At 51.4% G+C, this 57,259-nt stretch carries 52 protein-coding genes, 4 tRNA genes and 1 other annotated feature (1 of these 57 running past the window's edge); of the genes, 27 read left to right on the top strand and 29 right to left on the bottom strand.

Annotated elements, in window-relative coordinates:
* The first annotated feature begins 165 nt into the window (after positions 1-165).
* The 4 genes from NDA02_RS03785 to NDA02_RS03770 all read left to right on the top strand — a co-directional run bounded on the left by NDA02_RS03785 (position 166) and on the right by NDA02_RS03770 (position 4,988).
* Positions 166-1,170, top strand: coding sequence for an NAD(P)-dependent alcohol dehydrogenase (locus NDA02_RS03785; protein ID WP_348248406.1), 1,005 nt, complete (start codon positions 166-168; stop codon positions 1,168-1,170).
* A 115-nt stretch (positions 1,171-1,285) separates the two neighbouring features.
* Positions 1,286-2,110 carry an SDR family oxidoreductase gene (locus tag NDA02_RS03780; protein ID WP_190791366.1) on the top strand — a complete coding sequence of 275 codons (825 nt, stop codon included), beginning with the start codon at positions 1,286-1,288 and terminating at the stop codon, positions 2,108-2,110.
* A 681-nt stretch (positions 2,111-2,791) separates the two neighbouring features.
* Positions 2,792-4,021, top strand: coding sequence for a 2-isopropylmalate synthase (locus NDA02_RS03775; RefSeq protein ID WP_190791368.1), 1,230 nt, complete (start codon positions 2,792-2,794; stop codon positions 4,019-4,021).
* Positions 4,022-4,088: 67 nt separating this feature from the next.
* Entirely contained in the window at positions 4,089-4,988 is a 900-nt protein-coding gene (locus NDA02_RS03770) for a polyphosphate kinase 2 family protein (protein ID WP_348254427.1), read from the top strand.
* Positions 4,989-5,037: 49 nt separating this feature from the next.
* Here NDA02_RS03770 and NDA02_RS03765 read toward each other — a convergent pair whose 3' ends face one another.
* From NDA02_RS03765 to NDA02_RS03755, 3 genes are all read right to left on the bottom strand, one after another.
* On the bottom strand, positions 5,038-5,886 hold the full coding sequence (locus NDA02_RS03765) for an inositol monophosphatase family protein (RefSeq protein ID WP_190792041.1): 849 nt from the start codon (positions 5,884-5,886) through the stop codon (positions 5,038-5,040).
* A 202-nt stretch (positions 5,887-6,088) separates the two neighbouring features.
* Positions 6,089-6,952 carry a sugar kinase gene (locus NDA02_RS03760; RefSeq protein WP_190792039.1) on the bottom strand — a complete coding sequence of 288 codons (864 nt, stop codon included), beginning with the start codon at positions 6,950-6,952 and terminating at the stop codon, positions 6,089-6,091.
* Between the two features lie 89 nt (positions 6,953-7,041).
* Positions 7,042-8,310 carry a family 10 glycosylhydrolase gene (locus NDA02_RS03755; RefSeq protein ID WP_190792038.1) on the bottom strand — a complete coding sequence of 423 codons (1,269 nt, stop codon included), beginning with the start codon at positions 8,308-8,310 and terminating at the stop codon, positions 7,042-7,044.
* 185 nt (positions 8,311-8,495) lie between these two features.
* Between NDA02_RS03755 and fabI the strand changes: the two genes are divergently transcribed.
* The 3 genes from fabI to NDA02_RS03740 all read left to right on the top strand — a co-directional run bounded on the left by fabI (position 8,496) and on the right by NDA02_RS03740 (position 10,445).
* Entirely contained in the window at positions 8,496-9,272 is a 777-nt protein-coding gene (gene fabI, locus NDA02_RS03750; protein ID WP_190792037.1) for an enoyl-ACP reductase FabI, read from the top strand.
* Positions 9,273-9,607: 335 nt separating this feature from the next.
* Positions 9,608-9,988: a DUF1823 family protein gene (locus NDA02_RS03745; RefSeq protein ID WP_190792036.1), complete on the top strand. Its 381-nt coding sequence runs from the start codon at positions 9,608-9,610 to the stop codon at positions 9,986-9,988.
* A gap of 64 nt (positions 9,989-10,052) precedes the next feature.
* Positions 10,053-10,445: a RidA family protein gene (locus NDA02_RS03740; protein ID WP_190792035.1), complete on the top strand. Its 393-nt coding sequence runs from the start codon at positions 10,053-10,055 to the stop codon at positions 10,443-10,445.
* Positions 10,446-10,474: 29 nt separating this feature from the next.
* On the opposite strand, the gene NDA02_RS03735 is transcribed toward NDA02_RS03740, so the two are convergent.
* Positions 10,475-10,846, bottom strand: a complete 372-nt coding sequence (locus NDA02_RS03735) for a response regulator (RefSeq protein ID WP_190792034.1) — start codon at positions 10,844-10,846, stop codon at positions 10,475-10,477.
* Between the two features lie 309 nt (positions 10,847-11,155).
* Positions 11,156-11,228: transfer RNA gene (locus tag NDA02_RS03730), tRNA-Glu, on the bottom strand.
* Between the two features lie 411 nt (positions 11,229-11,639).
* Here NDA02_RS03730 and NDA02_RS03725 point away from each other — a divergent pair.
* From NDA02_RS03725 to NDA02_RS03710, 4 genes are all read left to right on the top strand, one after another.
* Positions 11,640-13,226: a B12-binding domain-containing radical SAM protein gene (locus NDA02_RS03725; RefSeq protein WP_348254424.1), complete on the top strand. Its 1,587-nt coding sequence runs from the start codon at positions 11,640-11,642 to the stop codon at positions 13,224-13,226.
* A gap of 927 nt (positions 13,227-14,153) precedes the next feature.
* The gene (locus tag NDA02_RS03720; protein WP_190790098.1) at positions 14,154-14,480 is read left to right on the top strand and encodes a hypothetical protein; all 327 of its coding nucleotides are present in this window, start codon (positions 14,154-14,156) and stop codon (positions 14,478-14,480) included.
* A 162-nt stretch (positions 14,481-14,642) separates the two neighbouring features.
* Positions 14,643-15,332: a hypothetical protein gene (locus NDA02_RS03715; RefSeq protein WP_190790099.1), complete on the top strand. Its 690-nt coding sequence runs from the start codon at positions 14,643-14,645 to the stop codon at positions 15,330-15,332.
* Between the two features lie 809 nt (positions 15,333-16,141).
* A complete protein-coding gene (locus NDA02_RS03710) occupies positions 16,142-16,456 on the top strand; it encodes a carbon dioxide-concentrating mechanism protein CcmK (protein WP_190790100.1) in 315 nt (104 codons plus the stop codon).
* Positions 16,457-17,067: 611 nt separating this feature from the next.
* Here NDA02_RS03710 and NDA02_RS03705 read toward each other — a convergent pair.
* The 6 genes from NDA02_RS03705 to NDA02_RS03680 all read right to left on the bottom strand — a co-directional run bounded on the left by NDA02_RS03705 (position 17,068) and on the right by NDA02_RS03680 (position 19,910).
* A complete protein-coding gene (locus NDA02_RS03705) occupies positions 17,068-17,565 on the bottom strand; it encodes a GAF domain-containing protein (protein WP_190790101.1) in 498 nt (165 codons plus the stop codon).
* Between the two features lie 466 nt (positions 17,566-18,031).
* Positions 18,032-18,105: transfer RNA gene (locus NDA02_RS03700), tRNA-Pro, on the bottom strand.
* 61 nt (positions 18,106-18,166) lie between these two features.
* Entirely contained in the window at positions 18,167-18,532 is a 366-nt protein-coding gene (locus tag NDA02_RS03695) for a DUF1818 family protein (protein ID WP_190790102.1), read from the bottom strand.
* 22 nt (positions 18,533-18,554) lie between these two features.
* Positions 18,555-19,277 (bottom strand): hypothetical protein, encoded by a 723-nt coding sequence (locus NDA02_RS03690; protein ID WP_190790103.1) that lies wholly within the window; start codon positions 19,275-19,277, stop codon positions 18,555-18,557.
* Between the two features lie 41 nt (positions 19,278-19,318).
* A complete protein-coding gene (locus tag NDA02_RS03685) occupies positions 19,319-19,585 on the bottom strand; it encodes a DNA-directed RNA polymerase subunit omega (protein ID WP_199296331.1) in 267 nt (88 codons plus the stop codon).
* 91 nt (positions 19,586-19,676) lie between these two features.
* Positions 19,677-19,910, bottom strand: a complete 234-nt coding sequence (locus tag NDA02_RS03680; protein WP_190790104.1) for a hypothetical protein — start codon at positions 19,908-19,910, stop codon at positions 19,677-19,679.
* Positions 19,911-20,071: 161 nt separating this feature from the next.
* Between NDA02_RS03680 and NDA02_RS03675 the strand changes: the two genes are divergently transcribed.
* Positions 20,072-22,222, top strand: a complete 2,151-nt coding sequence (locus NDA02_RS03675; RefSeq protein WP_348248390.1) for a flavin-dependent dehydrogenase — start codon at positions 20,072-20,074, stop codon at positions 22,220-22,222.
* 205 nt (positions 22,223-22,427) lie between these two features.
* On the opposite strand, the gene NDA02_RS03670 is transcribed toward NDA02_RS03675, so the two are convergent.
* The 5 genes from NDA02_RS03670 to NDA02_RS03650 form a co-directional block, all read right to left on the bottom strand.
* Complete coding sequence (locus tag NDA02_RS03670) at positions 22,428-22,814, bottom strand: hypothetical protein (protein ID WP_190792073.1); 387 nt, start codon at positions 22,812-22,814, stop codon at positions 22,428-22,430.
* Positions 22,815-23,057: 243 nt separating this feature from the next.
* The gene (locus NDA02_RS03665; RefSeq protein WP_242067188.1) at positions 23,058-23,726 is read right to left on the bottom strand and encodes a helix-turn-helix domain-containing protein; all 669 of its coding nucleotides are present in this window, start codon (positions 23,724-23,726) and stop codon (positions 23,058-23,060) included.
* A gap of 45 nt (positions 23,727-23,771) precedes the next feature.
* Positions 23,772-25,112 (bottom strand): 16S rRNA (cytosine(967)-C(5))-methyltransferase, encoded by a 1,341-nt coding sequence (locus tag NDA02_RS03660; protein WP_190790659.1) that lies wholly within the window; start codon positions 25,110-25,112, stop codon positions 23,772-23,774.
* 29 nt (positions 25,113-25,141) lie between these two features.
* Entirely contained in the window at positions 25,142-27,676 is a 2,535-nt protein-coding gene (locus NDA02_RS03655; protein ID WP_190790660.1) for an HDIG domain-containing metalloprotein, read from the bottom strand.
* A 276-nt stretch (positions 27,677-27,952) separates the two neighbouring features.
* Complete coding sequence (locus tag NDA02_RS03650; protein WP_190790661.1) at positions 27,953-28,927, bottom strand: hypothetical protein; 975 nt, start codon at positions 28,925-28,927, stop codon at positions 27,953-27,955.
* Between the two features lie 257 nt (positions 28,928-29,184).
* Between NDA02_RS03650 and NDA02_RS03645 the strand changes: the two genes are divergently transcribed.
* Positions 29,185-30,105, top strand: a complete 921-nt coding sequence (locus NDA02_RS03645) for a peptidoglycan-binding domain-containing protein (protein ID WP_348254421.1) — start codon at positions 29,185-29,187, stop codon at positions 30,103-30,105.
* 731 nt (positions 30,106-30,836) lie between these two features.
* On the opposite strand, the gene NDA02_RS03640 is transcribed toward NDA02_RS03645, so the two are convergent.
* Positions 30,837-30,910: transfer RNA gene (locus tag NDA02_RS03640), tRNA-Pro, on the bottom strand.
* A 200-nt stretch (positions 30,911-31,110) separates the two neighbouring features.
* Between NDA02_RS03640 and bioD the strand changes: the two genes are divergently transcribed.
* Positions 31,111-31,803 (top strand): dethiobiotin synthase, encoded by a 693-nt coding sequence (gene bioD / locus NDA02_RS03635; protein WP_190790216.1) that lies wholly within the window; start codon positions 31,111-31,113, stop codon positions 31,801-31,803.
* Positions 31,804-31,853: 50 nt separating this feature from the next.
* Here bioD and NDA02_RS03630 read toward each other — a convergent pair whose 3' ends face one another.
* Positions 31,854-32,891, bottom strand: a complete 1,038-nt coding sequence (locus NDA02_RS03630) for an NADP(H)-dependent aldo-keto reductase (protein ID WP_348254419.1) — start codon at positions 32,889-32,891, stop codon at positions 31,854-31,856.
* Between the two features lie 60 nt (positions 32,892-32,951).
* Entirely contained in the window at positions 32,952-34,826 is a 1,875-nt protein-coding gene (locus NDA02_RS03625; RefSeq protein ID WP_190790214.1) for a hypothetical protein, read from the bottom strand.
* 116 nt (positions 34,827-34,942) lie between these two features.
* On the opposite strand from NDA02_RS03625, the gene NDA02_RS03620 reads away from it, so the two are divergent.
* Positions 34,943-36,829 carry a fatty acyl-AMP ligase gene (locus NDA02_RS03620; protein WP_190790213.1) on the top strand — a complete coding sequence of 629 codons (1,887 nt, stop codon included), beginning with the start codon at positions 34,943-34,945 and terminating at the stop codon, positions 36,827-36,829.
* Positions 36,830-36,904: 75 nt separating this feature from the next.
* Entirely contained in the window at positions 36,905-38,500 is a 1,596-nt protein-coding gene (locus NDA02_RS03615) for an alpha/beta hydrolase (protein ID WP_190790212.1), read from the top strand.
* On the opposite strand, the gene NDA02_RS03610 is transcribed toward NDA02_RS03615, so the two are convergent.
* The 4 genes from NDA02_RS03610 to NDA02_RS03595 form a co-directional block, all read right to left on the bottom strand.
* Positions 38,493-40,232 carry a hypothetical protein gene (locus tag NDA02_RS03610; protein ID WP_190790211.1) on the bottom strand — a complete coding sequence of 580 codons (1,740 nt, stop codon included), beginning with the start codon at positions 40,230-40,232 and terminating at the stop codon, positions 38,493-38,495. The genes NDA02_RS03615 and NDA02_RS03610 overlap by 8 nt on opposite strands.
* A gap of 81 nt (positions 40,233-40,313) precedes the next feature.
* Positions 40,314-41,147, bottom strand: coding sequence for an SDR family oxidoreductase (locus NDA02_RS03605; RefSeq protein WP_190790210.1), 834 nt, complete (start codon positions 41,145-41,147; stop codon positions 40,314-40,316).
* 1 nt (position 41,148) lies between these two features.
* A complete protein-coding gene (locus NDA02_RS03600) occupies positions 41,149-41,805 on the bottom strand; it encodes an SRPBCC family protein (protein WP_190790209.1) in 657 nt (218 codons plus the stop codon).
* Positions 41,806-42,010: 205 nt separating this feature from the next.
* Positions 42,011-43,027 carry a sensor histidine kinase gene (locus NDA02_RS03595; RefSeq protein ID WP_190790208.1) on the bottom strand — a complete coding sequence of 339 codons (1,017 nt, stop codon included), beginning with the start codon at positions 43,025-43,027 and terminating at the stop codon, positions 42,011-42,013.
* A gap of 185 nt (positions 43,028-43,212) precedes the next feature.
* Here NDA02_RS03595 and NDA02_RS03590 point away from each other — a divergent pair, with 185 nt between their 5' ends.
* Complete coding sequence (locus tag NDA02_RS03590; protein WP_190790207.1) at positions 43,213-44,835, top strand: FAD-dependent oxidoreductase; 1,623 nt, start codon at positions 43,213-43,215, stop codon at positions 44,833-44,835.
* Positions 44,836-45,046: 211 nt separating this feature from the next.
* On the opposite strand, the gene NDA02_RS03585 is transcribed toward NDA02_RS03590, so the two are convergent.
* The 3 genes from NDA02_RS03585 to NDA02_RS03575 form a co-directional block, all read right to left on the bottom strand.
* Positions 45,047-45,601: a hypothetical protein gene (locus tag NDA02_RS03585; RefSeq protein WP_190792670.1), complete on the bottom strand. Its 555-nt coding sequence runs from the start codon at positions 45,599-45,601 to the stop codon at positions 45,047-45,049.
* A 302-nt stretch (positions 45,602-45,903) separates the two neighbouring features.
* On the bottom strand, positions 45,904-47,376 hold the full coding sequence (gene ffh / locus NDA02_RS03580; RefSeq protein ID WP_190792669.1) for a signal recognition particle protein: 1,473 nt from the start codon (positions 47,374-47,376) through the stop codon (positions 45,904-45,906).
* A 234-nt stretch (positions 47,377-47,610) separates the two neighbouring features.
* Positions 47,611-48,252 carry a hypothetical protein gene (locus tag NDA02_RS03575; protein WP_348254416.1) on the bottom strand — a complete coding sequence of 214 codons (642 nt, stop codon included), beginning with the start codon at positions 48,250-48,252 and terminating at the stop codon, positions 47,611-47,613.
* A gap of 41 nt (positions 48,253-48,293) precedes the next feature.
* Here NDA02_RS03575 and NDA02_RS03570 point away from each other — a divergent pair, with 41 nt between their 5' ends.
* The gene (locus tag NDA02_RS03570) at positions 48,294-48,770 is read left to right on the top strand and encodes a CYTH domain-containing protein (RefSeq protein ID WP_190792667.1); all 477 of its coding nucleotides are present in this window, start codon (positions 48,294-48,296) and stop codon (positions 48,768-48,770) included.
* A 10-nt stretch (positions 48,771-48,780) separates the two neighbouring features.
* On the opposite strand, the gene holB is transcribed toward NDA02_RS03570, so the two are convergent.
* On the bottom strand, positions 48,781-49,749 hold the full coding sequence (gene holB, locus NDA02_RS03565) for a DNA polymerase III subunit delta' (protein WP_242067409.1): 969 nt from the start codon (positions 49,747-49,749) through the stop codon (positions 48,781-48,783).
* Between the two features lie 190 nt (positions 49,750-49,939).
* Here holB and rplS point away from each other — a divergent pair, with 190 nt between their 5' ends.
* From rplS to rplL, 8 genes are all read left to right on the top strand, one after another.
* Positions 49,940-50,305 carry a 50S ribosomal protein L19 gene (gene rplS / locus NDA02_RS03560; RefSeq protein ID WP_190792672.1) on the top strand — a complete coding sequence of 122 codons (366 nt, stop codon included), beginning with the start codon at positions 49,940-49,942 and terminating at the stop codon, positions 50,303-50,305.
* Positions 50,306-50,474: 169 nt separating this feature from the next.
* A tRNA-Trp gene (locus NDA02_RS03555) sits at positions 50,475-50,547 on the top strand.
* 139 nt (positions 50,548-50,686) lie between these two features.
* On the top strand, positions 50,687-50,935 hold the full coding sequence (gene secE, locus NDA02_RS03550) for a preprotein translocase subunit SecE (protein WP_190792671.1): 249 nt from the start codon (positions 50,687-50,689) through the stop codon (positions 50,933-50,935).
* Complete coding sequence (gene nusG / locus NDA02_RS03545) at positions 50,935-51,573, top strand: transcription termination/antitermination protein NusG (protein WP_190792666.1); 639 nt, start codon at positions 50,935-50,937, stop codon at positions 51,571-51,573. The genes secE and nusG overlap by 1 nt, the downstream gene beginning before the upstream one ends.
* A 6-nt stretch (positions 51,574-51,579) precedes the next feature.
* A complete protein-coding gene (gene rplK, locus NDA02_RS03540; RefSeq protein WP_190792665.1) occupies positions 51,580-52,005 on the top strand; it encodes a 50S ribosomal protein L11 in 426 nt (141 codons plus the stop codon).
* A 111-nt stretch (positions 52,006-52,116) separates the two neighbouring features.
* Positions 52,117-52,830 (top strand): 50S ribosomal protein L1, encoded by a 714-nt coding sequence (rplA, locus tag NDA02_RS03535; RefSeq protein WP_190792664.1) that lies wholly within the window; start codon positions 52,117-52,119, stop codon positions 52,828-52,830.
* Between the two features lie 50 nt (positions 52,831-52,880).
* Positions 52,881-53,031 (top strand) — a sequence feature (ribosomal protein L10 leader region).
* A gap of 79 nt (positions 53,032-53,110) precedes the next feature.
* Positions 53,111-53,650: a 50S ribosomal protein L10 gene (gene rplJ, locus NDA02_RS03530; protein WP_190792663.1), complete on the top strand. Its 540-nt coding sequence runs from the start codon at positions 53,111-53,113 to the stop codon at positions 53,648-53,650.
* Positions 53,651-53,739: 89 nt separating this feature from the next.
* Positions 53,740-54,135 carry a 50S ribosomal protein L7/L12 gene (gene rplL, locus NDA02_RS03525; RefSeq protein WP_190792662.1) on the top strand — a complete coding sequence of 132 codons (396 nt, stop codon included), beginning with the start codon at positions 53,740-53,742 and terminating at the stop codon, positions 54,133-54,135.
* 120 nt (positions 54,136-54,255) lie between these two features.
* Here the strand turns inward: rplL and NDA02_RS03520 are convergent, their stop codons facing one another.
* Together NDA02_RS03520 and apcB are read right to left on the bottom strand one after the other, a co-directional pair.
* Positions 54,256-55,722, bottom strand: coding sequence for a phosphoglucomutase/phosphomannomutase family protein (locus NDA02_RS03520; RefSeq protein ID WP_348254415.1), 1,467 nt, complete (start codon positions 55,720-55,722; stop codon positions 54,256-54,258).
* Positions 55,723-56,186: 464 nt separating this feature from the next.
* Complete coding sequence (apcB, locus tag NDA02_RS03515) at positions 56,187-56,696, bottom strand: allophycocyanin subunit beta (protein WP_190792660.1); 510 nt, start codon at positions 56,694-56,696, stop codon at positions 56,187-56,189.
* Positions 56,697-57,111: 415 nt separating this feature from the next.
* On the opposite strand from apcB, the gene glnA reads away from it, so the two are divergent.
* Positions 57,112-57,259: the beginning of a type I glutamate--ammonia ligase gene (gene glnA / locus NDA02_RS03510; protein WP_348254413.1), read on the top strand. Its footprint extends 1,271 nt past the window's final position; 148 of the gene's 1,419 nt are visible here — the first part of the coding sequence; it begins with the start codon at positions 57,112-57,114; the stop codon falls past the right edge of the window.

The following is a 57,259-nucleotide window of genomic DNA, read 5'->3' as shown; positions in this document are numbered from 1 at the left end:
GATAGAGAAGTAACTTTTTACTGATTTTAGGAAATGCTGAGAATATTACGATCGTCTGCTTCTGATCATGAAGAATGATCAATAAATAATGCGATCGATAATTGAATGGGCGATCGAACAGTTGCTTCCCAGAAGATCAGAAAAAGAACTCCTGGAGAAACTTGAGTGAAGGCTTATCAGATTCAAACCGCAGACGGGCTGGATGGCTTAGCACAGGTTGAACTTCCTGATCCAACGCCCGGAGCAGGACAGGTACTCATTCGGGTGCGGGCAACCTCGCTCAACTTTCGCGATACGGCGGTAATTCGCGGCAGTTATCCCGGACAAAAGCTTCCGATCGTCCCCCTATCAGATGGTGCAGGCGAAGTCGTAGCAGTGGGTGCGGGTGTCACGCGAATCAAGGTGGGCGATCGGGTTGCAGGCATCTTTTTTCAGGCTTGGCAGTCGGGCAGCTTAACCCGCGAGAAAACGAAATCGGCTTTGGGTGGGGCGATCGACGGAATGCTGGCAGAACTGGTGCTGCTGCATGAAGATGGGGTGGTAAAGCTTCCTGAGTATTTATCTTACGAGGCGGGGGCAACTTTACCCTGTGCGGCGGTAACGGCATGGCACGCTCTTGTCCCCAGGGGTCACTTAATTCCCGGTGAAACGGTGCTGCTGCTAGGGACGGGCGGAGTTTCTATCTTTGCGCTTCAGTTTGCCAAAATCAACGGCGCGAGAGTCATCATTACCTCTAGCAGCGATGAAAAGTTGGCGCGGGCGAAAGCGATGGGAGCCGATGAAACCATCAACTACAAAACCTATCCTGCTTGGGAAGAACAGGTTTACAGATTGAGCGATCGCGAAGGTGTGGATCAGGTAATCGAAGTGGGCGGAGCCGGAACGCTGGATAAATCGCTGCGATCGGTGAGAATCGGTGGACGGGTGAGCCTGATCGGGGTGGTGGCAGGAGCGGGCGACGTGAACTATGCCCAGATTTTTATGAAAAGTATTGATGTGCAGGGAATTTACGTGGGCAACCGCGAAATGTTTGAGGCGATGAATCGGGTGATGACGCTACACCAAATCGAACCTGTGATCGATCGCATCTTTGAGTGGAAAGAGGCAAAGGCAGCGTATCAGCATCTTCAGAGCGGGACGCATTTTGGCAAGATCGTGATTCGTGTTTAATTTGCGCTTGCTCATTTTCTGTCCGATGGAGGAATAGAAGTCGTCCGGGCGATGCAGGTGATTGAGGCGATCGGCTGAGTAGGATCATCAGCAACTTTCCTCCACTCAATTTCTCATGACGAAAACTGCTCTAGTCACAGGCGCATCAAAAGGGATTGGAAAAGCTACTGCTCTAGAGCTGGCAAAGCACGGCTATACTATCGTCCTAGTTGCTCGCGAACCGGAACCCCTGGAAGCGGCTGCGATCGAAGTGCGAAATCTGGGACAGCAAGCATACCCGATTTCTGCGGATGTTAGCAATCCGGTGCAAGTGGAACAGTTAATGCAGCAGGCCATTGCTCAGGCAGGACAAATTGATGTGCTAGTGAACAATGCAGGAATTTACTACATGGGTCCAGTCGAGGATGCGTCGCTAAACGACTGGCACACGATTCTGGATACAAATTTGTGGGGCTATATTCACACGATTCATGCACTGCTGCCGCACTTTCTGACACGCGGAAACGGCACGATCGTCAATGTGGTGTCGATCGGCGGACTTGACCCGATTCCTTATCAGGTTCCCTATTCCACCAGCAAACACGCGCTTACAGGCTTAACAAAATCTCTGCGAGCCGAGGTAGAACCGAAAGGCATTCAGGTTTGCGGCATTTATCCCAGCTTTATTCGGACGCAGCTTTATGAGCGAGCACTCTTTCGCGGCGATGACGCCAAAAATCGGTTTGAGTTGATGTATAAAGCGTTCCACAGTCCGTTTCTGGAAACCCCAGAATTTGTTGCCCAAACGCTGCGAAGGGCGATCGAACATCGGCAAAACGATGTCCTGGTTGGTACGGCAAACTTCTGGACGACTGCGTTTCATGTGGCTCCTGCTGTAATGAAGCCGATCGTCCGACGACTCTTTGGGATGGCAGATTCGCAGCAGGATTTGGCGCGTTGAACAGTTCGCGTTAAACAGTTAAAGGTGAGGAGAGCTTGAGCAGTGGTGAATCTTCTGCATTGCCCCCAAACCCCTTTGAATCAGGGGCGTTGCTGAATTGGAGTATGATACGCCTCCCTAGCCCCCTAATTTTGGGGGGAACTGATCCTCAAAGTCCCCCAGCATTGCGGAATTTAGGGGGCGATGCAGCGTCTCAAGTTGTGTCTTTATACTTCGATTCAGCAACGCCGAATCAGGAACCAAAAGAGAGTTTGAAGCTTTTATCTGCTCAAGGCAAACATCTGAAGGCAAACATGTGCTTAGGGCAATTCAGAACGAAAATTCTTTTATTGCCCGGTTAGTGAGCTACCCAGTTAGCAACCTGGCTAATTAGTGAAAGATTGGCTCAAGAACAATCCAAATTTCCCTCAAGTTCTCTTCATAAATCACCTCTGATACTCTATAACCATCTAGAATGTCATTCCGTGAATTGGGATACACCAATTTCTGAAGAGGATGCGACAGTCTATCAGGGTGTTTTCTCAAGATGTCTTTGGTGTGAGGAGAAATTCATGTTTTTAGGGTCTGGCAAGCGGTATCTCACCATCATTCAATGGGACTGTTTACCTTGGGATTGGTTACCTTGGGATTGCTTACCCACAATAAGCCTGCTCAATTGTGGTTTCTCCCTGTCCTAAGCGCATGGAGATCATTCATCTGACCATTTCCGATGAGACGCTGCGCGACGGAGAACAGCAGGTCGGTTTATGCTTCAGCGCGGAAACAAAACGCAGTCTTGCCCATCAGATTGCTGCCACAGGCGTTCACCAGATTGCTCTTATGCCTGCGGTTCACGAAACGGAAGCTGAACTGGTCAAAATGTTAGTCACTGAGGGGCTTGCCGATCGCCTTGCCGCTTCCACCCCAATGACCTATAGCGCGATCGACCAGTCGAAAAGCTGTGGCGTGGAGCAAATTATTCTGTTTCATGCGGTGTCCGATCACCTGCTGTTTTTGCGCGACCCGGAAATCGATCGCCATCCGCTGTATGCAGGCAAAGCATACCGGGAATCATTGCCCTCTGCGCTTCGTGATCGAATTCGTCGCCAGATGATGGGCAAAGTGGTGGATCATTTGCGCTATGCTGCCAATCTGGGCTTGCGGATTTGCTTCGCTGCTGAAGATGCGAGTCGGGCAGATTTTGAGTTTCTGGTCGAGTGTTTGACCGCTTTTGCGCCCTATGTGGAGCAAATTCTTCTGTGCGATACGGTCGGCATTCTCACGCCCGAAAAAACCTATGTCTGGATTCACGATTTGCTGCAATACGCACCCCAAACGCCAATTGCGGTTCATTTTCACAACGACATGGGCTTGGCACTGGAAAACACGATTCAGGCAGTTCGAGCTGGAGCATCGGGTATTTCTGGAACCTTTGGCGGTATCGGGGAACGGGCGGGGAATGTGGCGTTAGAGCAGGTGCTCAACGGCTTAAAGCTGCGGTTCGGCTGGGAGGTGGCGGGCATTCGCTACAGTGCAGTGGCGCAGGTCGCTGAGAAATTGCACCATCAGGGGATTCGTGCCCATGCGCCCTACTCGCCTCAAGCACAGCATCACGAAACGGGGATTCACGTCCATTCCCTGCTGCGCGATCGCCACAGCTACACCAGCCTGCCCCATAGCCAGGTGGAAATCTGGTTTGGCAAGCATAGCGGGATGAGCAATTTTCGCTATCTGTTTGAACATCATCTGCAAATGCCGCTGACCTCAGAACAATACAAGCAGCTCAGTCAGGCAATGAAGGCGATCGCGATTCAGGAAAATCGATCGTTTTCGCTTGAAGAGGTGTTAACGCTGCTGGAGCAAGGAATTCTATCTTGTGGCGAATCTCATCAGGCAATGATTCCTTTCAAAGTCCAGCCTGACGCGGGATAATGAATTTCCACTGGACTTCTAAGATCAGCTCATTGGAATATTCGCCCGCCTCAATCGGAATATTTTTATGAACTTTGATCCATTTCTTGTCAAGCCTAATTCTTCGATTAAACTTAAACACTACGATCCGCGCTTTATTTCAGGACTAGAAACCCAAGATCTTCACCTTTCAAAAGATGAACTGAAAGCGCGATCGGATGAACTGCTACTTCAGGGGGTAAAGCGGCTCGGTGAACTTCAAGATAAGCTCTACGCCCAAAACACCTATGCGCTACTTTGCATTTTTCAAGCAATGGATGCGGCAGGCAAAGATGGCACAATCAAGCACGTCATGTCGGGCATCAATCCCCAGGGTTGTCAGGTGTTTAGCTTTAAGCAGCCTTCTGCCGAAGATCTGGACCACGATTATCTGTGGCGATACGCCAGAAATATGCCAGAGCGGGGTCGCATTGGAATTTTTAACCGTTCCTACTACGAAGAATCGCTGGTGGTGCGCGTGCATCCTGAACTGCTCGATCGCCAGCAGCTTCCCGACAGACTGAGACACAGCAAAAACATTTGGCAGCAGCGGTTCGAGGAAATTAACAATTTTGAGAAATATCTGACGAATAACGGCGTTGTGATTCTCAAGTTTTTCCTCAACGTCTCGAAAGAAGAGCAAAAGAAACGTTTTCTGAAACGATTGGATGAACCAGAGAAGAACTGGAAATTTTCTGCCAACGATGTCCGAGAGCGACAATACTGGGATGATTATATGAACGCTTTTGAAGACGTATTCAATCACACCAGTACGGAACACGCGCCTTGGTATATTGTTCCTGCCGATCGCAAATGGTATGCGCGCCTGGTCGTTGCGGCTGTGATTCAGCAAACGATGGAGCAGCTCAACTTAGCCTACCCCGAAATCACCCAGGCACAAAGACAGGCACTCGTCCAGGCGCGGCAAATGCTCGAAGCGGAACATTAATCCCCATCAGCAATGCCCATTAGCAAGGTCGATCGGCGAGGTCGATCGGCTATCCCTCAGCTAGCAGTTCTGAGGCGATTGTGCAAAGCTGCTCATGGCAGGTTCCGTTGCTGGCAATCAAACAGCCCCACTGACTCACATCGCCCTGGTTGTAGCGTAGGGACGAGCCGTCTGCATGGGTAAATTTGCCGCCCGCCTCGGTCAGGATGAGTTCAGGAGCCGCCATGTCCCAGTCTTTTGGGGCCGACTTGCCCGACAGCGAAATATATACATCCGCCCGCTGATCGACGATCGCTGCAATCTTGCCGCCGACACTGCCCACCGCAAGCTGATTTTGACAGGGTATCTGCTTCAGCATGGCGTTAAACCGATCGTCTCGATGGGTGCGGCTAACGACCACCGTTAAGTCGGCGATCTGCTCACGGTCCGACACGCGCATCGGCTTTGCTGCCCCGTCTGGCGTTTCTACAAATGTGCCGCCGCCAAGGGTTGCGTAATAAAGCTTATCCAGCTCCGGGCAAGCCACGATTGCCAGCATCGGACGACCCTGATAAGCCAGTGCCAAATGAAAGGCAAATTCTCCAGTTTTGTCGATAAAATCACGGGTTCCGTCTAGCGGGTCGAGAATCCACACCCAATCGTGGGGCAACGGTTCCGGGGCAGCCTTCGCCTTGTAGGTTTCCTCGCTGAGATAGCCAAAATCCTCTGTGCCAAATGCCGCTTCCAGCTTGCTCAGCACATAGTGATTGACTGCCAGGTCTGCTGCTGTCACCGGACCATCTTTTTTGTCTTGAACATTCAGCTCCCGGACGCTGCCGTCCTGCATTGGTTCGCCCCGGTAATAAGCCCGCAGAATTTTGGCTGCCCCCCATCCGATCGATCGGGCAATAGGCAGCATTGAATCTAGCGTCTGCGGGGTCACGGATGGAATTGCCACGTTTGCTCCTCTGGTCTACCAGGTGAAACGACTGCTCAAACACCTTCTGAGATTAGGCTAAGATTAGGCGGTTCGTTTATTACTCCGCTCATTATAAAGGCATCGCTACAGCTTCCCCGGCCTGAATCGCCCATCCTTCTGCCTCATCCAGGAACATCAAAACTTATAAAGGTTTGGGTCTCATCCACGATCGCGTCCCAAAGGCAGTACAGGCACGACTGGCAACCTGAGCCGCCTGCGTTAATGCTTCTGTAAACTCTGACTGCAAGCAGAAATGGCAAAACGCGCCATGAAACACATCCCCTGCCCCCAGCGTATCGACCGTTTGCACCCTGGGAACTGCAACCTCGCCAGACTGTCCCAAACTGCGATAAGCGATCGGCTGCTCTCCCTGGGTGACTGCACTGTGAGGAACCCCCAACCATTCCAGGTAATCCAGCACATCCGGAATGGTTTCCTTTCCGGGTGGACGAAAATTCGCCGAGCAAATCACAAAGTCTGCCTCAGGCAACACCCGCTCGAATCCGGGTTTCCAACTTCCACCATCCACCACGATCGGGATATTTTGTGCCTTTGCTTGTCGGGCGATCGTCTCACTGACCCTCATTTGATGCCCATCGATTAGCACCACATCCACCCCGCTCAAAACTTCTGGCGGAATCGCAACCGGGTCTGCCTGAGACTGCACCGCATTGAGCGAAATCACTGCCCGTTCCCCAGTCGATTGCGTGACCAAAATCGAAGAAGTCGGCGGCGGATCGGTGCGATGGGGCTGCAAATCGACGATCGTCACCCCCCAAGGCTGTACATCTGCCAGAATCAGTTCCCGAATCGGATGCAGCCCCAGCACCCCCAACACCTGAGCCTCGTTCCCCAAATCACTAAATGTCATTGCCGCATTGGTTGCCGGCCCCCCTGCTGCTGCCACATAATCCAGCGCGACCTGCTTTTGATTGCGATCGGGCACATCCTCCACCAAATAAATCAAATCCAGCGTCACCAGCCCAACAAATAATCCCCGTGCCATGTTTCCTGCCTGCAACTATGCGGATGGTTAACTCCTGGTTTTCCCAGTTCGTATCACAGGTTCGTATCACCCCCAATCGTGTAAAAAGTTTAGGAATTGCCAGGAAATAAGACTCTTAAATCAGCTAGATTTCGGGCAATTTTATGAGGCGATAGCTGCTCATAAAACAGCGTCTCGTAGAAAAAACAGGAAATTCCAGCAAATTGTTCCTGGCGGGTTGTTTGCACCTGCTCTTGAATTTGGCTCATGCGAACAGAACTGGTACGAAGTCCGGTCAGAATGCCAATTGCAGTTGGAATATGAGAGCGGATATCGATCACTTCAGCTTTATCAATTTCACCCAAAAAAGCAGATAAATTACTGCGGTAAACCTGTAAAACAAGTTCTTCAACCCATCCTTCCTGCTGCCACGATCGCCAATCCACGCAATAATTGCGGCGAGAAAAGCCTAACGGGTTGGGCGAGAGAGACATCAGACAGCTTCGTTTAGTTTTTACTTCCCTAAAAATGCGCTGAAACAGCAGCGTAACCTTATCGGTTAACCATTGCTGTCGCCTTGAATCGTTTGGGACGATCGGCATCGATTGATTCTGATTTTCCTGACGGTAAAGAGCTTGAGAAAACGCATCATAGCCCAACTCGATCGGCAAGCCAAAATTGTCATCAAGCTGCACCCCATCTACGTCATAGCGAGCCGCCACATCCGTAATCAAATCAATAATGAATTGCTGCACCTCAGGATGACACGGATTTAGCCAAACTTTGCTATTGCGGATAGAATTGTTTTGCTGATCGCTAGTAATGAAATTGGGATAACGCGCTGCGATCGGAGAACCTGGCAAAGCCATCAATCCATACTCAAACCAGGGAATGACCCGTAGCCCCAAAATTCTTGCTTCTGCAACCAGTTCTGCTAACATATCCCGATTCGCAAAATTCGGATCAGGAGTCACCGCAGAGCCAAAAAAATCCTGCGCGACTGAACTTGGATAAAGGGTGAATCCTTTGTTCCAAACAACTGGATAAACGGTATTAAAGCCTAGCTCTTTCAACCATTGCAAACCCTGTACAAGATTGCTGCGGGAATAAAGAACTTTGCTATCCACATTCGTTAGCCAAACGGCTCGTAGCTCCTGAATGGCAACCCGAACGTGCGACAGAAGAAAATATCCTAATTTCCCAACTGTGCCCAGCGATCGAGTCAATTCCACAAAGCAATGATCGCCCACTCGAAATGCATATCGGATCTCAAAAAATTGATCGATCGTAACCATAAATTTATTCGGCAGCGACAGACGATTCGCCGACAGAGGTGCTTTCTTAAACACAGTATTTTGAACAATTCGTAAAACTGGCATAGCTGTCTCTGCTCTCAAAATCAGTCTTCTAATCCATCAACCAGCCCACCCTAACCCGCGTCAGTAACGAACAATCCTCAAAGCTCCCCCTCTCATAAAACAAACAGTCCCTCTCCACGCTTCCCCTCTGTCCCCTTTTCGGTCAAAATCCTAATTGCGCCAGAAAAGCTTTGAGAAGATGACCCATGCTGAACTTAACCGGAAAAAACGCCCTCGTTACGGGTATTGCCAACAATAAATCGATCGCCTGGGGGATTGCTCAGCAGCTTCATGCCGCCGGAGCGAATCTGGGCGTGACTTATCTACCAGACGAGAAGGGACGCTTTGAAAAGAAAGTGTCAGAGTTAGTGGAACCCTTGCAGCCCAGCCTGTTTCTGCCCTGCGATGTGCAAAATGAGGTGCAGCTCCAGGAAACCTTCGACACCATCAAGGACAAGTGGGGCAAGCTGGATATTTTGATTCACTGTCTTGCCTTTGCCAGCAAAGATGCTTTGAGTGGGGACTTTAGCAGCGTCTCCCGGCAAGATTATGCGCAGGCGATCGAGGTGAGTGCCTATTCGCTGGTGAGCATGAGCCGTGCCGCAAAGCCTCTCATGGCCGAAGGCGGCAGCATCGTAACGCTCACCTATCTAGGCGGTGTGCGCGTAATTCCCAACTACAATACGATGGGCATTGCCAAAGCCGCGCTTGAGATGAACGTGCGGTATCTTGCCTTTGAAATGGGCTCGCAAAACGTGCGGGTCAACGGTATCTCGGCAGGTCCAATTCGGACGCTGGCTTCTTCAGCCGTAGGCGGCATTCTGGATATGATCCATCATGTTGAGGAAGTGGCTCCCCTACGGCGCACTGTGACTCAGGCAGAAGTCGGCAACACAGCGGCTTTTCTGTGCAGCGATCTGGCAACCGGCATTACTGGGCAAATTCTTTATGTGGATGCGGGTTATGAAATTATGGGAATGTAGGGGAATGAGGAGATGAGGAAATGGGGAGATGGCATTAATCTCGCAGCTCATCTCATGAAAAAATAAAAAGCCCCACAATTCGATTGCAGGGCAAGGACAGTTAAACGCTAAATCCAGTGTGCTTCTGGCGATCGACCGTTTCCTCTACCTTTGTGCCGATTTCTTCAGTGTCCTCTCTATAGCCGGATCTGACGAAATGCAGGGATCACGATGAGGAGACGTTTTGAGGGTTTGTAATGAGTGATAAGCGGCCAAACCGTTTCTGTGCCAGGTTAAGGTTTCTCAACAATTCCACTCAGAATTCGATTCCACTCAGAATTCAATAAGTTAGCACAATGCCAGAACTTCCCCCGCTCACCAACGCCACTCTTTGGGCAATTTTGCATGACGAGTTAGATGATTCGACGGTCAATCAGCTTGTGTGGCAAGCGTTGGGCTATTGCTACGACGAGACATGCCACCAGTGGAGTCATGCGGCTGTCCCGCAAGACTGGGGTTCTGCCTATCCTGAGCCACCAGACTTTATTGCCAGCCGTCCGGCAACGGTCAAGCTGACGCGATCGATTCCGTCCGAAAACAAGCAGTTGCTCAAAGAGGAACTCGGCTTTCCGGGCTATCAAGTGAATGAGCTGGTTCCCCGTAAGACCCGTCGGGCAACGATTGTGAACTGGTTGCTGAGCTATCGCAGGCTGAGGGCTTCCTCTGCCCACTTCTGACCCTTCTGATCTTCCTGGCCCCTTGATTTTCCTGACCCTTAGATCTTCCTGACCCCTTTTTCCTATGACTCGCGAAATTATTCGTACAAATCAGGCTCCTGCTCCGGTTGGTCCCTACAATCAGGCAGTCGTTGCCGCTGGGCAGCTCGTGTTCGCCGCTGGGCAGATTGCGCTTGATCCTGCGACAGGAACGATCGTCGGTGAAGGAGATGTCGCACGCCAAACTGAGCAGGTTTTTGCCAATCTCAAAGGCGTTCTTGAAGCGGCTGGAGCCACGCTGCAAGATATTGTGAAAACCACTGTTTTTCTAGCAGATATGAATGATTTCGCAGCCATGAATGCTGTCTACGCCCAGTATTTTGATGAGGCACTCGCCCCTGCCCGCGCCTGTGTTGAAGTTTCGCGGCTGCCTAAAGATGTGCGAGTTGAGATTGAATGTATTGCCGTAAAGCCTTAAAGCCGTAAACCGGTCGGCAAGGGGACGGTTTAACGAGCCGACTGCAAAAGCTGCTTAACGGTTTTCATCATTTCTATAGGGTGAAATGGTTTTGTAATGTAGGCATCCGCTCCCTGTTTCATGCCCCAATAGCGATCGAATTCCTGATCCTTGGTAGAGCAGATCAAGACGGGGATATTTTGCATCTCCGGCTCTTTTTTGATCCAGCGGCACAGCTCATAGCCATTCATCTTGGGCATGACAATATCGGTGATGACGAGATCGGGCAGGGCACTCTGCATTTTTTCTTGAGCCTCAAAGCCGTTTGTTGCCTCAATCACTCGAAGTCCGCTATTTTGCAGCAGTTCTGACAGCATTTTTCGTACTATCTGGCTGTCGTCCACGATTAACACCGTACTCATAGCTTCCTTCTCTAGATTCCCCGATAGGTCCTGCAACAGTAGATAGGCTGTCGTACCTACGCACTGACTACAATTCCTTGTCTGGTTTTGCGTTAAACGAGTCTACCCGCTTAGGAATTCATCAGAATTCAGTTGAAGCCTTGACCTCAAGCGATCGAGGTGGCTCTTTTACAGAGTATGCCCAGAAATGCTGCACTTTTCGCTTGGGCAACCTCTCTCTTTCGTAATTTTTTCAGCTTTATCTAGAGAGATCTAGCTGCAAAGGCAACCTGCCAGTCTCAGCAGACCTGCCAGAAGATTTGTTTGAAATACCCCCAGGGGAATTCGAATCCCCGTCGCCTCCGTGAAAGGGAGGTGTCCTAGGCCTCTAGACGATGGGGGCACAAGAATCAGCAAAGCGCAGTGATACTGGGCTAATAAACTGTGCCAATGAATACCAAGCAGAATCAAGCAAAAGCTGAATTCGTCCGCTCTGTATCTGTTTCACTATTGTAAATGAAAACGGGTACGAGTAGCGATCGAAGTCAGTAGAAAAATTTAGGCTCCCCGATAGAGACTTAAACCATCTAAAACAGTTTGTTCCAGGAACAGACTTGGCAGAGTTTGGAAGCTTGCTTGTTGATAGTGCGTTAGCATCAAGCTGATCAACATCGAAACTACCGCTTGGGCTTGAGGCGAGTGGTAGACATCAACCAGTTGAACGTTAACTTTTATCCATACCTTTTTCCCACTATAGGAAGTTCAGTGCAATATGTTATTGAAACCAAGTCATCCTAGGTTGAGGACTTCGTGAATGAAGGCACTCTTACTCTACCCTTGCTTTCCCCAATCTTTCTGGTCTTATGACCGATTTATGGAATTGGCTGGACTCAAAGCAGTCATTCCGCCATTAGGAATTATTACAGTCGCAGCACTCCTGCCAGAGGATTGGGAAATTAGGTTTTATGACCGCAATGTCAAACCTGAAACCGATGACGATTGGGAGTGGTGTGAGATCGTTATTCTCTCTGCCATGCTGGTTCAGAAGCCTGACTTCCACGCCTTGATTCAGAAAGCTGTGCGGTTGGGCAAGAAGGTGGCCGTGGGTGGTCCCTATCCAACGTCAGTCCCTCAAGATGCCCTCGCTTCTGGAGCGCATTACCTGATATTGGATGAGGGGGAGATAACTGTTCCACAATTTTTGGAAGCCCTTGCTCAAGGCAGAGACCAAGGAATTTTTCGCACCACTGAGAAGCCTGACGTCACCACTAGCCCAACTCCCCGCTTCGATCTGCTCCAGCAGGATGCCTACTTGATGATGGCGATTCAGTTTTCTCGTGGCTGCCCCTTCAACTGTGAATTCTGTGACATTATCACTTTATACGGTCGCAAACCCCGCACGAAAGAGCCGGGTCAGACCCTTGCAGAGCTCCAAACTCTATACGACCTGGGCTGGCGGGGGTCTGTTTTTATTGTTGATGACAACTTTATTGGTAATCAGCGTAATGTTAAATGCTTGCTGAGGGAATTGATTCCTTGGATGCAGGAGCGCAATTATCCCTTCACCTTCCTTACTGAAGCCTCTGTGAATTTGGCAGAGGATGCTGAACTGTTAGATTTGATGGCTAAAGCGGGGTTCTACGGCGTCTTTTTAGGCATTGAAACCCCTGATCAAGACAGCCTGCAAGTCACTCGCAAGCTTCAGAACACCCGCAACCCCTTAGTAGAAGCTTGTCGTACTATTAATCAAGCTGGGTTACTCATTTACGCCGGATTTATCATTGGCTTTGATGGGGAACGAGCGGGTGCTGGTGAGCGAATTCGAGCCTTTGTGGAAGAAACCGGCATTCCTCAACCGATGCTCGGCGTTCTACAAGCCCTACCCAATACCGCACTATGGCAGCGACTTGAAAAAGAGCAGCGATTATTAGAGGGCTTGGGTGCTGTTGAGGTAGGAGATCAGAATTCATTGATGAATTTTACTCCCACCCGTCCGATCGCTGAAGTTGCCAATGAGTACATTGATGCGCTCTGGACAATGTATGAACCCAAAAACTATCTCAAGCGTTGTCTCCAGCAATGTCTGAGCATCAGAACTAATCCTCAGCTCCAGCAGAATATGTACTTTCCACCAGGAAAAGGTCTACGGCTCGTTGCTCAGTTGATTTGGCATCAAGGTATCTGGCGATCTGAGACTCGCGCTCAATTTTGGCAACAGCTTTGGACGATTTTGCGTAGTAAGCCTCAATTTCTCAATATGTATCTTGGATTATGTGCTGCCGGAGAGCATTTCTGGGAGTACCGCGTTTTAGCAAGAGAACGGATTACCCAGCAGCTAGGCTACGATCCACTAACAGTGCCTGTGCCAGCAGTAGAAGAATCGATGTCTGTGACAGCATAGTTTGGCCTGGAGCCTTCTACAAGGCTCAGATAAGGTTAGGGGTGCTGAATTATCACAGTTTTGGAGGGAGTCGCAGGGTGAGCGAGTTCATCTAATTTGACGATCGCTTCTCTCGGAAATCTATACTGAGTATTTATTCCTGCGTAACTGTACCCAAAAAAATGGGGGACTTTCCGACTATGCCCGCAACTCAAAAGATAGGATGATGAACCCATATCAAAAACGCCAGCCGCACCCTATTTAGGCTGGTATATAGGAAAAAGCCCTAACCGATCGGCTAGGGCTTATTGTTTTATGGGGCATAGTTTTATAGGGCACAGCGATTGAAAAACCTCATCCCCCTTGTCTCGATCGGATGAGGCAAAACTCATAAGGTGCATGGAATATCGTTCTCAGATTCCCATGCAGCTATGAAATTGTGATAAAACGGCAGAAGCTCAACCCAGCGATCGTTGCTACAACATAATAAAGTTGAATATCTCTATAGCGTCCAGCTAGTAATGTCCAGCCATTAATATAAATAAATGCCCTGGTAGGAGTCAGGGCACTCAAGAGAGGATAGAGTTTTTACAGTTGCTTAGATGTTTCTAGATCCACTTGCAGATGTCCCATTTCCTGATAATTTGCTGGAAGATTAATCTGCTTACCGCTTCAATTGGCACAATTACCCGATCGACCTATCGACAAAGCCCCAAAAATTTACTGAATAGTCCAGCGTTAGTCCAAAGGCTTTTTCAACTTATAAAAACTGCTCCTGGCAAAATTTCTACCTTTTTGCTTAGTTACGTATTGCAAACAGGCAGGCAAAAGATCGCGCAAATCCTTGATTTTTCCTTGTTTTAGCGACCGAGTAACTGGCACACTCAGGCACGCCTTTGTATAGCAGCCGAAAAAAATGGTCGTTAAGGATAAGCTGTCCCGCTTACGATGATTGATCTCTGTGGAGACGAACGGAATTTAGCACAAGACATAGTTTATCGGCTCTACAACGACCCCTCACGCAGTCCTAGTAGCAAAGTCCTCCACAAACTAGCGAAAGCCTTGCCCTTCAGCGCTCTTAATGATTGGCTCAAGTTTGGGCTGGTGGACAAAGAGCGACGATCTCTTTTTGTTCGAACAGCTGAAAATTTTATTGAACATCTCAAAGAAGAATCTGATTGGCTTAAGCAACTTTCAGAAGTGGTAAGACAGGGTGATCACGCCAAAGCCAAAGAATTGGTGGAGGAGTTCGATCGCTGTTTTTCTCGTCGGTAGCACTAGTCAAGGGCTTTGTGCTGCTCACGCCATCTTGAATTGTTGGTGGAAGACTTCGATTGCTAAACAAAGGCGAACTAGGGGCATCCTCAGGACACTCGATCGTTACCCCTCCCACTGCTCCGGGAAGGTTTAAACCAAACCTCCCTCTCAAGCAAACCCATGAAATTCTCTCTTGCAGTGCTGACGATCGCCCTATTTCTTCCCGCACGTCCGGTTTCCGCTCAAGCCCTCAATGTGCAAGGGCTTCAGGCTCAGTTGCACCAGCAATACTGCTCACAACAGTGGGCAGACGCAGCCAGCACAGCCGATCGACTTCTCGCGGCTCCAATTCAGTGGAATCTAGGGCAGCGAGAGCAGATGAGTGACCATCGCGACCTGCTGGCTCGCTACGCCCAAACCGGGGCAAGATTCAGCACGATTCCCGGCTGTGGCGATCGGATTTCGACTGAGCAGTGGGAGCGAGCTGCAAGCACAATTAGAAATGGGGCAGGAAGCGGCGGCAGAAGAACAGGCGGAGCCTCCCACGCGAGCAGTCCGGTTTCAAGCGGTTCCAGTATTGGCAGTTCTGCGATCGACTTTGACCTTCCCTATCGCAGTGGTCGTTCCTCAGTCGGCAGCAGTTCTTCTGGCAGTAGCTCTGCCTCAGTTGACACCAACTCTTTTGGCGGCAGTGATTTTCTGGGGCACGGCGGTTCCTCGTTGTCGCTTCCCATCCAAACTTCTCTCCCCCTCTCGGTCGAGCTTAGCGGGTCTACAGGAGGCGGAAGCTGTAACACGCCGAGTGACATTGCCACTGATAGAAGCCGCTGTAGTGGCAGAGCTGTAAGTACACGATCGAGTGGCAGGTAAAAAACTTACATCTCAGGTAGAGGTATGAACTGCTCAAAGATGGCGAGAGGACAACCCCGCAGCTGACTGAAGCAACCCAAGGTGGGCAAGCGCAAGTCCAGCTCTGTTACAAACGCCTCTGTGCTCGCCAACTCATCGAGCGATCGGGCAAGGGGCGAGCTTGCCACCCGTATTCGTCCCGTATTCGTACAGATTGGAGTTGAATGGCTCTGGCAACGAAATGGGGAAGGGTGAGCGTCGATTGGGAGAACTAGCTAAACGGCGATGTAATTCCGCTTCATCTGTTGTCTGCTGCCGAATGACTCTCGATTAGCCATCAAAAAGCCTTCCGATCGCACTGATTAGAGGGCTTGCATGACATGGGCTCATTTCAGAAATGCTTTGCAACGATCGACCCTCCGACTCAGCCTTGTCCCAATCGAACTGCTGGTTGCCTAGCCAGTACCCGAAGCTCGGACGTGATTCGATCGGCGAGTAGTTCCATATCGTGACTAAACAGCGGTACACTTAATAGTTAGATACACTTTTAAGAAATCAAGATTTTATTTGACACCGTATCCTGAATTTTATTGATAGTGCTGCGCAACGCTATTGAGTGCAAAGGCTTTGGTATATGGTTCTTAGAGCTACTACCACCGTACTTAGTTAACACGCACGGCATTCTATAAAACAGGCAACAAAGGACGCTTGATCAATATGGGTTGGGCACCGTATCAACCCATCAGGCAGATTCGTTCAAATGGAATCAGGGACGGATTCCTGAGTGTCTATCGACCATCAAAACTATCAAAAAGGTTAGATGTATCTTTATGTCAATTGCTGTTGGAATGATTGAAACCCTGGGTTTCCCGGCGATTACCGAAGCGGCGGATGCCATGGTGAAAGCGGCTCAGGTTACCTTAGTCGGCTACGAAAAAATCGGCAGTGGTCGAGTCACCGTCATCGTTCGGGGCAATGTTTCCGAAGTTCAGGCCTCGATCGCCGCGGGCATTGAGTCGGTCAATCGGGTTAATGGCGGCTCTGTGCTGTCAACTCACATCATTGCGCGCCCCCATGAGAACCTGGAGTATGTGCTGCCCATTCGCTACACCGAAGCAGTCACGCAGTTTAGAGATGGGATGTAAAACTTCCACTTCAAGAAAAAGAGGTTGCTAGGGGCGAAGCTATACCTGACATTCCGCCCTTTCCACTGGCACACTGACTATTAACGACTGAAGCAATTAGCTTCATAGCGATCACCTACTCACCGAGGAAGGCTGACGGGGACATCTCCCTAAGCCGATCGCATGAATATTTTGACTGCTTTTCCTACCTTTAGCAGGAAGGAGATGTAAAGCATAATTGCAATAATCAATACATAACAAGAAAGGATTTAATAAACCGCTCCCTAATCATCGGGGGCATTTTTATTACTTGGAACGTTCTTCAAGACAAGCCCTCGACTAGTGCAACATTGATTGCCCTAACGTCTCCCAAGCTGAAGTGCTAGTGATGGGGGAATTCCCCTAGTCCGACCGATAGAGTACCTCGACTACTTTCTCTATCAATAGTTAGATTGAAATATGAAGTGACTTTGTGATTATCTGTACATAGCATATTTGTTGAACAAGCAGCCCCAGCTTATTAAAAGCGTTTTCTGTTACTTAACTCGTTCTCCAGAGAAGCCCTTGATCAGTGTGATCGAGGGCTTTGTATTTGTATCAGGTAAACAAGAGCCAATCTAGTTCTTTACTTCCTAAGGTAAATTGAGTTCTGTTTCCTGAATTGCCTTAACAAGATATGGCGTAATCTCATCTAGCAAAAATGCCTCTTCAGCTGTAAAAGGAATTGGCTTGAAATCGAAGTGACAGATTGTGCCAAACAGTTCTCCATTCTCTTCCAATAGCGGTACGCCGCAGTAAGACCGCACTATTTGCTGTTTCAGATGCCCCTCTACTCGATCGTCGTCTAGGGAGTCATTGATGACAAAAGGCTTGGCAGCACTTCGCACATAGACGCAATAGGAATCTACTACTGGTAAGTCCGGGCAACGCTCAATCTTAGAGTTCTCCCGGTCAATTAGATGCAGGTTGCGGAGGGTATCCCCCTCAAAGCGAAAAACGGCAGTAAAGCGATGGTTACTAATTGAGTTGAGGAATTGCAGCGCTGCCCGAACACCTCCTACTCTAAGGAGTTCACGAAAGGTAGCAATTGCTTTTGTAGGATGGGACGATAAGTGAGAGGTGGTAAGCATGGACGTTATAAATGGTGCAGCAGTGGGGCTTTATGATTCAACCATGTTGCGTCATTTCAGAAACAGCTTCAATCCTTCAATTGATTGAATCTTGCTTCAGCGTGATAGTGACTCTGGCTCGTTTAAATAGTCAAGTTCATAAACCGATCGCACCCAGCCCAACATCAGCGCAACATCGAGCAATATCTAAAATTTCTCTCCCATGAAGAAACCACGCCAACGTGCAGAGCGCGGCAGCATCAAGGTTAATCATAGGGGCGATCGTCTCCAACTTAGATGGACAGTAGCAAGAGAGCGTTTCTCACTTGAATCTGCACCGTGCCAAGAAACTAGCTGCCCAGATTCAGCAAGATCTGATTGGATCTAGCGGTAGAAATGCTTAATTAATGCCAAGCAATGCCAAGTAGAAAACCTGCCCTCTCTAGTGAGAAAAGCAGGCTTTCAAGTGGGGATTTGATTTAAGCGATCGGAGCGGCGGGATTTGAACCCACGACCCCTACTACCCCAAAGTAGTGCGCTACCAAGCTGCGCTACGCCCCGATGCACTTCGTTTTGTGCTTAAACAGCATAACATAACTCATTGTCATCATTCTGCAATCTACTAAAAAACCTTGAGCATTTGCACTGCCTGAACCAATGGCGGAACTGCCTGCTCTGACCAGGTTCCTTCTGCGCCTCGCCCTGTTAGCACAATCAAACGAAGCTGATAAGCCTGGGGAAATCCCTCCGCTTCCAGCCAGATGCGATCGCTTTCGACCTCCAGACCAATCCGCTCCTCTTCCATGAGTTCCTGCCCCATCTGCCCCATCATCTGGTCAAGCTGCACCACAAGCCGACAAAAATCATCCAACTCTGCTTCCGTTAGCTCGATCGCCCAGTCGTCGCTGCCCACAAGTCCCTTAAACTGAGGTGCATCGGCATCCCAGCCGAGCCGCCATCCGGTTCCCTGTTTAAGTTGACGTACCATGAGCAGGTTTAAGAACGAACTCTTATGGAGCTAAAAGCTGAGCATCGCCGGGTTGAGGACTTTGAAGTGAGGGCGCAGCAGGGCGGGGAGCGGGCTGCGGGGCAGGACGAATATTAGTGGATGGAGGAATTACCCCTTCGGGAAACTGCGAAGCACTCGAGGCAGGGGGTTCGGCAGACGAAGGCGCAGCAGTCGCGGCAGGCGGGGTATAGACGGCATAAACAGATACGAGGGCATTGACCAGCCGATCGCGCTGATTTCGGGTGAGGCGATTGATGGCGGCGATGTCTCCAGCGTGAGGACTGGGGCGCAACGTATCTACACCGGGATAAGTTGAGGCGATAACTCTTTCGTTTGCGCCAAGATAATCCGCCAGGGTCAGCTTCCAGTCCAGGCGGTAGGTAAATGGTCTGCCCCTGACATAGGAGTGATAGCGAATCAGGCGACTTAGCAGCGTATTGCGATCAGACACCCGCCCCGTATCTTCGTTGACGTACTGATTTTCAAGCGGCAGATCGGGTTCCAGCGCATAGACCTGGGCAGCGGCTTCTTCAATTCGCAAAAACTGTTGCTGTGCCTGAGTGGCCTGAGGCGATACGGCAAAAATAAGGCGGGGCAGGGGATCTGTCTGTCGCGGAACCCCCCTCTGGATAGGCAGCATTGCGATTGCAATAAAGAAACCCGTGGTGATCAGCGCGATAAATCGCCCCGAACGAAATTGCTGACGACGGTTTGCCGATCGCATTCTGCCAAATTCCCCTGAATGATTCCCCTGAATGAATTAGGCTATTCGCCGATAATTTCGGGCTGAGTCAGCTCATCTGACATTTCGATGATTGCCCGGATAACAGGCTTCATTTTGGGGTCGTCGAGGCTGTCAAACTCCTCAAAGCGACGACGCTGGGCGCGGTTGGCAACTTGAACCGTAATGCGATAGCGGTTTGATGCAGCATTGACCAGATCTTCAGCTCGACGCATCAGCTGGGTGGTATCAAGCGCAGAGCGTTTTGCCACTCCAGTGGTGCGAATGGTTGGTTTGGTGAGAGCGTTCATTCTGTCAGCTCGGTTCATAGGTTGATTACTTCCCAATTTAGCCATGTTGATCGCAAATTGCCGAAATACAATTACTGGTTGTTACTACTTGTTACGGTAACGTTTTCCAGGCATGTGTGACAACATCGCTGAGCCAGCGACGCAGTTCTCGATCAAGCAGGCTATCGTCTGCCAGCACTTCAGCCGTGAGATCTTCCAGCGATTGCCCTTTAGAGCGAGCCACCTGCACCACGCCCGCAATTGCCGCCACAATTAATTCTTCATTAACAGGCTGCTGTCGCAGGGCAACTATTTCTTGTGAACTGGCTGGGATGGGATAATGCATTAGAAATCGATCTCTAGCAGTGATCGGGCGAATGACGAGACTTTTTCAGGCACATTTAGCGTACTCGGAAGTGTAGCGCAGATTGGGCAGTTGTCAACCCTGTTTTTACAGGAAATTTACCTCGTCTCTCAGCGAATTTATCGGAGCTTTAGAAATCCCTGATGAAAGAAATTCTTTATCTTGAAGTTCCCACCCCAGACCTTGCATCGGTCGGGCAGTGGCTCCAGCAAAGCTTTCAGCCTAGGATTGAAGCAGGCATCACAAAAGTGGCTACGCCGGACGGCATTCGGTTAGTATTTGCGGATTCTACGCGCCTGCGTCCTGCAACTGCATCGATCGCCGATGGTCTGGCTGAAGAACTTTCTATTTTTCTTTGGTCAGTCCAGCGCACCACTTATTTAAAGGTCTTTCGCTGGGCGGTGCAGCCTGTGCGTCAGGAGCGACAGATTCTAAAGCAGCTTACGCAACAAATTCGTCAAGCGTTTCCGAATCGCTATCCTGAACCTTCAGCGATCGATCTGAGCCAGCAGTCAATTTTTGATGCCCTCGCGCCCCATTACCCCAAGACAGTGGAATGCTTCCGGCGAATTCCTAACGGTGAGTATGACTTGACCCGTGTGTACTGGTGGGAAAAACGTTGGCGAGAGGGAGTTCGATCGCCGCAGCAGCCCAAACAAGTTGTTGTTCGCAAACAGCCGGAGCAAGAGCAAACCAGCTCTCTTGCCCCTGAGCAACCCGCCTATGACCTGATTTATATTGGCGGCGCGCTGGGCGTAATTCATGCAGCAGTGATGGCTCGGCTCGGCTACCGGGTGCTGTTGTTAGAACGGCTGCCCTTTGGACGCATGAACCGGGAGTGGAACATTTCGCGATCGGAGTTTCAGAATCTGATTGATCTGGGGTTATTTACCGCCTCCGAGTTTGAGGGACTGATTGCCCGAGAATATATCGACGGGTTTCACAAGTTCTTCGATGCCAACAATCCGCCGCAGGCAAAAGCTCCAGTTCTGCACACGCCAACCGTGCTGAATGTTGCGCTCGATGCCGAAAAACTGCTGCGGCTCTGCGGTGAAAAGCTGCGATCGGCGGGTGGTGAAATCTGGGACGAAACCGAATTTTTGCAGGCAGAAGTCGGTGCGTCGGGCGTAACCGTTCGAGCCACCCATTTACCCACCGGGACGGCAAAACAGGCAGAAGGACGGCTACTCGTGGATGCAATGGGAACCGCTTCGCCGATCGCCTGGCAGCTTAACGGAGGACGGGCATTTGACAGCGTGTGTCCCACCGTGGGAGCGGTCATCGACGGCGGATTTGAGCCGGGGGTTTGGGATTCGCGCTATGGGGATGTGCTGAATAGTCACGGCGATATCTCACGCGGGCGGCAGCTCATTTGGGAACTGTTTCCTGGTCGGGGCGATGAGCTGACTTTCTATCTGTTTCACTATCATCAGGTGAACCCTGATAATCCTGGTTCGCTGCTGGAAATGTACGAAGATTTCTTTACCATCGTGTCGGAGTATCGTCGCTGCGACCTGAACCAGCTTCAGTGGAAAAAAGCGACCTTTGGCTACATTCCGGGACACTTCAGCACCTCGGCAACCGATCGCCAGATTGCCGTTGATCGATTGATCACGATCGGCGATGCGGCTTCGCTTCAGTCTCCGCTGGTGTTTACCGGATTCGGTTCGCTGGTGCGAAATTTGCCCCGCCTGACCGATCTACTCGACACGGCTCTGCGTCACAATCTGCTGAAGGCAAATCACCTGAATCAAATCCGGGCGTATCAGAGCAACATTTCTGTGACCTGGTTGTTCTCAAAGGGCATGATGGTTCCTACGCATCGTTTTATTGCGCCCCAGCGGGTGAACTCGATGCTCAATACTTTTTTTGGCATTCTTGCCAGCGAACCTCCTGCCGTTGCCGATCGCTTTATCAAAGACCGGGCGGGCTGGATTCCCTTTAACCGGATGGCAATTAAGGCGGCCTGGCTGAATCCGTCGCTGCTGCTGTGGATCTGGGAACTGGCAGGCCCACGGGATCTAATGCGCTGGGTGGGCAGCTATGTCAACTTCACCCTGTTTGCGCTGATGTGCTGGTTGCTGCGCTGGGTTCCTTCCCTGGCGCGATCGATTCAGCCCTGGCTGGAGGCAAAGAATCCATCGCTCTGGCTCTGGCTGCTGACTCAAAGTTATGCCCTCACCTATGGCATCGGCAATCCCAGAATCGAGTTTGTTAAAGGACAGGGACGATCGCGGCTAGCAAACCTGCAATCTCTGACCGGCAAGCCGATTCAGGACGCTCGATCGCAGTAGAACTCGCTGTGGCAGGCTCAGCGTTGAGAAGATGTTGAGCTAAAGATGAAGACATAAAAAAGGGGGCAAGTCGGTTCTTCCGCAGTCCCCTTTGGGGTAATTGCCCCCACCGTTTTGATTCAGTTTTGAACAGGCTAGGCTTGATCGACTAGGCTTAATTGGTCAGGTTTGATTTAACTCAGGAAAAGCCCGACCAACGCGGCGACTAGCGCGACTCCGGGAAGAAGGTCGACCAAGCTTCAGGATCTTCTACGGTGTAGCGAATGGGATTGCTGCAAAGCACAACGTTCTGATTGTTCCGGCACTGCTGATTTCCTGCTTCCGGCTCCTGAGTGATTCTGGGCGATTCAGCAAAATCAGGACCGGGATTGTTGCGGGCGCGCCATGCCTCTGACTCAATCTCACGAGCAGGGTTTTCGCACTGAGGGTCGAGGCTGTTGCGGCATTCAAAGGTTCCCGGCGTGCGCTCAGGATAGGCAGCGCGGGCGATCGGGCTTTCAATGACTGCACCTGCCGCAACCATTGCGCTAACAACGCCAGCAGAAAGGATCAACTTTTTGATCAGTGCATGAGCGAATTGAGATTTCATCATGAATTACTTCTCTTCAAAAATAAATGCTGACCAGGTTAGTTACAGTTAAAGCCAAGCGAATGGGCTTGTAAACTCAACTTTTGGTAGAACTATACGCCTTCCACAATCTTTTTTAACTTAAAAAAGACTAAAAGGATATTCAGAATTCAAATCAAAATCAATTTGATGATTACAGAATCAGAAGACTGCCCCAGTTTTACTTAGATGAAAGGGCTGCTTAAAGGGCTGCAATCGCCCGATCGCTTAGCAAGGACTGACTTTTGCCCGGTGAAGTAGCCGATCTCCCTGACAATATCCCGTATAGCGAACGCGCACCCGATCGCCGGGCTGAGCGGTTCCTTCCATGAGCTGATGCCGCTGTGGGTCGTAAGGGAGCTCGGTTCCCACGGGAGCGATCGACTCAATCCCCCAGTTCTGCAATAGCTGCTCGATCGGGCGCATTAAGGGCAGCAGTTTGACGGCGGAAAGCTGGGGGTTTTGCTGGGCAGCATAGGCAGCCGTCGGAAACTGGATCAGCCAGGACTCGATCGCTTGCAGGGCGGCTTGCTGAAATTCCTGCTGAAGCTGTTCGTGCTGCTGAGCTTGCAACGAATTAGATGCCTGAACTGAATCAGGATTTGCCGAATTTGGATTGTCTGAAGCCGATTGCGGCAGATTCTCAAGCTCGGAAAACTCGCGGATTAAAGTATCGAGCGAAACTTGCAGAGCAGCTGCAATTTGACAAAGCACGTTTAGCCGCATCTCAGCCGCTTTGCCCTGCCGGAGCTGTTCGATTTGCCACTTGGATACGCCCGCCGCTTTGCTCACTGCCTGGTAGCTGGATAGGTTGACCTGCTGCATTCGGTTACGGAGACGGTTTGCATACAGGGCGAAATCTGGCTGTGGCATTTCAGAGGGCGATCGATCGGGCATAGGTCGTTTTTAAGCAAAGCAAAAACTCGAATCTGCAAGGGTTTATTAGGTTTGCCGCCGCAGCCGCACCATAAAGAAACCATCCATATTGTGATGGTGGGGCAGCACTTTTAGCCAGCCCTGAGGTAACACAAACGCCGCTGCCGCAGAATTCGCATCGGGTGGCTCGATCGCCCAGTGCAAATTCTCCTGCAAAAAGGCTGTTACGATCGCCTCGTTTTCGGTTGGGTGAAGCGTACAGGTGGCGTAAACCAACATCCCGCCCGGTTTTGTCCAGCTCGCGGCTGCTTGGAGCAGTTCGGCTTGAAGCTGGCTGAGTTCCTTGACGGTGTCGGGCGTTTGTCGCCAGCGAGCGTCGGCGTGACGGTGGAGCGTTCCCAATCCAGAACAGGGAGCATCTAGCAGCACGCGATCGGCTTGATTCCCGAACTGAGGCTGATCCCGGCTGTCTCCCGTGCAGATCTGGATTGACTGAAGCTGAAGGCGGGCAGCGTTTTGCTGGAGTTTTTTCAAGCGGGAGGCATAACGATCGATCGCCCAGATAGTGCCGCGATCGTGCATCAGTTCTGCGAGATGGGTCGTTTTGCCACCGGGGGCTGCACAAGCATCGATCACTGTTTCACCAGGCTGCGGGTCGAGCAATTCGCTCACAAGCTGGGCACTGCTGTCTTGTACTGTCCACCAGCCTTCGGTATAGCCGGGAAGCTGGCTGATTGCGCCGACTCCTTGAGGGAGACGAAGGGCAGCAGGAAGTAGGGAAACGGGAGCGACTGATATTCCGGCTGCCTCCATTGCCGCTCGCACCTCTGCCACCGAGGATCGCAGGCGATTCACCCGCAGGTCGATTTGGGGCGATCGATTAAACCAGTCGCAGAGTTTTTCCGCCTCCGCCAAGCCAAATTCCTCTGCCCACGTCTGCACGATCCAGTTGGGATAACTATGTTGAATGCCTAAATGGGCGATCGGGTCGTCGGGCAGCACGGGAAGCTTTGCTGGATCAGATTGACTGGCACGAAGATATTGCCGCAGCAAGCCATTCACAAAGCCAGACAAACCTGCAAATCCGTTTTGCTTTGCCAGATCCACGGTAGTATTCACGGCGGCTGAAGCAGGAATCTGATCCAGATAGCGGAGCTGATATAGCCCTAGATGCAAGATCAGCCGCAAATCCGCAGGCTGTTGCGCTGCCTTCTTAGTTGCCAAACTGTCAATCAGGGCATCCAGGGTTCGCTGTCGTCGCACGGTGCCGTACACTAATTCGGTCACAAATCGCCGATCGACTGACGATAGCTCCTGCTGAAGCACCCGATCGAGCGCAATATCGGCAAACGCTCCCCGCTCAACCGATCGCAGTGCCAGAAACGCAAGCTGACGGGCAGACAACATGAGATTTTTGCGCTCCTGCTTTTCCACACTCAATCCCGTGCCCCAACCGAAGGCTGAGGACTGACCACTGCTTTCGGATACACAATGCGCTGATGGTTAAACTGCTGCCATACTCGCACAAAGGTTTCAGCAATCTGACTCAGCTCCTCGCGGGTTAAGCCGCTTTCGGCAAGCTGATTGTCCTGCCACCGCGATCGCAGAATTCGATTAATCATGGCGAGAGCTTCGGTGGGGCTTGCATCTTTAAGCGATCGCAGCGCGGCTTCACAGGAATCTGCCAGCATCACGATCCCGGTTTCGCGGGTTTGGGGAATCGGTCCATCGTAGCGAAAGTCCAATTCTTTCACGGTAATCGTGGGGTCGTTCTTTGCCTGTTCCTGCGCCTGGTGATAGAAATAGGCGATCGCCATCGTGCCCTGGTGTTCGGGGATAAATGCCTGAATTGCGGTAGGCAAGCGGCATTTACGTGCCATGACCAACCCTTCGCTGACGTGCTTTTTGATCAAATCTGCGCTGAGCCAGGGGTTATCGATCGTGTCGTGCTTGTTGGGTCCACCCATCTGGTTTTCAATAAAGCCGAGCGGATCGTGCATCTTGCCAATGTCGTGATAGAGCGTTCCTGCCCGTACCAGCTCCACATTGCAGCCCAACTGACGCGCCGCCGCTTCTGCCAGCGTAGACACAAACAGCGTATGCTGAAACGTGCCAGGAGCATCGGAGGCAAGTCGCTTCAGCATTGGGCAGTTAGGGTTTGCCAGCTCTGCCAGCCGGATCGGGGTAATCAAATCAAACAGATGTTCCAGATAGGGGCTAACTCCCAGCGCGAACACGCTCCAGGCGACGCCCATCAGGGCTTGGATCGCTGCCCCGGTCAGCACCACATACCACACCGGAGTTACCGCCGCGCTCAAAATCAGGCTCCCCAGCAGGTACACCCCACCCTGCACCAAGCCGACCACGCCTCCCAGGAGCGCAAACTCTTCGCGGGTTCGCAGTCGCCCTGCCACGATCGCACCCACCAGTCCCCCGATCGCGCTAGCAACCAGATTTGTCCAGGGAATTTCCATGCCGAGCGGCAGCAGCAAACTCAGCAGCCCCACAATTGTCGCGCCCACCGCTGAGCCATAGAAACTGCCCGCCAGTAAGCCGATCGCAGGCAAGCTTGTACCGGGAACCTTCAGCGCGAGCAGGATCGGCGCACTCAGCGTCAGTAGCAGAATCAGCACATCATCGGGAGGGCGTAAACCGGGGTGAAAGCGATGCTCTACCAGCAAAAAAACAGCGACCGCCCCGGCAACCAGCGCGGCGAAGCCCAGAAGCCCTACCCAGTTCGTGCGTCTGCGGCTCATGCCAAAGTGATCAAGCAGCACAAAGTCGCTTTGGGCAATCATTTCCCCCGCATCAACGATCGCCTCTCCCTGCCGCACTTCAACCACCACATCCTGAACTGCCCGGGCGGCCTGCTCTGCCCGGATTTTGGTTTGCTCTGGGTCTTGGATCAGGTTCGGCTCGATTACCGCCACCAACACATTTGTTGCCAGTGCCGCCGAACTGGAGGAGAGTGCCGGATCAAGCTGAAGCTGAACCGCAGTTTTCAGCAGAGTATCGGGTAAACCAGGCGCAACGCCCTGGGTTAAGATTCGCTCTAAGCTGAGCCGGATTGCCTTTCGCGTCGCATCCCATTCTCCATCCGTCAGGGTCAAGAGGCGATCGTCGTACACTCCGTTTGGCGTATCTCCGGGGTTCGCTGTTAGAGACACTTTTGCCGCCTGATATCGTTGCCTTGCCCGCGTCACCACTTCCTGAAGCGCGGAAAAATCGTCAGTTCCATTGGTTCGGCGGTAGTTTTGCAGTTCCAAAATGGCAAGCTGAAGCGAGGGATTGGGGCTAGAGGGTGGCTCTTGAGCAGCTGGCTGCTGCAAATCAGTTCTGGCGATCGCAACACTTTGCCCGGTTACTGCTGCCATTGCCGATCGCCAGTCCCAGTCGGTTCCCTGCCGCAAATACTGCTGCGTTGCCGTTGAAACAAACCCCGGATCAACATAGGGAAACGCACCTGCCTGCTGCCGAATTGCATTGCCCTGATCGATCAACCGCTGCAAAGCCTGATAAATTTCCTGATTCACTGACGGATCAATCATGAGCGCAGGAACGGCAGCCGTCCGAGCCGCTTTCCGGTTTGCTTCAGTGGTTTTAGTATCTATAACCGTTACGGTCTCGGGGGCACGCAAAAGCTGGGGTGAAACGGTTCCAACGGCAAGTTCGGGTTCGTTATAGAAGCGGTAGCCCATCGCACTGGTCAGCAGCACGATCGCAACAATCAGCAAGAGCGGCAGCCGAAATTTCACTCGGGCAGGCAGCTTGCGGCGAATTTGCTGCGGGCTAAAGGGAGTGCGAAAGCAGGAAGTTTCCTCAAGCCAAACCCAAACCCGCCGCCATTGCCCTCGAATCGGCTGGAGCTGCCTGTAAATATGGGGATGCCGAACGCTGAAGCGATCGACGAAAGTGAGGAAGATTTGCCGCCATCGTGTCACTTGTTGACCGAACGATCGCAGGGGTTTCATCAATTGCTCCCAGGGGCTGTGTGGGTAAGTTCATGGGAAAGAGAGGCTCAATTTGCGCCGTTTTCAAGGTCTGCTCGCCATTGCTTGCTCCCGATGGAATAACCCTGTTGATTCGCCGTTGATTTGCCCGGCGGGGCATTACAACTTTTTCTTCTCCAAAAGAACCTGTCGAAGCATTAACTACTGTAGCTGACTGTAAATCCTAAGCCACTGTTCATAGTATATCGAAGGCTCTGTTCCGCCTAGCTCCAGCAATGTTTCAAGACTTCGTTTCGGCTAGCGAGGACGAACCAGCCGGGGCACTGCCGTAATTGTAGTGGGCAAGGACTGCCAGTGCTGCGGCTGAAACGCTCCTGACCAAACTGCCCACAGTCGATCTGCCAGCTCTAACAGCTCTGCGATCGATGAAACGTCCCAAGAAGCCTGTAGCATCGTGGATTGATAGCGATCGAATGCATTGCGCCAACCGATTGGCAGACCTGCTTCACTGAGATGAGTTCCGGCAAGCAGTCCCACCAGTGCCGCTGTTTCGGGATCAGGCTGGAGGCGCAGTGTGTGCAGCAAAGCCAGCGGAAATGAGGCAGGCGTTTTAAGAACGCTGTATAGGGCTGCCGCTCCGGGCGAGAGCGAAACCGCCGGAAGCATGGCGATCGGGGTCTGGTCAAGGAGCCAGGACTGAATCTGCTGTAGCTGGTCTACCAGTTCGTGGCTTTGCTCGATCGATGGAAACTGTCTTCCTTCCAGCAACAAGGGAATGATCTGATCGGGAACAAACTCTTCTTTCAGCATCAGCATCATGATTGCAGCAATCACCCAAACTTCGGTTTGCTGTGCGGGAGAACAATTTGCGATTCGCGGCATCAGAGCATGCTGCAACTGCTCTTGGCTCTCATGGCAAAGCAGGATCAGGGGCAAAAACTCGATCGCTGAAGCAGGCTGCGACGGGTCATCAAACAAATCATCAGTAGGCTGAGAAACTGGCTGCGGATTAATGATATCCCGCGTTTGCTGGACTGCCTGCCTGCCCCAATTTCCGGCGACAGAGTCGATCTCACCAGGAGGGGTGCAGAACTGAGCGAAAGAAAGAAAATTGCGAGCGGTTTGTTCCTGATGTGAGGCACGATCGGCTGGATGGGTATTAGCCGGGGCAATTCCCCCTTTGGAGAACTGCGAAGCAACCGTAGCAAACCCCTGTCCCAGGGCTGCACCTAAGAACGCTCCGCGAAACCGACTTCTCAGCGAGAACCGCATGGCAACTGTATAATTCTTAATCTCGCTCTATCCTAATTGCTGCTCAACGTATTGTGAACGTTTTGTACACGATCGATCGCATAAGAATGATTCCTGTCTAAATTGGATCACCGTTTTCTGCTAAACCCTCTCTGACTCTTCTCCTCTCCTACAATCGATCGGAGGCAATTTCGAGTAGGGGGAACTGCAACCCGCCAGACTGCTTCTAATCCTCTGTAGCTGACTGCATCTCATTCCTTTTACCTCTCTGCTGATCCATGCTTATGCCATCTAGCCTGCGTTCTACTCCAGTTTCAGTTTCTCCTATCACTGTTCCTTCTATTGCAGTTTCTTCTATCAATAGAGTGCTGCGCGCCAGTACGGTGACTTTGCTCAGCCTTTTAACGCTAGGCTTGCTTTACTCGCCTGCTTTCAGCCAGACGCCCCCTGCTGCTACGACCGAAGCTGCAAGTGCGAATCGTCCGGTTCTCAGAATTGGCAGCCAGGGAGAATCAGTAACAGAGCTTCAGGCAATGCTCAAACTGCTGGGCTATTACAAAGAGGTAGTTAACGGCAGTTATCAGCAAAGTACCGCAGATGCCGTTTCTGCCTTTCAGCAGTCGATCGGGCTAGACGCTGATGGGGTGGTTGGTTCTGAAACCTGGAACCGTCTGCTGCCTCCCTCGCCCAATGCCAGCACTACAGCCAGCACCTCCCCGGCTCCCGCACCCGCGCCTTCCCCGGCTCCTTCTCCAACGCCTGCGCCCACTCCTTTCCCGACTCCTTCTCCAACTCCAACGCCTGCACCCGCGCCTTCCCCGACTCCTTCTCCAACTCCAACGCCCACTCCTTTCCCGACTCCTTCTCCAACGTCTGCGCCCATCCCTTCCCCGACTCCGACTCGTCCTACCAATTTGCCAGCGACTCCTCCCGCAGACTCTGGAACCAACACTGGGGCAAGCTCTGAAACAGACAGCAATTCGACCTCGATCGATTTGCCCACCCTTCGGCCTGGAATGCGCGGCAGTGCGATCGAACGCTTGCAAGAGCGACTACAAGCCCTCGGATTTTATGACGGTGAGGTGGACGGTATCTTTGGGGCACAAACTCAGGCAGCCGTGGAAGTCGCACAGCGTAATTTTGGGCTAGAGCCTGACGGAGTGGTCGGTCCGGCAACCTGGGGAGCTTTGCTGCGCTAGGCATTTGGCAGAAGTAGTCGTTTGGAAGGCGATCGGGTAATGTAAGCAAGTGCTGCAACAAATAAAGCCTTCTTTACTCTTATATAAACTTAAGTTAACGATCGCCAACATTGGTAAATGCAGGTTCCCTTCCCCGATCGGCAATGCTATCTTGAATTCAGGTACAGAAAAGCAACAGCAAACCTTAACTGAATCAAACAAACCGACCGATTGATTTGAATTAATGGATTAGTAGCCTGTACCACCCGCTAATAGTCCAGACGTAATGTTTCTCTTACCGCTCCGCATTGCCCTTCAGTCCGTGGAAAAATTGCATTTCTAATGCACATTGGTTTTGAAGGCAGAAAGAGATGCGCCACATAGCTCTATGTCTCCTAGTAGAGACAGGTATGCGAGAGATTTGTAAGTGAAAGTTGCGGTTGATTAAGTCCGAACCCTTCGTAAAGGAACATCTTAATTCAAGGTTCATTTCGTTCACAACTCAACTCGGTTTTCGGGGTCTGGTTCATGTGCCAGACCTCATCGGTTTTTAAAGGCAGTCTATTCATGCATAACAGCTTTTTTATCGCTGTTGCTTTGATCCTAAAAATTCCTCTAATAGAGACCGCTTCACCCCGGAATTTGCACGCTTTTGGTGTGAATTGGAACTAGAATAATGCCCAGAAGAAATCCATCTGGGGTCGGTTTAGAGATTCTGCTTCCATGAATCCCTAATTTTTCCTAATCTTAAGTCGGGATGACAGGATTTGAACCTGCGGCATCCTGCTCCCAAAGCAGGCGCGCTACCAAGCTGCGCTACATCCCGAAGTTGCTTTTCTATTGTACCTTTATTGGGGACCGAAAAGCGGTATTGCGCGATGTGCCGATCGAAAATCTTTTACACGGTTTTCCTGATCCAATATTCCCCAAAACCCAATCGCATCGTTAAATGGAGATCAGCAGTCCTTTGCAGTAGCCATTGCGACAAAATTGCAAGACCCCACGCATCGTCCTTTGAGGGAACCCGTGTTAAACGCACTATTGATTACAGGCTCATCACTTGGCGCAGGAAAAACGGTATTGATTTCTGCCCTGGCTGCTTACTGGCAGCGTTATCTCAGCTCTCGATCGCTGGGCATCATCAAGCCGATCGACTGCGGAACGAATGACGCTCAATATTTTCAGCAGCAGTTTTCCCTGGAGCAATCCCCAGAGCAAACCAACCCGATTCGCTTTGAGGCAAGGCTCCCCGCCCCGATCGCAGCTTTGCGGGAGAATCAAAAAATTGAGTTAGAGAAAATTTGGCGATCGTTTAAATCGCTCAGCCAGCAAAAGGAGTTTGTGCTGCTGGAAGGGTTGGGCGGGCTCGGATCGCCACTCACCGCTGAGATGACTAATGCTGACCTCGCCTGGGATTGGCGGATTCCGGTCGTGCTGGTGGTTCCAGTGCAGCCAGGGGCGATCGCTCAAGCCGTCGCGAATGTTGCCCTTGCTAATCAATCACGAATTCACTTGAAAGGCATTGTGTTGAATTGTGTGCAGCCCTGCCACGCTCAAGAAATTGCGGATTGGGCATCGCCGGATCTGCTGCGATCGTTGACCCAAAAGCCCGTTTTAGGCTGCATTCCTCACATGAGCGACCCGACCGACACCAACAAACTAGCACAGGTCGCATCTCAGCTTTCCATTGAAGGTTTGTTGCCTTACTTAGCTGTTTAGGAAATCAGTGTTATGGGAATCAGCGTTGGCAACGGTCAGCGGTAGGGGGTTTAGGGCGCAGGATTGGGATAGCGTAACTGCACCGCCTCGATCTCTGCCAGCACTTCGCTGGAAAGCGTAATTTCTAAACTGCTCAGGTTTTCTCTCAGCTGATCGATCGACGTTGCCCCCACGATCGTACTGCTGACAAACCAGCGGCTTCGGACAAAGGCGATCGCCATTTGAGCAGGCGTCAGCTGATGTCGCTGAGCAATTTCAACATAGGCGGCAACTGCTTCAGAGACGTTTGGCTTCAGGTAGCGTTGCCCAAATCCGGCGAACCGAGTCAGGCGGGCTGCTTCAGGCGAGTGATGCAGGTATTTGCCTGTCAGACAGCCAAAGGCAAGCGGACTGTACGCCAGCAAACTGACTTGCTCTTGGTAGCAGGCTTCTGCCCAAGTCCAATCGAAAACGCGATTCAGCAGGTTATGGGCATTTTGAACTGAGACAGCTCTGGGTAACCCTAACTGATCTGCAACCTGGCAAAACTTCGTAATGCCCCAGGGGGTTTCGTTGCTCAAGCCGAGATAGCGAATCCTTCCTGCTTGAATGATTTCGGCAAAGGCGGCGAGCTGTTCTGCGATTGGCACGGTTTCTCGATCTTTGGCGGGGTCGAATTCAGTTTGTCCAAATAGGGGCGTGTAGCGATCGGGCCAGTGAACTTGGTAGAGGTCAATATAGTCGGTTTGCAGTCGGGTTAGGCTATCGTCGACGGCTTGCCGAATGTTAGTGCGATTGATTGCCTTTGCTCCATTCCGAATCCACTTCATGCCTCGACCCGGACCCGTAATTTTTGTGGCAATAATCCATCGATCGCGCGGCTGCCGCTTCAGCCATTCACCGATGTAGGATTCAGTTAGACCATAGGTTTCTGCCTGAGCTGGAACAGGATACATTTCGGCGGCATCAATAAAATTAATTCCCTGGTGGGTGGCATAGTCAAGCTGCTCATGTGCTTCTTCGATCGTGTTTTGCCGTCCAAAGGTCATTGTGCCTAGGCAAAGTTCTGAAACGCGCAGATCGCTGTTGCCGAGTGGGTTGTATTTCATCACTAAAGTGGATTGATGTCAGCTCAGTCGGAAGACAAAAATAAATCTACCCATATGCAGTCATGGATTATGAATTCCCACATCCCTTTCAGTTGCGCTGAGCAATCGAACGACGCACTGAGCATCAATAACTGTATCGGAATTTTCGGAAAAAATGGTGCATTGCTGGCTCAGCGTTTGCAAAATGGGCGGTTTACCAGGCTGAAATTGAGCCACGGCTTGGAGAACGTTCGATCGCATTGAGCGATTCATGAACCAGGGCTGTTTTAACAAATAATCTGAATCAAAACTTGTTGATGCAATAATCCATAAATTAATCTTGTATTTCTCAATCGTTCGTTTAACGTTTGATGCGTCAGAGCTGTACTGTGCCTGCACGATATCGTTGATGCGCTGCTGCATTGCCTGATAAAAACCGGAATGATAGGGCAACGCTAGCTCAGGACTAAACAAAACCGATCGCCGCGAGAATGCAGGAATATTGTCTGTGATAGGAGACAGAGAAGCAATCATGCTTGTTTTAGGCTGATTTGCCAGAAATGAATACAGGTTCGTTTCTTCAGCAATAATCCAACCCTGATTTGATAAAAAAAGAGGCGGAATGGCGGGTACGATGACGGCGACGATCGCAAATAAAACAACAAAAGCGATCATGATTCGATCGTGCGGATGGAGAAGACCCGCTTGCCGCAATCGAGAAACCCATTTCCAGCAGCGATCGATGAGGAAGGTGAGCGTGATGCCTGCGGCGATCGACATTACAACTCTGGAACTGTAAAAGGTGTAGCGACTGGGCAAATAAAGCAGCGGAAAAGTCAGATGCGCCAGTCCAAAGAGCCCCACGGAGGCAATCATCATCTGAGCCAGTATCTTAATTTCGGGTTGGAGGGCCGAAGCGATACGCCCTTTGCGATTTAAAACCAGCGGCAAGCCAATTGCAGTCCACAAAATCGGCGGAAATAGGGGAAGCCGCAGCCCACTCGCGCCGCCAAACCAGAACTGAAGCGGATTTACCCCAAAATAAGCTCGCCTGCCCCCCGGTTGGAATTCGGGCATCGATCGCATCTGTGCCGCGCTGAAAATCTCGCCAAAGGTGCTGGCATTCCCGGAGAAAAACAGCAGGATGATTCCGGTGAGAACCAGTCCCACCACTGCAAGCAGATAGCGCGATCGATCGCGGCTTAAACTCACTCTGCCATGCCGCCACGGAAGCAACTGAAGCCAGAGAACTCCCAGCGAAACGAGCATGATTTGCGGATAAAACAAGCCCTGCAAAATTAGCACAGACAAGCACCAGAAAGCCGGACTGCCCCCTAAATTCCCTAATTTGGGAGGACTTTGAAACACCGAAGAATCTTCGTTTAGCCCTGGAAGGCGATTCGCAAGGCTGTGACGATTCGCGGAATTAGAATCAGTTCTCCCCAAACCTTCTTTTAACTGGATCACGCTATCCAGAAACAAAATCAGCAGCAGATAGGCAAACGATCGCGGCGAGGCAGAAACCAGATCATCTTTACACCAAATATTCTGATTAAAAATCAGCACGGTCAGCAGTGGCGCAAGTGGATGGGGCAGCAGACGAAATGTCACGCGGTACAGAAAAATGCTGCTCATCAATGCCAGAATCAGGGGCAGCATGGCGGCAAGCGTCATTGGCTCAATGCTCAACTGGGCAGCCATCCAGTAGAAGGCACGAAATCCGATCGGCTGAATCGACTGATAATACTGAGCAATCAAATCATTCTGAAAAAGCTGGGGATCAAGCCACTGCTGAAGCCAAACCAGATGCAATCGCTGATCATCCTGCACGATCGAAGCATGGCTCAGCCGATATCCCGCTGACACCAGCCCAAAATAAAGCGGAATCAGCAAACTAATCCAGAACCCGCGCCGAGAACCAAACCCCTTCTGAGTCACTGCCACTGCTTCCGCCAAACCCAATTCCCCGCTAGACTAACTTCGATCGTCCCATCAATCTCCATCTCATCCACCGATCACCGAGCCACTCATCTACTCCTTACTCCTTGCCCTTCCCTCCCTCCTCGCGCCCCATGCTCCAACCCCCTGCCCCCACTCTGGTCGAATTACTTGCACTGCGGAGTCAGGCTCAACCTCAGGAAACTGCGTTTATTTTTCTCAAAGAGGGCAATGAAGCCGAGCGTATTACCTATGCTGCCTTAGATCGGCAGGCTCAGACGATCGCGGCTCAGCTCAGTGTCCTGGTCCCGTCCGGCAGTCGGGCCCTGCTGGTCTATCCCTATGATGGGGCGATCGATTTTATCAGCGCGTTTTTGGGGTGTTTGTATGCGGGTGTGGTTGCGGTACCCTGTCATCCGCCGCGCAATCGTCATGCGGTGTTTGACCTGTCTGCCCGATGCCAGGATGCAGGAGCAACGATCGTCCTCACCGCTCAATCCCTGGTAAACCGTCTCAAGCACCAGCTTCCGATCGAAGAACTGCAATGGCTGATTACTGCCACTCTATCTGACGATCTCGCTTCAAGCTGGACCGCGAAAACGATCGATTCCGATCAGCTTGCATTTCTGCAATATACCTCTGGCTCCACCGGGCAGCCCAAAGGCGTGATGATCACCCACGAATGCCTGATGCAGAACCAAAAAATGCTTCAGCTTGCGTTTGGTCATACCGCGCGATCGGTGGGGGTAGGCTGGCTACCTTTGTTTCACGATATGGGGCTGATTGGCAACGTGCTGCAAGCAATTTATCTGGGCGCGTCCTGCGTGCTGATGTCGCCGATCGACTTTGTGCAAAAACCCGTGCGCTGGCTTCAGGCAATTTCGCGCTATCGAGCTACCACCAGCGGCGCACCCAATTTTGCCTACGATTTGCTCTGCCGTCAGGTGACGGATGCTCAGCGACAGCAGCTTGACCTCAGTTCCTGGGAAGTGGCATTCACCGGAGCCGAACCCGTCCGCCTTGAGACGATCGATCGCTTTGCCCAAGTCTTTGCGGACTGCGGTTTTCGCCGAGAAGCGTTTTATCCTTGCTACGGCATGGCAGAGGCAACCCTGCTGATCACGGGCGGCAAAAAGAATGAACCGCCGATTGCCCGATCGATCGATGAAGCAGCCCTGGAGCAAAATCGCGTCGTGCAGGCTGAAGGCAAATCCCGGCGGGTGCGGTCGATCGTTTCCTGCGGGCAACCCTGGCTCGATGGCAAAATGCTGATCGTTGATCCGGTCACGCGAATTTGCTGTGCAGGTGAGGCTGCGCCGTTTCCCCTTCAAGATAATCGGGTGGGGGAAATTTGGGTGTCAGGTTCCGGTTTGGGCAAAGGCTACTGGAACCAGCCAGAGCTAACCGCTCAAACCTTTGGTGCAGTCCTGGCAGACGCAGCAGAAACAGCAGGCAAAGAAACTTTTCTGCGGACGGGCGATCTGGGCTTTATTCAGGACGGCGAACTGTTCATCACCGGACGGCTCAACGATGTCATGGTCTTCTGGGGATTCAATCACTATCCCGATCAGCTTGAGCAAACCGTTCAGGAGAGCCATCCTGCCTTTCGTACTAATAGCGGTGCGGCTTTCTCAGTTTCCGTCAACGGGGAAGATCGCCTCGTAATTGCTCAGGAGGTGGAACGCAGCTACCGCGATCGGCTCTCGATTAACGAAGTGGTTGAACTAATTCGCTGGCGATTGTTTCAGGAACACTTTGTTGATGTTTATGCGATCGTTCTGCTCAAACCCGGTAGCCTGCCCAAAACCCCCAGCGGCAAAATCCAGCGTCGCGCCTGTCGCACCCAATTTATCAACCAGCAATGGGAAGAGGAAAGTTTGGGAATTTGGCGATCGAACCCCGACCAGATCAGCGATATTTCTACCCTGATTCGCCGCTATCTCAATCCGTTGACGCACTTGAAACGATATATGGCTTTAGCAAAAGGACGGATCGAGCGAATGCGCCGAGTTTCCGAATGACTTCAAAAAGTAATCTAGAATGGGTTCGCGCTGTGAACTTTCAGTTACCCCTCCAATGATTTTCGATCGCGTCTCATGAAACGATTTGCCTTGCTGCTTGGTGTGCTTGCTCCCCTCTTGACCGCCTTTCCGGTACGGGCAGCAGAACGAATTTATTTCAACTACGGGCTATTGGGATTTTCGATCGAGGTCAAAGATCTGGAAACATTTGCCCAAAGCGGACAGGGAATTGATCGGTTGGGCTATCTGTCGGGGCTATTGAGCGGGCGCAAAACCCAGGTGCAGGACGCGCTGCAAACTCGCTATCAGGTTGATCCCACGATGGCGGCGCAGTTCAGCTATACGCGATCGGGCGAGCAGCTTTTGCAGGAAGCAGGCGACATTTTTCAAACGGCTTCTCGACAAAACGGAGCCTCCAGCCTTAGAGCAGCCCTGATTCTGGCAGCAGATGATTCGCAGGGGCTATCAGCAATTAATTTTCTGCGGCAGTTGCCCACCGATATGCGGATTGATGTAGGTCAGGCGTTCCGGCTAATGGGCTTAATTCGATCGCTGCTTCAGGAAACCGATCGGTTTGCGAGTGATCTGGAACAGCAGTCTGCAGCAATCGCACAGTCTGAAGCGATCGTGGATTGGTCGAAATTGCCCGATTTACGGCAGGCGGGAAACGTCGCTGTGCAAAAGCAAACCTTCACGGTTCAAGATGCCCAGCGAAATCGTTCGATTGTCACCGATCTGTATTTGCCAGATGCTGCGCAGCCTGTGCCGCTGATTGTGATCTCAAATGGACTGGGAGCCAGACGCGATCTGTTTGATGAACTGGCTCAGCAGCTTGCCTCCCACGGATTTGCCGTTGCTGTGCCTGAGCATCCGGGCAGCAATCGCGATCGCCTACTCGCGTTTTATCAGGGGCTACATCGCGAAAATTTTGACGCAACTGAATATGTTGATCGTCCGCGTGATGTCATAGTTTTGCTGGACGATTTGACTCGGCGCAATCAATCAGACTTGAACGATCGCCTCAACCTTCAGCAGGTGGGCGTATTCGGCTATTCCTTCGGCGGCACTACGGCTCTATCGCTGGCAGGCGCACAGTTCGATCGCGCTCAGCTTCAAGCGAACTGTCAAACGCAAAGGGCGATCATCAACATTTCGCTGCTGTATCAGTGCCGTGCCTTAGACCTGCCCCAGCTCGATCAAAATTTGCGCGACGATCGAATCAAAGCCATCTATCTATTTGTGCCGTTTGGTCGCAGCCTATTTGGACAGGCAGGACTGCGCGATGTCAAAGTGCCTGTCTTCTGGGAAGCCACCGATCAGGATATTCTCACGCCGCTGCTGGTTGAACAGTTGCCCGCTTACCGTCATCTGACCGCTCCCCAAAAATACCTTGCAGTTGCCAAAGGGTTACCCCACGCCCGCCTCACGCACGATACGCTGGGCGGCTTCACCAATCGCCAAACCCCCTGGAGCGAACTCAAACGCATCTCCCAAACCTATCACAGTGCCCTCACCGTCGCATTCTTCAAAACATACATTGTGCAAGATGAAACCTATCAGCCCTTTTTGCAGGCAAACTACACGCAGGTTTTGAGCGATCGAGCTTATCCGATCGGCTTAATTCAGGGGGAGATTGAAGGGAATGAGGCAGAGCTAGATTTTTCTAAGTAGGAGGGTGAGTGGGTGAGTAAGCTGCAATGATGCACTTTGTCTCTAATAAAATCGATCGCTCCGTTGAAACCACACCACAGTGATCACGCAATTGTCCGATCGCCGAAAGATTGCCCTGATGCATTTGATCGATCGCCTGCTGAACAATATTTTGAAAAGAACTGTGAATCAACCAATCCTGCATCAGATAATCCGGCGTGAATGCGTTGCGATCGACTAAGAGAAAATCAATGTGATGTTTTTGGATAAGCTGTTTTACTTCTTCTAGATTTGCCAGATATTGCAGTCGGATGAGATCGATCGTTCGTGCTTGAATCTGCTGATAATACTGGGGATGATGGGCAAGGGCAAATTCTCTTCCGGTGAGGGTCGATCGCTGAGCAAAGGCAGGTAAATTGTTTGCTTCAGGCGATAGCGAGGCAACGAGAGTTTGCTTGGGCTGCGTTCTGAGATACTCATACAACGCCGTCTCTTCTCCGATTACCCATCCCTGAAACTGGAAAAACAGCGCAGGAATCGCAGGCACAATCAGCACGATCGCCGCAGTAACAACCGCAATCCCGACTTTGAGTTTCAATTGCCAATCGCGCTGTTGCCGTCTTTGCTGAACCCATCGCCAACCCGTATCCATCAAAACGGTAAGAACAATGCCAGCGGCGATCGACAAAATAAACCGCAGCGTATGGTAGGTGTAGCGACTGGGAAAATGCAGCCTGAGCAGCAGCAAATGCGCCAGCAAAAAACAAACCAGCGAACTGATTAAAACTTGGCCCAAAAGGTTGACTTCTGGCGCGATCGATTTGACTAAAGGCAACCGCATTCTTTTAAGCAGCGGCAAACCCAATCCTGCCCAAATAATCGTCGGGAAAACTGGAATTCTCAGCCCGCTTCCTCCTTGAAGCCAAAACGCGATCGGACTCACGCCAAAATACTCGCTGCGTCCCCCCAATCCATACTCCGGCAACGATTGCATTTGTGCTGCGGTAATTGCACCTCCAAATTCGGAAGTTTTTAATAAAAAGGGCAGCAGCGTCAGCGTTCCAACAATCATGCCGCTGATCCAGAACAGGGACGCCCTCCGATCGCGGCTCAACCGAAAACGCCGATTTTCCCACCGCACCAGCCGAAGCGTCAGAATGCCAAGCTGAACCAGAACAAGCTGCGGAAAAAATAATCCCTGAAGGGCGATCGTAATCAAACCGGGAATGAGCGATTGACGCAGCAGGAAATACAGAAAAGCAGCAAAAATTGGATAAACAAAAGCCCTGGGCGTTGCAGAACTGAGATCATCATTTAGCCAAAGCTGCTGATTCAAAATTAAACTGCTGAGGCAGGCCTGAAGCGCAACTGGAAAAATAATCAGCGCAGTGCGATAGACATAATAAGTGGTAATTAAAGCCAACAATAGCGGTATGACTTTGGCAAAGGCGATCGGCTCAATCCCTCCCTGCGCCATAATCCAATACAGAAACCGATACCCCGCAGGCGCAACCGTGCCAAAATAACGCGCAATCCAATCCTGCTGAAATAAAGCCGGATCAACAAACTGCTGAAACCAGACTATATGCTGACGCGCATCATCCTGAATTACAAAAGGATGACCAAACGCAAACCACAGGGACCATGCACCAAAGTAAATCGGCACCAGCAAACTCAACAGTAGCCCAGTGACCTCAGGCGACGCATCCCCCCAAATCCTACGGTGTAGTCGTTTCAGTCGCCCAGACTCCATACCACCCGCTCACTTCAAAGTTCCTAAAGTTGGGGAATTCAGGGGGCAATATAGCTCACCCGCAACCCCTCCAACACCCGCTTACTTGCCCTCCCTCACCTGTCGCACAATTCGATCGAAATACCAGTTCAACCCCGGCGCAATCACACTATGCAGCTTCGCCAACACAGACATTTCTGTACCAGGGGCGATCGCAAATGCCCTCCGCTCAACCCCGGTGATAATTTCACGCGCAACCCCATCTGCGCTCCAAGTGTCTGCGGTCGCGGTAATCCGTTTGGTTTCGAGCGGTTTGGTTTTGTTTTCCTCTACCAGCTGAGGCGTATCCGTATCCGGTGGATACACGATCGCCACTCCGATCCCCATCGGTTTCAGCTCGCCCCGCAGCGACTCTGCCAATCCCCGCAGCGCAAACTTCGTCGGGCTGTAGGGCGTGTAGCCATAGATGCCGATTAGTCCTGCGCCAGAGGAAACCATTACCATCTGTCCTCGACGCTGAGCCGCCATTGCAGGCAGCACTGCCCGGATGCAGTAGAGCGACCCAAAATAGTTGATTGCCATCGTCTCTTCAAAAATCTCGATCGGCAATTCCTGAAAATATCCGGGATGGGCAATTCCGGCACAGGTCACAAGCAAATCGGGTGTGCCCAAAGCCTCGATCGCCTGCTGCATTGCCTGTTCTGCCTGGGCGCGATCGGAGACATCCGCTGAGTAGATGCAGACTTGCTGATTTGCATTAAGACATTGAGCAGTAATTTCCGCCTTTGCCTGGGTTAGCTTTGCGGAATTACGGGCGACGATCGCTACATTTGCTCCCTGTCGGACGAGACGCTGTGCCAGAGCTTTTCCAATGCCGCTTGATCCACCCGTGATAATCGCAATCTTTCCCGTCCAGTCCGATCGCGTTTGAGCCATATTAGCTACTCCGTCGCTCCATTTCCTGTTTTAGGGCAGCAAGCGTACTGGCAAGCGTGCTTTTGTAGATGTTGAAAAACAGTCCCCGCATGGGCGAAGACCCTGGATCAATTGCGACCTGATGTGTAATCAAAACCTGATTGTCTCCCCTTGGCTGAATGCGCCAAACCCCTTGTAGTGACTCAATATCGCCCTCTACCAGGCTAAAGGCAATCTGCTGCGGATAGCTCTCCACCGAAGAAAGTACTACCCGACTGCGACGCGTGAACGGAAACACCCGGATCACGTTCACCTGCTCAAACACTTTGCGGTTGCCGTCGCTTTGTAGTACTCGACTCTCAGCGATGCTGGGAATAAAAGACGAAAAACGATTGTAGTCGGTCAGCACGCTCCAGGCAGTTTGAACCGAAGTGCGAACTAAGACCTGCCCGGTAAAGTTGCCTTCTGATCCGGTCACGCTCACCCCAGCCTGAGCAATGTGGAATGGTTGCACTGCGATCGTGGCTGATTCAGAGCGGAAAACCGGACGCTGTGAAGCCGTTCTCGCTTCAGGATAATTGGCTGTGGCGGCGAGGGCAGGCGTGACGATCGCCAAACTGCTACAGACCAGACTACTGCTAATCAATCGCTGATTCAATTTCAGGGTGGGAAGCATCATGTCAATTCAGCATCAACCTTGGACAAAATTCAGTCTATTATGCGCTGCTCCTCCTTTTTGAGCAAATGCTAGCTTTCTTGCGGTTGAGCTGTTGGCGTTGCGGTTAAGGTGGGTGAAGCTTATCAGGGTTTATTCCTGATATCAGGAATAAACCCTGGCAGGCTGTCCCCGCATTGATCAACCCGGTTGCTTTTGCAGCGTTCTTTTAAAGAGTCGTCGCAAGCGGCAATACACACCGAATTCGAGTGATGCCCTCCTGCGAGTTCGCCGAACGCTCGCCAGAAATCACCGGGGTTTCCAGCAGCATGAGCTGTCCGCCCATGAGTTCTAAAATCGATCGCTGCGTTAAAAGCCTCAGTCCGATCGAGGGGGGAATCGGCGATCGACTCAGAGCGAGTAGCGTACTTTCCTTATCGATGGCCTGCTTGGTCTCGCCCTTCATCCGTGACAGTTGATCGGTTCCTTCGAAGTTGTGCAAAGTGTCAATCAATTCCTGCCAGCACTCTGCCGGACGCTGATCGGTGATTTCAATCTGGGCAGTCTCCGAAAGAATGTGAGTCGTGACTCGCACAAAACCCTGCTGCATAACGCTCAGCGGCATATCCACCAGATGTAGCAAAACCTGTTTCAGCCGTCGTTCATCTGCCAGAACCATAACCGACGGATCAGGAAGCTGAATCTCAAGCTGCAAGTTGCGGTTTTTTGCTTGGAGCTGCGTTGCCTGCTTAACCGATGCCAAAATGTCCTGGAGAGAGGCTGGAGCTAAATGCAAACGGGCAGTATTCTGCACAAGCTGCGAGACGTGAATCAGCTCATCCATCAAACCCAGCATTTTCTGAGCGGCGGCGTGTGCCTGCGCGACAAAATCTCGCTCCTCTGCTGGGCTGTCGCACAGGTCAGACAAAATAAGCTGATGCAGGCTGATTACGCTATTAATGGGCGATCGTAGCTCGTGGGAAGTCCGTGCCAGAAAGCCTGCCTGAAACTGCGCCATTTCGATCGCCATTTGATGCGCCAGACGAGTTTGGTCAAGTTCTGCTTTGAGTGCCTGAATCTCGGCTTCATAGCGTTCGGCTTGTTCCGATTGGTTTTGTTCCGATTGGTTTTGTTTCGATTGGTTTTGTTCCGATTGGTTTTGTTCCGATTGGCCTTGTCCGGCTTGCGCTAAGGGAGAGTCTGGAGGTTGAAGGGCTGGATCAGCGTTCGGGGCATTTGCTTTCATAGATTCCTTTACACCTAAATTTGTTTAAGCCAAATTTGAGCAATGCCAAATAAAATCACGATTTCTAAAAATTCTGCAGGTTTGACCGATCGCTTAAGTTAGGGTGTGCCTGAGTAAGTGCGTCAAAATCCGTAGAATCTGCAGAACGATGCGTTTCTTTTCCTATCCCATTAAAGACCGTAACTATGACCTCTGGAACCCCTTCCGTAATCCGCACCTATGATTTCATCGGTTTTGGCGACGAAATTCCCGGTATTCTGGCATTGATTGCAGCCGCAAGAGAATATCGGCGACGCATCGGTAATTTCCCGCGCTCTCTGCTGATGTTGAAGGGTAACTCGAAGCAGGGCATCGGCGGACATCTGGTTAGGGGCGGGCTGGCTTATCTCGATCGCAGTCAGATTCCACTCAGCCTGCGTAATTACCTGAACCTGCCTGATTTTGGAGAGCCGCCTGCCTTATACAAAGAGTTTTTAAACAAAACTGGGGTAGACAAAGTCGCGCTAGATAGGTGGCGGGCAGATGCAGTGCTGCGGCAAATGCTGCGCGAAGCCGGGGTGGATATTCTCAGCGGGGTGGCGATCGAGTCAGTCACTAAAGAAGGTTCACGGCTGCGCGGCATTCGGGCTCAGAACGGCGAAGTGTATGTTGCTCAGTATTTTATCGATTCCACGGTCAACGCAGAGCTAGCGCAGGCAGCAGGAGTGCCAAAGCTGCCCGGATTCGGCACGTTGGGCTTACCCGAGTCGGAGCTATCAGTTTCGCTCGTGTTTGAAACCGAGGGGCTAAGCCCGTCTACCCTGAAGCAAATCGAGCTGGAATATATCAAGCGATTCAGCAATCCATCGGATACCGAGGCACAACGCTATCTCAATGCCGCAACCGACGGCGATTCAGCGCTCGCAAACCTGCTGCGGCTAGAACTGGTCGATCAGTTTGGCAAACCGAAATCGATGTGGATCGGTTCAGATTATATTGACATCCCGACCAAGGCCCTCTCGATCGCCTACCATGCCTATCGCGGTACTAAGCTATCGCTAAAGGAAAGTTTCTCCATTCTCGACAATGCCAACGTTGCGCGGATGCCCAATGATCGGCTCGTCTGGAACGCGCTGCTGTTTTGGGTGACAGCGGCCGAAGCTGAGAATCTGGCGCGATCGGGCGCGAAACCGACCCCCGCTATGCTACAGGAAATGACGTTTATCGATCGCTGGTTTAGAAGCCTGGGAGCAACGCAAGTGCGATCGATGCCTGAACTCTATATTCGTCACGCAGGCAATATTACCGATGCCGTCCAGCCCCTGAGCGGCACTCAGATGCTTGTGGGCGGCATTCCCACCGCAGAAGCTCTGGGAACCTTTGGCTACCACTTTGATATTCGCGGCGGCATTGATGGACTGAAGGCGCGCGCCCAGGAAAAAGGAGTGGGATTGAAGGATTACCTGCTGGAGAAGGGCAGTCAGCAACTTCACTTTCAGCAGCCGCTATTCAATGTGGGAATGCGTCATGCGATCGCTAAAAGTGTGCCTAACTTAGCCGTCGTCAGTCCGGCTTCTGGATTTGTGGGACTGGCAAGCTCAGCAGGGCGCATTGTCGAATTTAATGCGGGTGTCGGTCAGGCGATCGGCATTGCGGCAACGCTCGCCCTTCTATCTAAACGGACGCTAGCACAAATCACAAACTCAGAAGTGCGATCGGTTTTGATTGAAACTGGCAAACTTCCCCGTCTCTATCCGCTCGTCTATAACAAAGAAGCAGAGCGACTGAGACAACTCGAACAGGCACTTGCCCTGGCTCCCGCTTCGTGAATCCTGTTTCCCTCTTTTGCGAGTTTGTAGTCAGCTTTGTAGTCAGCAATGGGGGAAGCTTTGCCCCCTTAGCAATCGACCTACTTTGAAAATCGCGTTTCATTCCTAAACAAGAAACAAGCCCAAAAAAAACAAGGGACAATCGCCCCTTGCTGCCTATCAGATAAATCAGATCAAGATCACTTCAGAACGGCGAAGCTGACTCGATCGCTTAGTTCTTAACCTGCTTGGCAATATTGCGGAAATAGTCCATGCTCGGACCCGGACGACGACGACTGCCGCTCGTTTGAATCAGATAGTTAGGGGCAAAGGTTTGATCCGTTTTAGGTTCGGTCGCAGCCGTTTTGACTGGCTCAGGCAGGCTTGCGGCTTCCGCCTTGCGCGACTTTTTACCGTTCGTCTTGCCGTTTGCTGGAGCCGAGCCGTTTGCCGGAGCCTCTGTGATCGCCGCTTTGACGGTTTCAAGCGGAGCCGGAGCAAGATTACCCTTTGCCGGAGCCCCTTGAACCGCAGTTGCTGCCTTTGCCTCTACCTTTGTTGCTGCCTTTGTCGCTTCTGCTTTTGCTGCTTCGACTTTTGCCGGAGCTTTGGTGGGTTCAGGCTTTGCTGCTCCTTGCTTTGCAGGCTCAGCCGATGCCCCTGCCGAGAGGGGTTCTGCCTCCATGTAATAGCCAGATTTGCCCCCGCCTACAATCTTGCCCACGCTCTTAAAAATGCCGCCTAAGAAAGCGAAGATTCCGCCGATTAATTTACCAATGACGCCCATATCTCCGATCGCTCCTGGTGATACCTTAATTCAGTTTTATTGCAGACAATGACGACCTGAATGAACCCATGAAACGAATCTTCGTGAAGTCAGTTCAGGGAAAAAACAAACAAAATATTATGGTGTCCCTTGTGATATTGCCTTCTGCGGAAGGCACAAGACATCGGGTGCAATTAACCCTCCAGCTATGAGCCTATCACGAGATGTTCTTCTGATATTCAGGAATTTACACCTTGCTACAGTCTGTTTAGTGTCTACTTAGGGTCTGCCCACAGTCCGCTTACAGTCTGCCCACAGCCCGCCTACAAAGAGCCAAATCCTTTGCGCTTCTTCTCTTTTTTCTTCTTCTTACCCGATGCCCCACTCGGATAGCCGCGCCAGCCTGGAGGGGGTGCATTGCCTGGGTTGCCCGCAGGTGCGCCGCCAAAAAGACCCCCCATTCCGCCCATGCCTGGCATTCCCATTCCGGGGAAGTTGCCCTGACCCATTTGCTGCATCAGCATCCGCATTTTCTGGAAATCGCTGATTAGCTTGCTCACATCTTCGACTTTGTAGCCTGCCCCTTTCGCAATTCGCCGCCGACGGCTGGGAGAACCTGCTAGCAGTTCCGGGTCGCGCCGTTCTTCGATCGTCATGGAGCTAATCATTGCCTCCACCCGCTTGAGCTGTTCTTCGCCCTGGCGGAGCTGGTCTTCGGAAATTTGCTTGCCCATTCCCGGAATCAGCTTGACGATGCCTGCCAGCGAGCCCATGTTTTTCATCAGGCGAGTCTGCTTCAAAAAGTCGGTGAAGTCAAACTTGGCAGTAAGAATTTTTTCCTGAAGCTTTTCTGCTTCTACCAGATCAACTTCTTCCTGTGCTTTTTCTACCAGCGTCAGCACGTCGCCCATGCCCAGGATTCGCTGCGCCATGCGATCGGGATAAAAGGGCTGAAGTGCCTCGACCTTCTCTCCCACGCCAATAAATTTAATCGGCTGACCGGAAATGCGCCGCACCGACAGGGCTGCCCCACCTCGCGTATCGCCGTCCATCTTGGTCAAAATCGCGCCTGTAACCCCAATCTGCTCGTGAAAGGTGCGCGTCAGGTTGGCAGCTTCCTGTCCGGTCATCGCGTCCACGACCAGCAGCACTTCGTGAGGCTTCACGGTGTCCTTGATCTGTGCCAGCTCTGCCATCATCGACTGGTCAATCTGCAAGCGACCCGCCGTGTCGATAATCACCGTATCAACGCCGTCTGCCTTCGCTTTTTCAACGCCCTGCCGCGCAATCTCAACCGGGTTTGCATCTTTGCCCAGATCAAACACGGGTACATTAATCTGCTTACCCAGCGTGATGAGCTGGTCGATTGCCGCAGGACGGTAAACGTCAGTTGCTACCAGCATTGTGCTGCGATTTTGCTTGCGAAGGTGCAGAGCCAGCTTTGCCGAAGCCGTCGTTTTACCCGTTCCCTGAAGACCTGCCATAAGCACGATCGTCGGAGCGGTATCGGCTTCTGCCAGAGGAACGTTCGTTTCGCCCATCAAGCCAGCGAGTTCGTCGTAAACAATCTTGATAAACTGCTGACCTGGATTCACGCCCGCGATGACTTCCGCGCCCAGTGCCTTTGTCTGCACGTCTGCGACAAAATCCTTCACCACCTGAAGGTTTACGTCTGCCTCCAGCAGGGCACGCCGCACTTCTCGCAGAGCATCCTGAATATTCGACTCAGAAATTTTGTCCTGCCCCCGGAGCTTTTTCCAGGCAGCATCCAGACGATCGGATAACGCTTCAAACATAGGCTTCAACAACCAGGGCTTTAAGAACTAGGCTCTAACCACAAAGGGCAATTATCAGCAGCACAATTGCCGCAAGTCCATTTTCCTATTGTAAAGACTGATAGGAAGAGTCGCGTCGCTGATTTTGCCTTAAGGGGAATTGGAGGAGTTTGTACGGGAGTCTGTAGAAGATTGAACTTTAGAAAATTGAACTTTGCTCAAACGGTCAGTGAGTGAGCAGCATTGAGCGATCGACTAGCGATCCTTCAAAATCCTCGCGCCCCAATACAGCAGGTACAAAGCCACCATTTGCACCAGATGATACAAATCATTGTGATTGAAGGAAGGTGCAATTGAAATCCGCGTTGCCTGAATCCCGATCGCAATCATGGAAACGCCAATTCCAGCACTAATCCAGATTGCACTCCTGCGCTGACGTTGAAGCTGCACCCATTGCAGCAGCACCACCACGAGCATTGCTGACCCATAATCGATCGCCATCGGCACAAATTGCTGATACTGTCCCACCTGCGCCAGATATAGAGCTGACTTACCGCCGATTGCCACAATTGCCACCCAACGAATCCATCCCGCGAATGTACTGAAAGTTGCCCCCAGCAGCATAAAAAAACTAGCGCAGCCGATCGCATAACCCGTCAACGTCCACAGGCGATTCAAAAGCGATAGCGTTAAAATTGGGGCAAAACCGTGACAGGTTCCCCCTGCCGCCGCCGCGATCGCAACCCAGCCAAACGCAATCCCCCAGAAAAAGCGCGATCGTTGCAAACCCAGTTTGTCGTGCTGTATCTTGTTCTGCCCCAGTAGGGCAACTGCTAAAAGCGTAGACTCTAGCGCGATCGCGTAGTCCGTCAGGGTTGTCGTCGGTTCAGCAAGCACGATTTCTGAACCATTGAGCGCACCAAAGGAAAACAGCAATCATGGGTATCGAGATTGAGCGAAAGTTTTTAGTGCAGGGTGATAGCTGGCGATCAAAGGCTACTGCGACCCCCTACCGTCAGGGCTATATTTTAGCGACGAAAGAGCGCGTCGTTCGGGTGCGAATCGCCGGGGAGCAGGCTTACATTACGATCAAGGGTGAGTCAGTTGGCATCGGTCGCGCTGAATATGAATATCCCATCCCAGTCACTGATGCAACTGAGTTGCTCGATACGCTCTGCGATCGCCCCCAAATTGAGAAGGTGCGGCATTGTCTGGCGAGCGGCGACCTAGTCTGGGAAATTGATGAATTCCACGGCGAAAATCAGGGACTCATCATGGCAGAAGTCGAACTCCCCAACGCTGATTACCCCCTACAGCTTCCTGATTGGATTCGCGAAGAAGTGACGCAAGACCCGCGCTACTATAACGCTTATCTGTCAAAGCACCCCTACCAAACCTGGGGAATTTCTTCTTGATTTCAGGTTCTCAGCCAGCAAATTCCTGCATTTTCATTAGTGTTACCTCCCACACCAGCTGAGGCTGCACATACTGCAATAGCATTCGGCGGGTGTTTTCTAGCAGAGACAAATAGTAGGGCTGTTGCTGTTGCCAGTAATGCTGCTGCAAATAGTCCACCAGCCAAAGCTGAGTTTCGCCATCCAGGCTGCGAACAATCTGACGTGCAAGATCAAGGGCATCTTTGAGACTGACAGGAATAGCCGTTGCAGCATGAAGTAGCTCGATCGAAACGGTCTGAAGCTGCTGCCAGTGAACGATCGCCTCCCCCGGGCTCCCCTGCGCCAGCGTCAAAATTTCGGGATGGTTCAAGATTTCCCCTTGTCCTACCTGCGTCAGAATTTGCGCGATCGTCTCCCTGTCCAGTCGATAAAACGGAACTCGCTGACAGCGAGACACTAAGGTGGGTAATAAGGACTCTGGGCTGGGCGCAATCAAAATCAGCGTTGCCTGTCCTGGTTCCTCCAGCGTCTTTAACAGTCCATTTGCAGCGGCTTCTGCCATACGGTCTGCCTGCTCTAGCACAATCACCGATCGACGAGCCTCTAGCGGCGCACGACTCAAAAACCGAGCAACCTCCCGAATCTGCTCCAGCCGAATTTCAGGCAGCGATCGACGTTTAATCCCCAACTCCACCGCCTCAGCCGCAGAAAGAAACTTTCCCTGATGCAAATAAGTTGGCTCCACCCACAGCAAATCAGGATGATTGCGCTGACGAATTCGCTGCCTCAATCCCTCAGAAATCGGCTCTAATGGCTGACGCGCCAGTAACAGCTCTGCAAAGCAGCTTGCTGCCAAACTCCGCCCCACTCCCGCAGCCCCAGCAAATAAATAGGCAGGCGCAATCCGCCCCTGAGTCACTGCACGAGTAAGAAGCTCGATCGCCTGAGGCTGCCCTAAAAGCGGCTCAAAACTAGACAGCATTACTGATCGTTCCATCTCAACCATCCCCGAATCGTTTCCCATTGTAAAAGTCGTCCCAACCCTCCCCCCAATTTCACCCTTTCACCCGGCCCCCCGTAGGCAAACCGTTCCTCATTCGCAAAACACTCCCCACTCGTAAACCAATCCCTAGACTTTTCCCTCTCTCCAGGCTATGATAAGCAATTGTGAGTTTTGCTGGGGTCTGATGAACGCGCAGGAGATTATCCGCTCGATTGAAGCGGAACACTTAAAGCAAGATCTCCCCACCATCCATGTTGGGGACACAGTTCGGATCGGAGTACGAATTCAAGAAGGCGGCAAAGAGCGGGTTCAGCCCTACGAAGGTACAGTCATTGCCATCCGTCGGGGCGGGATCAACCACACGATTACCGTGCGTCGCATTTTTCAGGGCGTTGGCGTAGAGCGGGTTTTTCTGCTCCACTCACCGCGAGTTGCCAACATTAAGATCATACGTCGCGGTAAAGCCCGGCGGGCAAAGTTGTACTACTTGCGTGAACGGGTGGGTAAAGCCACTCGCCTCAAGCAGCGGTTCGATCGCCCTCTGGAATAGTCGAGTTTCTGCGATCGCAAGCATTTGTGATTGGTGGCTCGCCCAGTTTGCAGAAAGTTGCAGGAAAAATGCAGTTTGCACTCCCCCGTTAGATTTCTGACAAGCTAGTTACCAATCGCTCTTTGCTGCTAGACTAGGAAAGGCATTCCCAAATCAACCTTAACCGCGTGCGTCCTTAGTTCAGTTGGTAGAACGCAGGTCTCCAAAACCTGATGTCGGGGGTTCGAGTCCTCCAGGGCGCGCTGGTTCTATTTCTTTCAGTTGATTTCTTTCAATTGATGAAGGTTAAGGATTCGCTGAAAAGCAGGAAATGAACCCTTTTGAATGAGGCGACAAAGGGCTGTGGCAAAGAAAGACGAGACAGAAGCTAAGGCTCAAAAAATGTCAAAAGACTCTAAAGACGCTGCTAAAGAGTCTAAAGAAGTCAGGAAAGCGGAGACGGGAAAAGCAGGATTTGATCCCGTTGAGTTTGTTAAAGGGACAAGAGAAGAATTAGATAAGGTTGTATGGCCCTCACGCCAGCAGCTCATTAGTGAGTCGGTCGCAGTCATTTTGATGGTCACGCTCTCTGCAACGCTGATCTATTTTGTTGATCAATTATTTGGTTGGGCTGCTAGCCAGGTGTTCTAATGGCTCTTTCATCTGACGAAGCTGATAATCTTTTACAGCAAAGCGAGGACACAGAAGATGAGTCCACTCCCCAAGGGACACCTCGCTGGTTTGCCGTGCAGGTTGCGTCGGGGTGCGAAAATCGCGTCAAGCTCAATCTAGAGCAGCGAATCGAAACCCTGGATGTTGCGAATCGCATCCTGCAAATCGAGATTCCCCAAACGCCAATCCTCAAGCCCACGAAAGCAGGCAAGCCGAAGGAAGGAGCTGAAAAGGTTTTTCCAGGCTACGTGCTAATTAAAATGGTTATGGATGACGACACTTGGCAGGTTGTCAAAAATACGCCAAACGTAATTAACTTTGTGGGCGCAGAGCAAAAGCGACGATACGGGCGGGGAAGAGGTCATGTGAAACCTTTGCCGCTTGGTGCAGCAGAGGTCGAACGGATCTTTAAGCAGGCGCAGGAGCAAAAGCCAGTTGTCAAGATTGATATGGCAACGGGTGACAAAATCGTGGTGCTATCAGGTCCATTTAAGGACTTTGAGGGCGAAGTGATTGAGGTGACTCCAGAGCGCAGCAAGCTGAAGGCGTTGCTATCGATTTTTGGTCGAGATACGCCCGTCGAGCTTGAATTTAATCAGGTTCAAAAGCAGAGCTAGTTTTCAATGGCTAAGAAAGTTGTAGCGATTATTAAGTTGGCAATTACGGCAGGAAAAGCAAACCCTGCTCCCCCGATCGGTCCGGCTCTCGGTCAGCACGGGGTCAACATCATGATGTTCTGCAAGGAATACAATGCGAGAACTGCTGATCAAACAGGTCTTGTGGTTCCGGTAGAAATCTCCGTTTTTGAGGATCGCAGCTTTACGTTCATTCTCAAAACACCTCCGGCTTCGGTTTTGATCACCAAAGCAGCTGGAATTGAGCGAGGTTCGGGTGAGCCAAACAAGAAAAAGGTTGGTTCCATCACGCAGGCGCAGCTCCGAGAGATTGCTCAAACTAAGCTGCCTGACTTAAATGCAAATGATATTGATGCAGCGATGAAAATTGTTGCAGGAACCGCTCGCAATATGGGCGTGACGATCGTTGACTAGAAAGTTCAAGACGAACTTGCTTCAACCCTCATTTCAGACTGATAAATCAGACTGACGAAAATTCTATCGGGGGAGAGGAAACTCCTCGCAATTACCCCAGGAGTGTAAGACATGGTTAAAAAAGTATCGAAGCGTTTACAGGAACTCAAGCAAAAGGTTGAGGAACGTCCTTACCAGCCGCTTGAAGCTCTTCAGCTTTTAAAGGAAACGGCAACCGCAAAGTTTTCAGAATCGGCAGAGGCGCACATCCGCCTCGGAATTGACCCCAAGTACACAGACCAGCAGCTTCGGACAACCGTTGCACTGCCGAAGGGAACAGGTCAGGTGGTTCGTGTTGCGGTGATTGCACGGGGCGAAAAAGTTACAGAAGCTTCAAGCTCTGGCGCAGATATCTATGGTTCTGAGGAGCTGATCGACCAGATCCAGAAAGGCATGATGGACTTCGATGTACTGGTCGCAACGCCAGATGTCATGCCTCAGGTCGCAAGGTTGGGTAAGTTGCTGGGTCCTCGCGGCTTGATGCCGTCGCCTAAAGGTGGTACGGTGACGTTTGATGTCGCTCAGGCGATTTCTGAATTCAAAGCTGGAAAACTAGAGTTCCGGGCAGACCGAACGGGAATTGTTCACGTTTTGTTTGGCAAAGCATCCTTCTCGCCGGAAGATCTGTTGACGAACCTAAAGACACTGCAAGAAACGATCGATCGCAACCGCCCTTCAGGGGCAAAAGGACGTTTCTGGCGAACAATGTATGTTTCTGCCACAATGGGTCCGTCGATCGAAGTTGATATCAACGCGCTGCGAGATCTGAAGGCAGATGCAGCTTAATGACGCGCTAAACTAAGAAGGACTTGCAGGAGTCACAAGTTTGCCAAATTCCCACAACTAAATCACAGCCGTAGACAGCAGGCGCATTATGCTTAATTTCCTGCCGAGGTTCTCTTCTTCCATCGCGATCGATGGTCGATGAAATAGTGAGTTTAACTCACTTGAACCCCGGCACGCTGTTCGGGGTTTTTTGTGTCTAGAGCTTTCATGCTTTTATCGGTGGGAATAACGGCACGAATGGGTTTGTTCTTTACTAATGACTTAAGGAGGTGAGAAACGAATGGGAAGAACGCTGGAAGATAAAAAGGCGCTTGTTGCAGAACTGAAGGAAAGCCTGAGTCAGTCCCAGCTTGCAGTGGTGATCGACTACAAAAGCCTGACTGTTGCTGAAATTACCGATCTGCGGCGGCGGCTACGTCCGAAGGGCGGCGATTGTAAGGTGGCGAAAAACACGTTGATGCGGATGGCAGTCCAGGACGACACGAACTGGCAGCCACTGGGCCAAATTGCAAAAGAGTCCTCTGCATTCCTGCTGCTAAAAGATGATATTGGCGGCGCACTGAAGGCATACCAGGATTTCCAAAGAGTCACAAAGAAGTCTGTGATTCGCGGTGGCGCAATGGAAGGTCGCTTGCTCAGCGAGGACGATGTGAAGGCGATCGCTGATCTACCCTCGAAAGAGCAGCTCATCGCTCAAATTGCTGGGGCGATCAATGGTGTGGCAACCAAGCTGGCGGTTGGCATCAACGAAGTTCCTGGTGGACTAGCGCGGGCACTGCAAGCGATTGCTGATAAAGATAAAGAGCAAGAAGCAGCTTAGTTTTAGGTCGATTAGGTTTAGATCTAGGCGGATCTCGATCGAAAAGACCGAAAAGTTTCACTTACTAAATCACTCTAGGAGTTGAGCGAATGTCTGAAAAAACTGATGCAATTCTAGACCAGCTTAAGACCCTAACGCTGCTGGAAGCGTCTGAACTGGTCAAGCAAATTGAAGAAGCCTTTGGCGTAAGTGCGGCGGCTCCGGCTGGTGGCATGATGATGATGGCTCCGGGCGCAGGTGCAGCAGCTCCGGCTGAGGAAGTTGAAGAGAAGACCGAATTTGACGTGATTCTGGACGAAGTTCCGGCAGATAAGAAGATTGCCGTGCTGAAGGCAGTCCGTGAACTGACGGGTCTGGGTCTGAAGGAAGCGAAGGATCTGGTGGAATCAACGCCCAAGCCTGTGAAAGAAGCTGTGGCTAAGGAAGCAGCCGAAGAAGCTAAGAAAGCGATCGAAGCGGCTGGCGGTAAAGTGTCGATCAAGTAAGTTGATCGCAGTTTTATTGGTTACTTTCAGTTCTAATTGATTAAGTTCTGAAAGTGATATCTCAAAGAGGGGGCATTAAGCCCCTTTTTTGTTTTTTATCAGCTAATCGACCTTGCGCCTTTAACCGGAAATCGCGTTTGCCCAGTCCTTTGCCCATAAAAGATTTGCCTGAACTCGATCGTCGGTCAGTCCTTCAGAGTAGAGGCGCAGTACAGGCTCCGTGCCGCTAAATCGAATCAGGAGCCAGCTTTGATCGGCAAGCTGAAGTTTGTATCCGTCGATCGTTAGACAGTCAACCACGCCTTGTCCGGCAACTTCAGTAGGGGGCTGGGTTTTGAGCTGTTCCAGCAAGCGGGCACGCACCTCCATACTGGCGAGGGGAAGATCGATGCGATCGTAGGTTGAGGCGTATTCCGTTTTTTGCTGCAAAGTCTGATGGAGATGGCTCAGGTCCTTTCCAGACTGAACGATCGCCTCCAGCAAATACAGAGCAGACAGCAGCGCATCGCGTTCGGGAATATGATGCCCATAGCCAATGCCGCCCGACTCTTCGCCGCCCAGGAGCACTTGCGTTTCCAGCATTCGATCGGCAATGTACTTGTAACCAATCGCCGTTTCGTGCAGGGGCAGGTTGTAGAGTTGGGCGATTTTTGGAATCAGGTTGGAGCCGCTGATCGTTTTAATCACTTCACCTGTAAAGCCCCGTCGTACTGCCAGGTGCTCGATCAAAATGGGAATCAAGACTTGAGAGCTGAGGAAATTACCCTGTCCGTCTACCGCAGCCACGCGATCACTGTCGCCATCAAACACTAAGCCAACGGCAAGATTGTCATGGGGCTGTTTCAGGCGATCGAGCAGCGTCGGGATATAGCGAGGCAGGGGTTCGGGTGCGCCACCGTCAAACAAGGGATCGCGATTGCTGTTTAGCTCCTGAATTGGTGCATCAAGCAAACGGGCTAATCCGCCCGCCGCTGCCCCGTGCATGACATCGGCAAAGACAGTGAGCTGACCCGAGCGCAGCGCAGTTTGAATGGCTCCAATATCGGCTTGAGCGCGCAGCGTATTGCAGTAATTTTTCCAGGGATCAAAGGTTTGTAGTGAAGGAAGCGGATCGGCAGGAGCAGCGAGGGCGGCAGGCGTTTCCTTGAGCTTCGCCTCGATTTTTTGGGTTACTTCCGGCGGTACTGATCCCCCAAACGCACCTTTGACTTTTAACCCTGAATAAATGCCTGGGTTGTGGCTAGCAGTAATGACCAATGCACCCAGCGCGTTAAGCTGCTTGGCGGCTAAACTAAAAGCCGGAGTTGGCGCGTAGGTTTCCGAAAGCAAGACTTCGTATCCGGCAGCTTGAACCGCTTCTGCGGTGACTCTGGCAAACTCTTCGGAGAGGAAGCGGCGATCGTATCCCACAATAATCAGACGACTGCCGTTACTGCCGTAGGTGTCGGCTAATGCATGGGCAGCGAGAGGTGCAACGCGCAGCAGTCGCTCAACGGTGAAATCAGCGGCAATCACGCCACGCCAGCCATCTGTGCCAAAGGTAATCGGTTTTGCTGCCAGGGACGCGGGGGAGATGGGAACTGCCATAAAAATTGCCTCTCAGGTCGTCGATCGTAGGGCTAGTACGGTAGGGCTAACAGGGTGGGCTAACGGGTGGCTAACTCAGGCAGAACCGAAATCTGGTTCTAAAGCAGCCGGAGCAGTGCATAACAACGTCAGTACATTGCATCTTCAAGGGATGACAACTACAGCTTAAAGCAAGCCACTAGGTAAAAGTATCGGCGATCAAGTTGCCCTTCAGACAAGTGCTTTTACGAAAAATCGCCGTAAACTTTATTAATTCTGGTGAGTCGAAGCGGAAATTTTACAAGGTTAGCCTTCTTGTTCAGTGTTTGGCAGCGAACCCTACCGATATTGTGCCCACTCAGCTGCAATTCGAGTATTTTTATTACAAATAAAAAAGGACATCTCATTTCAGAAATGCCCTTTGATTTCATTGCGTTTGGTTTTGCTATAGGCATGCGTCTAGACGATGCTCAGTCCAGCTCTGATTACACATCCTGTTCGCTGAGTTCGCGGGTCATGTAGTCAAAGGGCTGATCGACGATCGCCGCATTTTCTATGCCCGCAGCAGCAACTTGCTCTTTCACAATATTTTTCATGATCTGAATGCCAATCACCGTGGAACCGATCGGCACACCGAGCGAATTGTAGGTTTCACGCAACCCTTGCAAAACGCGCTCATCTAGCACATCCATACTGCCTGCAACCAGGGCATAGCTGGCATAGCGCAGGTAGTAGTCCATGTCGCGCAGACAGGCGGCATAGCGGCGCGTGGTGTAGGCATTACCACCCGGACGAATGAGTTCAGGAATTTCTTCAAAAAGCTGCGACCCTGCCTGACGCACGATCGATGCAGCATTGGAATTGATCACGGCGGCTGCCTGAGTGCGAGCGGTGCCGCTATCGAAATAGGCTTTGAGGGTGTCTAGCGCATTGCGATCGAGATATCGACCTGTGCTGTCGTAGTTTTTAATGAGGCTCGTCACCGCGTCCCGCATGAGATCTGATCTCCCAAAAATTCCGATTAGTAATCGTGCTTACTATTAGCAATTCGCCCTTCAGTGTATCACGGTGCGTTTCTCAGAATTCGCAGCAAATCAGCGATCGTAAGGCTTCTGATTGTTAAGTTTTTTGTCTATTAAGTTGTGTTTTGAATTGTGGAAAGTTGCAGGAGAAGGGACATTTTGTAATCTACGATACAAAATCCGGGTGAACCAGTTCCTACGATGGTTCAGGTGTGTTACAACCCGGTTCAATTTACGAAATTTCTCTTGAACGCAGCCTAACCCCAACTCCAGGTTATTGCTATCGCTGGGTGGGTGAGAGTGCCTTGAATGCTTGAGTAATCCAGTCGAACCGCTCAGTTTCCACTCCACTGAATTTTAATCGCTCATCGTTGCTAAGGAGCAGTTCATGACGACCCCCCAAGACGTTCTCAATTTGATTAAAGAGCAAAATATCCAGCTCATCGACCTTAAGTTTGTCGATCTGCCTGGAACCTGGCAGCACCTCACCGTTTATCATGACCAAATCGACGAGAGCAGCTTCGATCAGGGCGTAC

The sequence above is a fragment of the Leptolyngbya sp. ST-U4 genome (assembly GCF_039962215.1).
GTDB lineage: Bacteria > Cyanobacteriota > Cyanobacteriia > Elainellales > Elainellaceae > Leptolyngbya_A.
Note: the sequence above shows the minus strand (reverse complement) of the source record. Positions and strands in the feature narration are given on the sequence as shown.

Coding starts and splice junctions, on each gene's coding strand:
- NDA02_RS03780 (WP_190791366.1), top strand. CDS start 1,286: ATGACGAAAACTGCTCTAGTCACAGGCGCATCAAAAGGGATTGGAAAA.
- NDA02_RS03775 (WP_190791368.1), top strand. CDS start 2,792: ATGGAGATCATTCATCTGACCATTTCCGATGAGACGCTGCGCGACGGA.
- NDA02_RS03770 (WP_348254427.1), top strand. CDS start 4,089: ATGAACTTTGATCCATTTCTTGTCAAGCCTAATTCTTCGATTAAACTT.
- NDA02_RS03765 (WP_190792041.1), bottom strand. CDS start 5,886: ATGCTGCCTATTGCCCGATCGATCGGATGGGGGGCAGCCAAAATTCTG.
- NDA02_RS03760 (WP_190792039.1), bottom strand. CDS start 6,952: ATGGCACGGGGATTATTTGTTGGGCTGGTGACGCTGGATTTGATTTAT.
- NDA02_RS03755 (WP_190792038.1), bottom strand. CDS start 8,310: ATGCCAGTTTTACGAATTGTTCAAAATACTGTGTTTAAGAAAGCACCT.
- fabI (WP_190792037.1), top strand. CDS start 8,496: ATGCTGAACTTAACCGGAAAAAACGCCCTCGTTACGGGTATTGCCAAC.
- NDA02_RS03745 (WP_190792036.1), top strand. CDS start 9,608: ATGCCAGAACTTCCCCCGCTCACCAACGCCACTCTTTGGGCAATTTTG.
- NDA02_RS03740 (WP_190792035.1), top strand. CDS start 10,053: ATGACTCGCGAAATTATTCGTACAAATCAGGCTCCTGCTCCGGTTGGT.
- NDA02_RS03735 (WP_190792034.1), bottom strand. CDS start 10,846: ATGAGTACGGTGTTAATCGTGGACGACAGCCAGATAGTACGAAAAATG.
- NDA02_RS03725 (WP_348254424.1), top strand. CDS start 11,640: ATGAAGGCACTCTTACTCTACCCTTGCTTTCCCCAATCTTTCTGGTCT.
- NDA02_RS03720 (WP_190790098.1), top strand. CDS start 14,154: ATGATTGATCTCTGTGGAGACGAACGGAATTTAGCACAAGACATAGTT.
- NDA02_RS03715 (WP_190790099.1), top strand. CDS start 14,643: ATGAAATTCTCTCTTGCAGTGCTGACGATCGCCCTATTTCTTCCCGCA.
- NDA02_RS03710 (WP_190790100.1), top strand. CDS start 16,142: ATGTCAATTGCTGTTGGAATGATTGAAACCCTGGGTTTCCCGGCGATT.
- NDA02_RS03705 (WP_190790101.1), bottom strand. CDS start 17,565: ATGCTTACCACCTCTCACTTATCGTCCCATCCTACAAAAGCAATTGCT.
- NDA02_RS03695 (WP_190790102.1), bottom strand. CDS start 18,532: ATGGTACGTCAACTTAAACAGGGAACCGGATGGCGGCTCGGCTGGGAT.
- NDA02_RS03690 (WP_190790103.1), bottom strand. CDS start 19,277: ATGCGATCGGCAAACCGTCGTCAGCAATTTCGTTCGGGGCGATTTATC.
- NDA02_RS03685 (WP_199296331.1), bottom strand. CDS start 19,585: ATGAACGCTCTCACCAAACCAACCATTCGCACCACTGGAGTGGCAAAA.
- NDA02_RS03680 (WP_190790104.1), bottom strand. CDS start 19,910: ATGCATTATCCCATCCCAGCCAGTTCACAAGAAATAGTTGCCCTGCGA.
- NDA02_RS03675 (WP_348248390.1), top strand. CDS start 20,072: ATGAAAGAAATTCTTTATCTTGAAGTTCCCACCCCAGACCTTGCATCG.
- NDA02_RS03670 (WP_190792073.1), bottom strand. CDS start 22,814: ATGATGAAATCTCAATTCGCTCATGCACTGATCAAAAAGTTGATCCTT.
- NDA02_RS03665 (WP_242067188.1), bottom strand. CDS start 23,726: ATGCCCGATCGATCGCCCTCTGAAATGCCACAGCCAGATTTCGCCCTG.
- NDA02_RS03660 (WP_190790659.1), bottom strand. CDS start 25,112: ATGTTGTCTGCCCGTCAGCTTGCGTTTCTGGCACTGCGATCGGTTGAG.
- NDA02_RS03655 (WP_190790660.1), bottom strand. CDS start 27,676: ATGAAACCCCTGCGATCGTTCGGTCAACAAGTGACACGATGGCGGCAA.
- NDA02_RS03650 (WP_190790661.1), bottom strand. CDS start 28,927: ATGCGGTTCTCGCTGAGAAGTCGGTTTCGCGGAGCGTTCTTAGGTGCA.
- NDA02_RS03645 (WP_348254421.1), top strand. CDS start 29,185: ATGCTTATGCCATCTAGCCTGCGTTCTACTCCAGTTTCAGTTTCTCCT.
- NDA02_RS03630 (WP_348254419.1), bottom strand. CDS start 32,891: ATGAAATACAACCCACTCGGCAACAGCGATCTGCGCGTTTCAGAACTT.
- NDA02_RS03620 (WP_190790213.1), top strand. CDS start 34,943: ATGCTCCAACCCCCTGCCCCCACTCTGGTCGAATTACTTGCACTGCGG.
- NDA02_RS03615 (WP_190790212.1), top strand. CDS start 36,905: ATGAAACGATTTGCCTTGCTGCTTGGTGTGCTTGCTCCCCTCTTGACC.
- NDA02_RS03610 (WP_190790211.1), bottom strand. CDS start 40,232: ATGGAGTCTGGGCGACTGAAACGACTACACCGTAGGATTTGGGGGGAT.
- NDA02_RS03605 (WP_190790210.1), bottom strand. CDS start 41,147: ATGGCTCAAACGCGATCGGACTGGACGGGAAAGATTGCGATTATCACG.
- NDA02_RS03600 (WP_190790209.1), bottom strand. CDS start 41,805: ATGATGCTTCCCACCCTGAAATTGAATCAGCGATTGATTAGCAGTAGT.
- NDA02_RS03595 (WP_190790208.1), bottom strand. CDS start 43,027: ATGAAAGCAAATGCCCCGAACGCTGATCCAGCCCTTCAACCTCCAGAC.
- NDA02_RS03590 (WP_190790207.1), top strand. CDS start 43,213: ATGACCTCTGGAACCCCTTCCGTAATCCGCACCTATGATTTCATCGGT.
- NDA02_RS03585 (WP_190792670.1), bottom strand. CDS start 45,601: ATGGGCGTCATTGGTAAATTAATCGGCGGAATCTTCGCTTTCTTAGGC.
- ffh (WP_190792669.1), bottom strand. CDS start 47,376: ATGTTTGAAGCGTTATCCGATCGTCTGGATGCTGCCTGGAAAAAGCTC.
- NDA02_RS03570 (WP_190792667.1), top strand. CDS start 48,294: ATGGGTATCGAGATTGAGCGAAAGTTTTTAGTGCAGGGTGATAGCTGG.
- holB (WP_242067409.1), bottom strand. CDS start 49,749: ATGGAACGATCAGTAATGCTGTCTAGTTTTGAGCCGCTTTTAGGGCAG.
- rplS (WP_190792672.1), top strand. CDS start 49,940: ATGAACGCGCAGGAGATTATCCGCTCGATTGAAGCGGAACACTTAAAG.
- secE (WP_190792671.1), top strand. CDS start 50,687: ATGTCAAAAGACTCTAAAGACGCTGCTAAAGAGTCTAAAGAAGTCAGG.
- nusG (WP_190792666.1), top strand. CDS start 50,935: ATGGCTCTTTCATCTGACGAAGCTGATAATCTTTTACAGCAAAGCGAG.
- rplK (WP_190792665.1), top strand. CDS start 51,580: ATGGCTAAGAAAGTTGTAGCGATTATTAAGTTGGCAATTACGGCAGGA.
- rplA (WP_190792664.1), top strand. CDS start 52,117: ATGGTTAAAAAAGTATCGAAGCGTTTACAGGAACTCAAGCAAAAGGTT.
- rplJ (WP_190792663.1), top strand. CDS start 53,111: ATGGGAAGAACGCTGGAAGATAAAAAGGCGCTTGTTGCAGAACTGAAG.
- rplL (WP_190792662.1), top strand. CDS start 53,740: ATGTCTGAAAAAACTGATGCAATTCTAGACCAGCTTAAGACCCTAACG.
- NDA02_RS03520 (WP_348254415.1), bottom strand. CDS start 55,722: ATGGCAGTTCCCATCTCCCCCGCGTCCCTGGCAGCAAAACCGATTACC.
- apcB (WP_190792660.1), bottom strand. CDS start 56,696: ATGCGGGACGCGGTGACGAGCCTCATTAAAAACTACGACAGCACAGGT.